48 protein-coding genes (1 of these 48 cut by a window edge) are annotated in these 56,002 nt (G+C 66.8%); 33 read left to right on the top strand and 15 right to left on the bottom strand.

The window, feature by feature from the left end; genetic code table 11:
• On the bottom strand, positions 1-426 hold the 5' portion of the coding sequence (gene gmk / locus AXA74_RS17740) for a guanylate kinase (protein WP_029580788.1). It extends 207 nt beyond the left edge of the window; only the first 426 of its 633 coding nucleotides appear in the window; it begins with the start codon at positions 424-426; its stop codon lies off the left edge, out of view.
• Positions 427-599: 173 nt separating this feature from the next.
• Here gmk and AXA74_RS17735 point away from each other — a divergent pair, with 173 nt between their 5' ends.
• Positions 600-1,370: an SDR family oxidoreductase gene (locus tag AXA74_RS17735; protein ID WP_029580789.1), complete on the top strand. Its 771-nt coding sequence runs from the start codon at positions 600-602 to the stop codon at positions 1,368-1,370.
• An 18-nt stretch (positions 1,371-1,388) separates the two neighbouring features.
• Here AXA74_RS17735 and AXA74_RS17730 read toward each other — a convergent pair whose 3' ends face one another.
• The gene (locus tag AXA74_RS17730; protein ID WP_029580790.1) at positions 1,389-1,973 is read right to left on the bottom strand and encodes a C40 family peptidase; all 585 of its coding nucleotides are present in this window, start codon (positions 1,971-1,973) and stop codon (positions 1,389-1,391) included.
• 258 nt (positions 1,974-2,231) lie between these two features.
• Here AXA74_RS17730 and AXA74_RS17725 point away from each other — a divergent pair, with 258 nt between their 5' ends.
• The 3 genes from AXA74_RS17725 (at position 2,232) to AXA74_RS17715 (ending at position 6,409) form a co-directional block, all read left to right on the top strand.
• Entirely contained in the window at positions 2,232-3,722 is a 1,491-nt protein-coding gene (locus AXA74_RS17725) for an AMP nucleosidase (RefSeq protein WP_032979543.1), read from the top strand.
• A gap of 72 nt (positions 3,723-3,794) precedes the next feature.
• Entirely contained in the window at positions 3,795-5,084 is a 1,290-nt protein-coding gene (locus AXA74_RS17720) for a ParB/Srx family N-terminal domain-containing protein (RefSeq protein WP_029580792.1), read from the top strand.
• Positions 5,085-5,227: 143 nt separating this feature from the next.
• Complete coding sequence (locus tag AXA74_RS17715; RefSeq protein ID WP_029580793.1) at positions 5,228-6,409, top strand: MFS transporter; 1,182 nt, start codon at positions 5,228-5,230, stop codon at positions 6,407-6,409.
• 31 nt (positions 6,410-6,440) lie between these two features.
• Here the strand turns inward: AXA74_RS17715 and AXA74_RS17710 are convergent, their stop codons facing one another.
• Positions 6,441-7,367: a YicC/YloC family endoribonuclease gene (locus AXA74_RS17710; RefSeq protein ID WP_029580794.1), complete on the bottom strand. Its 927-nt coding sequence runs from the start codon at positions 7,365-7,367 to the stop codon at positions 6,441-6,443.
• 113 nt (positions 7,368-7,480) lie between these two features.
• Between AXA74_RS17710 and rph the strand changes: the two genes are divergently transcribed.
• Both rph and AXA74_RS17700 read left to right on the top strand, forming a co-directional pair.
• On the top strand, positions 7,481-8,236 hold the full coding sequence (gene rph, locus AXA74_RS17705; protein WP_032955221.1) for a ribonuclease PH: 756 nt from the start codon (positions 7,481-7,483) through the stop codon (positions 8,234-8,236).
• 89 nt (positions 8,237-8,325) lie between these two features.
• Complete coding sequence (locus AXA74_RS17700) at positions 8,326-8,730, top strand: group III truncated hemoglobin (RefSeq protein WP_029580796.1); 405 nt, start codon at positions 8,326-8,328, stop codon at positions 8,728-8,730.
• A 13-nt stretch (positions 8,731-8,743) separates the two neighbouring features.
• On the opposite strand, the gene AXA74_RS17695 is transcribed toward AXA74_RS17700, so the two are convergent.
• Positions 8,744-10,102: an MmgE/PrpD family protein gene (locus AXA74_RS17695; protein WP_032979544.1), complete on the bottom strand. Its 1,359-nt coding sequence runs from the start codon at positions 10,100-10,102 to the stop codon at positions 8,744-8,746.
• A 5-nt stretch (positions 10,103-10,107) separates the two neighbouring features.
• The gene (locus tag AXA74_RS17690) at positions 10,108-11,268 is read right to left on the bottom strand and encodes an acyl-CoA dehydrogenase family protein (RefSeq protein WP_029580798.1); all 1,161 of its coding nucleotides are present in this window, start codon (positions 11,266-11,268) and stop codon (positions 10,108-10,110) included.
• Positions 11,269-11,395: 127 nt separating this feature from the next.
• Between AXA74_RS17690 and AXA74_RS17685 the strand changes: the two genes are divergently transcribed.
• Entirely contained in the window at positions 11,396-12,310 is a 915-nt protein-coding gene (locus tag AXA74_RS17685; RefSeq protein ID WP_029580799.1) for a LysR family transcriptional regulator, read from the top strand.
• Positions 12,311-12,390: 80 nt separating this feature from the next.
• Positions 12,391-14,052: a methyl-accepting chemotaxis protein gene (locus tag AXA74_RS17680; protein WP_080700987.1), complete on the top strand. Its 1,662-nt coding sequence runs from the start codon at positions 12,391-12,393 to the stop codon at positions 14,050-14,052.
• Here AXA74_RS17680 and AXA74_RS17675 read toward each other — a convergent pair.
• A complete protein-coding gene (locus tag AXA74_RS17675; RefSeq protein WP_029580801.1) occupies positions 13,972-15,771 on the bottom strand; it encodes an EAL domain-containing protein in 1,800 nt (599 codons plus the stop codon). The two genes, AXA74_RS17680 and AXA74_RS17675, sit on opposite strands and share 81 nt — an antisense overlap.
• 144 nt (positions 15,772-15,915) lie before the next feature.
• Between AXA74_RS17675 and rdgB the strand changes: the two genes are divergently transcribed.
• The 5 genes from rdgB to ntrC all read left to right on the top strand — a co-directional run bounded on the left by rdgB (position 15,916) and on the right by ntrC (position 22,030).
• On the top strand, positions 15,916-16,539 hold the full coding sequence (rdgB, locus tag AXA74_RS17670) for an RdgB/HAM1 family non-canonical purine NTP pyrophosphatase (protein WP_029580802.1): 624 nt from the start codon (positions 15,916-15,918) through the stop codon (positions 16,537-16,539).
• A gap of 5 nt (positions 16,540-16,544) precedes the next feature.
• Entirely contained in the window at positions 16,545-17,768 is a 1,224-nt protein-coding gene (gene hemW, locus AXA74_RS17665; RefSeq protein ID WP_029580803.1) for a radical SAM family heme chaperone HemW, read from the top strand.
• A gap of 180 nt (positions 17,769-17,948) precedes the next feature.
• Entirely contained in the window at positions 17,949-19,361 is a 1,413-nt protein-coding gene (glnA, locus tag AXA74_RS17660; RefSeq protein ID WP_029580804.1) for a type I glutamate--ammonia ligase, read from the top strand.
• Between the two features lie 93 nt (positions 19,362-19,454).
• Positions 19,455-20,519: a nitrogen regulation protein NR(II) gene (glnL, locus tag AXA74_RS17655; protein ID WP_029580805.1), complete on the top strand. Its 1,065-nt coding sequence runs from the start codon at positions 19,455-19,457 to the stop codon at positions 20,517-20,519.
• Entirely contained in the window at positions 20,519-22,030 is a 1,512-nt protein-coding gene (ntrC, locus tag AXA74_RS17650) for a nitrogen regulation protein NR(I) (RefSeq protein ID WP_029580806.1), read from the top strand. The genes glnL and ntrC overlap by 1 nt, the downstream gene beginning before the upstream one ends.
• 136 nt (positions 22,031-22,166) lie before the next feature.
• Here ntrC and AXA74_RS17645 read toward each other — a convergent pair whose 3' ends face one another.
• A complete protein-coding gene (locus AXA74_RS17645; protein WP_029580807.1) occupies positions 22,167-23,318 on the bottom strand; it encodes a response regulator in 1,152 nt (383 codons plus the stop codon).
• A 54-nt stretch (positions 23,319-23,372) separates the two neighbouring features.
• Entirely contained in the window at positions 23,373-27,800 is a 4,428-nt protein-coding gene (locus AXA74_RS17640) for a response regulator (RefSeq protein WP_126623576.1), read from the bottom strand.
• Between the two features lie 199 nt (positions 27,801-27,999).
• On the opposite strand from AXA74_RS17640, the gene AXA74_RS17635 reads away from it, so the two are divergent.
• Positions 28,000-29,523, top strand: coding sequence for a transporter substrate-binding domain-containing protein (locus tag AXA74_RS17635; RefSeq protein ID WP_080700262.1), 1,524 nt, complete (start codon positions 28,000-28,002; stop codon positions 29,521-29,523).
• Between the two features lie 171 nt (positions 29,524-29,694).
• Positions 29,695-29,988, top strand: a complete 294-nt coding sequence (locus tag AXA74_RS17630) for a hypothetical protein (RefSeq protein ID WP_126623577.1) — start codon at positions 29,695-29,697, stop codon at positions 29,986-29,988.
• Between the two features lie 4 nt (positions 29,989-29,992).
• Here AXA74_RS17630 and AXA74_RS17625 read toward each other — a convergent pair whose 3' ends face one another.
• Positions 29,993-30,919 (bottom strand): LysR family transcriptional regulator, encoded by a 927-nt coding sequence (locus tag AXA74_RS17625; RefSeq protein ID WP_164725167.1) that lies wholly within the window; start codon positions 30,917-30,919, stop codon positions 29,993-29,995.
• Positions 30,920-31,072: 153 nt separating this feature from the next.
• Here AXA74_RS17625 and AXA74_RS17620 point away from each other — a divergent pair, with 153 nt between their 5' ends.
• Complete coding sequence (locus AXA74_RS17620; RefSeq protein WP_029580812.1) at positions 31,073-31,771, top strand: pirin family protein; 699 nt, start codon at positions 31,073-31,075, stop codon at positions 31,769-31,771.
• A gap of 91 nt (positions 31,772-31,862) precedes the next feature.
• The gene (locus AXA74_RS17615; protein WP_029580813.1) at positions 31,863-32,768 is read left to right on the top strand and encodes a pirin family protein; all 906 of its coding nucleotides are present in this window, start codon (positions 31,863-31,865) and stop codon (positions 32,766-32,768) included.
• 15 nt (positions 32,769-32,783) lie between these two features.
• Here the strand turns inward: AXA74_RS17615 and AXA74_RS17610 are convergent, their stop codons facing one another.
• The 3 genes from AXA74_RS17610 to AXA74_RS17600 all read right to left on the bottom strand — a co-directional run bounded on the left by AXA74_RS17610 (position 32,784) and on the right by AXA74_RS17600 (position 36,375).
• Entirely contained in the window at positions 32,784-33,560 is a 777-nt protein-coding gene (locus AXA74_RS17610; protein WP_032979546.1) for an ABC transporter ATP-binding protein, read from the bottom strand.
• Between the two features lie 4 nt (positions 33,561-33,564).
• A complete protein-coding gene (locus AXA74_RS17605; RefSeq protein WP_029580815.1) occupies positions 33,565-35,223 on the bottom strand; it encodes an ABC transporter permease in 1,659 nt (552 codons plus the stop codon).
• A gap of 105 nt (positions 35,224-35,328) precedes the next feature.
• Positions 35,329-36,375, bottom strand: a complete 1,047-nt coding sequence (locus AXA74_RS17600) for a Fe(3+) ABC transporter substrate-binding protein (RefSeq protein ID WP_029580816.1) — start codon at positions 36,373-36,375, stop codon at positions 35,329-35,331.
• Between the two features lie 328 nt (positions 36,376-36,703).
• Between AXA74_RS17600 and AXA74_RS17595 the strand changes: the two genes are divergently transcribed.
• Positions 36,704-37,480 (top strand): ferredoxin--NADP reductase, encoded by a 777-nt coding sequence (locus tag AXA74_RS17595; RefSeq protein WP_029580817.1) that lies wholly within the window; start codon positions 36,704-36,706, stop codon positions 37,478-37,480.
• A 52-nt stretch (positions 37,481-37,532) separates the two neighbouring features.
• On the opposite strand, the gene AXA74_RS17590 is transcribed toward AXA74_RS17595, so the two are convergent.
• Complete coding sequence (locus AXA74_RS17590) at positions 37,533-38,783, bottom strand: chloride channel protein (RefSeq protein ID WP_032955226.1); 1,251 nt, start codon at positions 38,781-38,783, stop codon at positions 37,533-37,535.
• 134 nt (positions 38,784-38,917) lie between these two features.
• Here AXA74_RS17590 and AXA74_RS17585 point away from each other — a divergent pair, with 134 nt between their 5' ends.
• The 3 genes from AXA74_RS17585 to AXA74_RS17575 are packed head-to-tail and all read left to right on the top strand — an operon-like array spanning position 38,918 to position 42,411.
• On the top strand, positions 38,918-39,304 hold the full coding sequence (locus AXA74_RS17585; protein ID WP_029580819.1) for a Rid family detoxifying hydrolase: 387 nt from the start codon (positions 38,918-38,920) through the stop codon (positions 39,302-39,304).
• Positions 39,305-39,323: 19 nt separating this feature from the next.
• Entirely contained in the window at positions 39,324-41,396 is a 2,073-nt protein-coding gene (gene recG / locus AXA74_RS17580; protein ID WP_032979547.1) for an ATP-dependent DNA helicase RecG, read from the top strand.
• A gap of 55 nt (positions 41,397-41,451) precedes the next feature.
• On the top strand, positions 41,452-42,411 hold the full coding sequence (locus AXA74_RS17575; RefSeq protein WP_029580821.1) for a LysR substrate-binding domain-containing protein: 960 nt from the start codon (positions 41,452-41,454) through the stop codon (positions 42,409-42,411).
• On the opposite strand, the gene AXA74_RS17570 is transcribed toward AXA74_RS17575, so the two are convergent.
• Complete coding sequence (locus AXA74_RS17570; RefSeq protein WP_032979559.1) at positions 42,412-43,293, bottom strand: LysR family transcriptional regulator; 882 nt, start codon at positions 43,291-43,293, stop codon at positions 42,412-42,414. It abuts the gene before it with no gap.
• A gap of 136 nt (positions 43,294-43,429) precedes the next feature.
• On the opposite strand from AXA74_RS17570, the gene AXA74_RS17565 reads away from it, so the two are divergent.
• Positions 43,430-44,944: a CoA-acylating methylmalonate-semialdehyde dehydrogenase gene (locus tag AXA74_RS17565; protein ID WP_032979548.1), complete on the top strand. Its 1,515-nt coding sequence runs from the start codon at positions 43,430-43,432 to the stop codon at positions 44,942-44,944.
• A gap of 2 nt (positions 44,945-44,946) precedes the next feature.
• On the opposite strand, the gene AXA74_RS17560 is transcribed toward AXA74_RS17565, so the two are convergent.
• Positions 44,947-45,618, bottom strand: a complete 672-nt coding sequence (locus tag AXA74_RS17560; RefSeq protein ID WP_029580824.1) for a FadR/GntR family transcriptional regulator — start codon at positions 45,616-45,618, stop codon at positions 44,947-44,949.
• A gap of 264 nt (positions 45,619-45,882) precedes the next feature.
• Between AXA74_RS17560 and AXA74_RS17555 the strand changes: the two genes are divergently transcribed.
• The 11 genes from AXA74_RS17555 to AXA74_RS17505 all read left to right on the top strand — a co-directional run bounded on the left by AXA74_RS17555 (position 45,883) and on the right by AXA74_RS17505 (position 55,931).
• Positions 45,883-47,004: a cupin domain-containing protein gene (locus tag AXA74_RS17555; RefSeq protein ID WP_032962815.1), complete on the top strand. Its 1,122-nt coding sequence runs from the start codon at positions 45,883-45,885 to the stop codon at positions 47,002-47,004.
• Between the two features lie 12 nt (positions 47,005-47,016).
• Positions 47,017-48,153 (top strand): LVIVD repeat-containing protein, encoded by a 1,137-nt coding sequence (locus tag AXA74_RS17550; protein ID WP_029580826.1) that lies wholly within the window; start codon positions 47,017-47,019, stop codon positions 48,151-48,153.
• A 2-nt stretch (positions 48,154-48,155) separates the two neighbouring features.
• Positions 48,156-48,533: a RidA family protein gene (locus AXA74_RS17545; RefSeq protein WP_029580827.1), complete on the top strand. Its 378-nt coding sequence runs from the start codon at positions 48,156-48,158 to the stop codon at positions 48,531-48,533.
• A 33-nt stretch (positions 48,534-48,566) separates the two neighbouring features.
• Positions 48,567-49,169, top strand: coding sequence for a glutathione S-transferase family protein (locus tag AXA74_RS17540; protein ID WP_029580828.1), 603 nt, complete (start codon positions 48,567-48,569; stop codon positions 49,167-49,169).
• A gap of 4 nt (positions 49,170-49,173) precedes the next feature.
• A complete protein-coding gene (locus AXA74_RS17535) occupies positions 49,174-49,992 on the top strand; it encodes an ABC transporter ATP-binding protein (RefSeq protein WP_029580829.1) in 819 nt (272 codons plus the stop codon).
• Positions 49,993-50,009: 17 nt separating this feature from the next.
• On the top strand, positions 50,010-50,804 hold the full coding sequence (locus AXA74_RS17530; RefSeq protein ID WP_029580830.1) for an ABC transporter permease: 795 nt from the start codon (positions 50,010-50,012) through the stop codon (positions 50,802-50,804).
• A gap of 26 nt (positions 50,805-50,830) precedes the next feature.
• Positions 50,831-51,844 (top strand): ABC transporter substrate-binding protein, encoded by a 1,014-nt coding sequence (locus tag AXA74_RS17525; RefSeq protein ID WP_029580831.1) that lies wholly within the window; start codon positions 50,831-50,833, stop codon positions 51,842-51,844.
• Between the two features lie 10 nt (positions 51,845-51,854).
• Positions 51,855-53,345 carry an aldehyde dehydrogenase family protein gene (locus AXA74_RS17520; protein WP_048940088.1) on the top strand — a complete coding sequence of 497 codons (1,491 nt, stop codon included), beginning with the start codon at positions 51,855-51,857 and terminating at the stop codon, positions 53,343-53,345.
• Positions 53,342-54,955, top strand: a complete 1,614-nt coding sequence (locus tag AXA74_RS17515; RefSeq protein ID WP_032979549.1) for a GMC family oxidoreductase — start codon at positions 53,342-53,344, stop codon at positions 54,953-54,955. Before AXA74_RS17520 ends, AXA74_RS17515 begins: the two co-directional genes overlap by 4 nt.
• Positions 54,952-55,368 (top strand): hypothetical protein, encoded by a 417-nt coding sequence (locus AXA74_RS17510; protein ID WP_032960163.1) that lies wholly within the window; start codon positions 54,952-54,954, stop codon positions 55,366-55,368. Before AXA74_RS17515 ends, AXA74_RS17510 begins: the two co-directional genes overlap by 4 nt.
• A gap of 62 nt (positions 55,369-55,430) precedes the next feature.
• Positions 55,431-55,931, top strand: a complete 501-nt coding sequence (locus tag AXA74_RS17505; protein ID WP_029580835.1) for a Dps family protein — start codon at positions 55,431-55,433, stop codon at positions 55,929-55,931.
• The last annotated feature ends 71 nt before the right edge of the window (positions 55,932-56,002 follow it).

Below are 56,002 nucleotides of genomic sequence, written 5' to 3'. Positions count from 1 at the left end.
GGAATCCTGCCCGCGGGCCTTCAGGCGCGCCTCGAGTTCTTCGATCGAAGGCGGCAGGATGAAGATGCCGATGGCCTCGGGGTAGCGCTGCTTGACCTGGCGGGCGCCCTGCCAATCGATTTCCAGCAGGACGTCGCGGCCCGCGGCGGTCGCCTCGTCGATGAGGTCGCGCGGCGTGCCGTAGAAATTGCCGTGCACCTCGGCCCACTCCAGCAGGCTATTGGCCTCGCGCAGGGCGGCGAAGGCTTCCTTGGTGACAAAACGATATTCACGGCCATCCTGTTCGCCGGGGCGCGGGGCGCGGGTGGTGGCGGAGACGGACAGCGTGATGGACGGGTCGCGGTCGAGCAGGGCGCGGACCAGGCTGGATTTGCCGGCGCCACTGGGGGCGACGACCATGAAGACATTGCCGGAATGAGCGGACATGGAAGAGAAACGCACGGTACGAGAGACGAAGCATAGCAAATCGGGCGCTTGGCCGGGCGGCGCGTGTCCATCGGCATCGTCCGCACAAGCGAGGATTCCGTCACGCCCGCTTTCAATCCGGGGACGGGGTTTGGGTTAGGATTCCTGCATTGCGAATCTTGGTGGAGAAGCTTATGCAATCTAACGACACGCCCGGCTCCCGGGTGGCGCTGGTCACCGGCGCGGGCACCGGCATCGGCCGCGCGGTGGCGCTTGAATTCCTGGCCCAGGGGTACAAGGTGGTGCTGGCCGGCCGGCGCCGCGAACCCTTGGAGCAGACGCGCATCGCCGCCGGCGAGGACGGAGCGCGCGCCCTGGTCGTGCCGACCGACGTCACGCAGGAGGCGGAGGTCCGGGCCTTGTTCGACGAGATCCAGCGCGAGTACGACCGCCTGGACGTGCTCTTCAACAATGCCGGACGCAATGCGCCGGCCGTGCCCATCGAGGACCTGCCCGTGGACGTGTGGCGCTCGGTGGTCGACACCAACCTGACCGGCATGTTCCTGTGCGCGCAGGCAGCGATCCGCCTGATGAAGGCGCAAAGCCCGCGCGGCGGGCGCATCATCAACAATGGCTCGATTTCGTCGCATGCGCCGCGGCCGTATTCGATCGCCTATACGGCGACCAAGCATGCCGTCACCGGCCTGACCAAGTCGATTTCGCTGGACTGCCGGGCCTACGGCATTGCCTGCGGCCAGATCGATATCGGCAATGCCGCCACCGACATGACCGAACGCATGGCCAAGGGCGTATTGCAGGCGGATGGCTCGACCCGCGTGGAGCCGCGCATGGACGTCGCCCATGTGGCGCAGGCCGTGGCGGGCATGGCGCAGCTGCCGCTGGACGCCAATGTGCAGTTCATGACCATCATGGCCACCAACATGCCCTTCGTGGGCCGCGGCTGAGGGCGGCGCGGCCCCGTGTCAGCTGGCGTTCTGGGCCAGCAGCGGCGCGGGGCGGTCGTCGAGATAACTGCGCGCGCCGACGTAGCGCTTGGACCAATAGCCGTTGTCCAGCTTGTCCACGCGCACCTTGGCGCCGCGCGAGGGCGCATGCACGAACTGGTTCTGGCCGATATAGATGCCCACGTGCGAGGTGACGCCGCGGCGATTGGTCGCGAAGAACACCAGGTCGCCCGGGCGCAGCTGGCGGCGATTGACGTTGTTGCCCGACTGGCGCTGCGCGCGCGAAGTGCGCGGCAGGTCGATGCCAGCCGTCTCGCGGAACACGAACAGGGCCAGCCCGCTGCAATCGAAGCCATCGACGGGATCGTCGCCGCCCCAGCTATAGGGTGTGCCGATCTTGTCCAGGCCGGCCTGCACGATGCGTTCGCGCAGCGTGGGCACGGTCGCTTCATTGGCCAGGCTCAGGCCTTGCAGCGTGCCCAGGGCAGTGGGATGCAGCGAGGCCTGGGCCGCGCCGGAAAAACAGAGCGCCAGCAGGGGGGCGCAGAACAAAGCAGACAACGTGGACCATTGTCGGCGGACTTTTCGCGTGGGAGGAGTCATGCGGCACTTCGGACAGCAAAGTGTGGACGGATGGCTTCAGAGAACTTGTCTCTTACGTGTAAGCCGGCGGCAAAGCGCCACCTTAACAGCAGCGCGCCGCGAACGGTAATGAAATAGTATTTCATTACATCTTTCATCTGCTGCAGGATTTTTGTTGCCCGATGTGCCCGCCGTGGGCGACGCGGCGGGCAGGGCGGCGATGCGGCATAATCGGCTACGCGCGCCGTCCCGGCCGCGCGGCAGCAGGGAAAGAGATCCATGAGTGCAGTCTATTCAGCAGCCAGTCTCTACCGTCCGGAACCCATCCCCTTTGAGCGCTTCGACGATGCGCGCGCCGCCGTCGAGCGCCTGACCGAGATCTACAACCGCAATACGGCCTTCTTGCGGCAGGCCTTCCAGGATGTGCTGCACGGGCGCAGCCTGGCCGGGCGCGTGCGCGCCTACTATCCCGCCTTGCGGATCTCCGTGCAGACCTATGATCCCATCGATTCGCGGTTGTCCTATGGGCATGTGGCCGAGCCCGGGCGCTACCAGACCACGATCACGCAACCCGCCCTGTTCACCGACTATCTGGCCGAACAGATCGGCCTGCTGCTGCAGAACCACGGCGTGCCGGTCGAGGTGGGCGAATCGGATATGCCCATCCCGCTGCATTTCGCCTTTCCGGAGGGCGCCTATGTGGAGGGCGAGCACCTGGATAGCCTCAAGCGGCCGCTGCGCGACCTGTTCGACGTGCCCGATCTGGCGGTGACCGACGACGCCATCGTCAACGGATCCTGGCGCGGACGCGACGGCGAGCCGCATCCGTTGGCGCCCTTTACCGCCACGCGGGTGGACTATTCGCTGCATCGCCTGCAGCATTACACGGCGACCGCGCCCTCGCACTTCCAGAATTTCGTGCTGTTCACCAACTACCAGTTTTATGTGGACGAGTTCTGCGTGCGCGCCCGCGCCCTGATGGCCGAAGGCGGCGGCGACTACGACGCCCTGGTCGAACCGGGCAACCGCATTACCCGGCGCGGCGAGACCGCCTCGTCCGCCGATCCGGCGCAGCGCCTGCCGCAGATGCCGGCCTATCACCTCATCCGCCCCAACCATTCGGGCATCACGCTGGTCAACATCGGCGTGGGGCCGTCCAACGCCAAGACCATCACCGACCACATCGCGGTGCTGCGCCCGCATGCCTGGCTGATGCTGGGACATTGCGCCGGGCTGCGCGATTCGCAGCGCCTGGGCGACTATGTGCTGGCGCACGGCTACGTGCGCGACGACCATGTGCTGGATGCCGACCTGCCGACATGGGTGCCGGTGCCTCCGCTGGCCGAGGTGCAGGTGGCGCTGGAGCAGGCCGTGCAGGAGGTGGCGGGCCTGTCGGGCTGGGACCTCAAGCGCATCATGCGCACGGGCACCGTGGCCACCATCGACAACCGCAACTGGGAGCTGCGCGACCAGGGCGAGCTGGTGCAGCGTTTCGCGCAGTCGCGCGCCATCGCCCTGGACATGGAATCGGCCACCATCGCGGCCAATGGATTCCGCTTCCGGGTGCCTTATGGCACCTTGCTCTGTGTCTCCGACAAGCCCCTGCACGGCGAGCTGAAGCTGCCCGGCATGGCCAGCGCCTTCTACCGCAGGCAGGTCAACCAGCACTTGGAGATCGGCATCCGCGCGCTGGAGCTGTTGCGCGGCATGGCGCCCGAACGCCTGCATTCCCGCAAGCTGCGCTCTTTCACCGAGACCGCCTTTCAATAGGCCCGCGGGTTCCACGCCGTTGTAACACTGCGCGACCATACTCGCGGCTTTGCATTCACAGGGGAGAACGAAATGCAAGCCGCGAACCCGCGCAAGGCGATCCGCTATCGCCGCTGGATGGCCATCCTGGTCTTGCCCTTGGCGCTGGCTGCCTGCAGCAGCAGCGACCATGACGACGACCAGGCCGCCGCGCCGCCCGCCACGACGCCGCCCGCCACCACCGAGCCCGCGCGCAATACCGCCTACCTGAACACCCAGGCGGGCGATGTGATCGCCGTGCGCATCGAAGAGCTGCGGCCCACGCAAGCCGCCATCGGCTATGACCAGATCTATTACAAGCTGGGACGCTGGCAGGGCGACTTCGATCGGCCCAACTGGCAGGGCAACGATGCGCAGATGCTGGACTACCTGAACCGCACCGTGGGCAAGAAGTTCGACGACTACTGTGAAGATACGGGCCAGGACGCGCGCGCCCAGGCCTTCCAGACTCTCGCCGAGGCGCGCGCCGCCCGCCTGGACGACCCGGCCACCTTTGCCTGCAAGGACGCGCCCGGCACCCATGCCGACGCGATGAAGACCGTGGTGGTGGGCTGGGACGGCAATCTCTATCTCACCGACGGCCATCATTCCTTCTCGTCCCTGCGGGAGATCTTCGATGGCGGCCCCAAGCTCAAGGTCTGGGTCAAGGTCAACGCCAATTACAGCGATATGACGAGCGCCGCGGCCTTCTGGCAACGGATGGTCGACGAAGGCCGCGCCTGGCTGCGCGATGGCGCCAACCAGGCCATCACCGTCGATCAGCTGCCCACGCGCCTGGGCCTGGCCAGCGACAGCGAGCCTGGCGGCATGCAGGAAGATCCCTATCGTTCGCTGGTCTATTTCACGCGCGACATCGGCTACACCAATGGCGGCTTGCCCGAGTTCGCCGAGTTCCTGTGGGGCGAGTGGCTGCGCAAAGAGACCGAAGCGGGCCGCCTGCCGCCCATGTCCGCCTTCAAGCTCAAGGCGCCTGACAGCGCGGCCGATATCCTGGCCGTGAGTACGCTGAAAAAAGACCTGACCCGCGCGGACAGCAACACCAGTTATGCCGCCTTCGTGCGTGAAGCCGCCCTGCGGATGAGCTCGCTGGCCGACGGCGATGTGGTCTTCGGCGATCGCACCGCCGCGCAACTGGGCCGCGTGGCCCTGGTGGCGGGCGCCGACAGCGGCACGCCGACCAAGACGGCGCGCGACACGCTCGAAGAGCTGCCGCGCAATGACGTCAAGGCCGACCTTTCGCCGCGCGGCGCGGGCAAGCTCTGGTTCGCGGTCAACTACCGCGCTTGCGGCAAACCCGCCGCGGGCACCTGCTGGGGCTGGTAAAGAGGCTCGCGGGGGGCGGCGCGATGGGCCGCCCTCTTGACGCGCCATGGGCCGGCCGGCGCGGGCTGCGGCTACACTCCCGGAATTCCGCGCTGGCAGCGCCCCGGGGCCAGGCGGGCAGCCGAGCCCTCATTCCTCCTTCCATGTCGCACCCCGATTCATTCAACCTGAAGCAGATCGCCATCCCGGCGTTCGGCCCATCGCTGCTCTACGGCATCAGCAACGGCGCCATTCTTCCCGTCATCGCGCTCACCGCGCGCGACCAGGGCGCATCGGTGGCCACCGCCGGCCTGATCGCCGCCTTGATCGGGGTCGGCTCGCTGCTCTCCAATATTCCGTCCGCCCTCATCACCGAGCGCTTCGGCGAAAAGCGCGCCATGGCCGGCGCGGCCCTGGTCAGCGTGATCGGCCTGCTGCTGGTGATCGGCGTGCCCAGGCTCTGGGTGCTGGCGCTGGCCATGCTGATGCAGGGATGCGCGCAGTCGGTGTTCCAGCTGGCGCGCCAGAGCTACATGATCGAGGTCGTGCCGCTGGCCTACCGGGCACGCGCGCTGTCCACGCTGGGTGGGACGACGCGGATCGGCACCTTCATCGGCCCCTTCGCCGGTGCGGCGCTGATCCATTTCCTGGGACTGGACGGCGCCTATTGGGTCGCCATCTGCGCCATGCTCGGCGCGGGGCTGATCGCCATCAAGGCGCCCGATATCGGGCCCGCGGGCGTGCCCGGCGCGCCGCGCGCGCGCATGGGCGACGTCGCGCGGGACCATCGCGGCGTGTATGCCACGCTGGGCGTGGGCGTCATGCTGCTCAGCGCGCTGCGCGCCTCGCGCCAGGTCGTGATTCCGCTGTGGGCCGACCATCTCGGCCTGGACGCCACCACCACCTCGCTCATCTACGGCCTGGTCGCCGCGATCGACATGTCGGTTTTCTATCCGGCGGGCAAGGTCATGGACCAGCGCGGCCGCCTGTGGGTGGCGCTGCCCAGCACGCTGCTGATGGGGCTCAGCCTGATGGCGATCCCGCTGACCGGCGGGGCGGTGAGCTTCGTCCTGGTTTCGGTAATGCTGGGGTTCGGCAACGGCATCGGGTCGGGCATCGTGATGACGCTGGGCGCCGACGCCGCGCCGGCGGGCGCCCGCACGCAATTTCTCGGCATCTGGCGGTTCATGGCCGACCTGGGATCGAGCGGCGGGCCGGTGGCGCTATCGGCGCTGACGGCCCTGGTCTCGCTCGGCGGCGCCTCGTTCGGCGTCGGCGCCCTGGGCCTGGTGGCGGCCGGCGTCTTCTGGCGCTGGCTGCCGCGCAGCGCGCCCAGGCGGGCATAAGGGCCGGCCGGCGATCGCGCCGGCCCGGGCATTACTCGATGTTCTGCGCCTGTTCGCGCATCTGTTCGATGAGCAGCTTCAGGTCCATGGCGGCGCGGGTGACTTCCAGGCTGCCGGCCTTGGAGCCCAGGGTGTTGGCTTCGCGGTTCATTTCCTGGAAGAGGAAGTCCAGGCGCTTGCCGGCGCTGCCCTTGCCTTTGCCGCCGGCCTTGCCGCCGCCTTCGCCCAGCAGATGGCGCAGTTCTTCGAGGTGCGAGCGCAGCCGCGAGAGTTCTTCGGCCACGTCGATGCGCAGGGCGAAGAGGCCGGCCTCCTGGGCCACGCGCTCGGTCAGCTCGGCGCCACTGATGTGGGCAAAGCCGCCGGGGAAGGCGGCCTCCAGGCTTTCGCGCAGCTTGGTGGCGAGTTTTTCGCGATGCTCGGCCAGCAGCTGCGGCAAATGGCCTTCGACCAGTTCGACGATACGGCCCACGCCGTCGGCGCATTCGCGCATCATGAGGGCCAGGCGTTCGCCTTCGCGGGCGCGGCCGTCCTGCAGTTGGCCGAGGGCTTGCTGGGCCGCCGTCATGCAGGCTGCACCCCAGATCTGCGGGTCCAGTGCGTCATTGCCGCGCTGGCCAGGCCAGTTCAGGAGTTCGACCAGGCGCGGCGCGCTGACTTCGGGCAGGACGCGGCGAGCGGCCTGCAGCTGGTCGGCCAGCAGGCCGAGCCACTGCGGATCGAGCTGGGTGACTTCCGTGCCGGCATTGCGGGTGAAGCTGACGCGCACCTCTACCTTGCCGCGTGCCAGCTGGCTGGTCAGCAGTTCACGCAGCGGGGTTTCGGCATGGCGCAGCTCGTCGGGCAAACGGAAATAGAGGTCGAGAAAGCGGCTGTTGACGCTGCGCAATTCGAGCGCGAGCGAGCCTTGTTCGAGATCGACACGGGCGTTGCCGAACGCGGTCATGCTGCGAATCATGGTGGATATTCCTGGAAATACAGGGGCGCAAGCCCCGAGGCGCGGGATTATGCCGGCAGAATAACCGATGAGGCGGGGCGCGCACGTACAATCCCGCTATTGATCTTTGCCTGATGACGATTCTGGAGTCCGCCTTGACCACTTCCGACACTTCCGCCCGCGCCGATGGCCGCGCCGTCGACGCCCTGCGTCCGTTCCGCCTGAAGCGCGGTTTCACGCGCTATGCCGAAGGGTCGGTTCTGGTGGAGGCGGGCAACACCCAGGTGCTCTGCACGGCCAGCGTGCTGGACAAGGTGCCGCCTTTCCTGAAGGGCAGGGGCGAGGGCTGGGTGACGGCGGAATACGGCATGCTGCCGCGCGCCACGCATACGCGCGGCGAGCGCGAGGCGGCCCGCGGCAAGCAAAGCGGCCGCACCCAGGAAATCCAACGCCTGATCGGCCGCTCGCTGCGCGCCGTGGTCGATCTGAAACTCCTGGGCGAGCGCACGCTGCACCTCGATTGCGACGTGCTGCAGGCTGACGGCGGCACGCGCTGCGCCAGCATCACCGGCGCCTGGGTGGCCACGGCCGACGCGGTGGCGCTCCTGATGGCGCGCGGCGATCTGGCGCAGAACCCGATCCGCGACCATGTGGCGGCGGTTTCCGTGGGCCTGGTGGGCGGACGCGCCGTGCTGGACCTGAATTACGAAGAGGATTCGGCCTGCGAGGCCGACGTCAATGTCGTCATGACCGGTTCGGGCGCCTTCGTGGAAGTGCAGGGCACGGGCGAGGAGGCGACGTTCACGCGGGCCCAGCTCGACAGCATGCTGGCCTTGGCCGAAGGGGGGATCGCCCAGCTGGTGGCCGCCCAGCGCGCGGCGCGCAGCTGATGCGGGCCGCGGCCAGGATGCCTGGCGGCGGCATGGGTCATTTAAGATGTATTATAAATACATCTTAAATACGCCAAACGGACCCGGCCATGACGCAAGAGCCCTTATGCACTGAAGAGGATCTGCACGATCTCGTGCACGCCTTTTATGCGCGGGTGCGCGCCGATGCGCGCCTGGGGCCTATCTTCAATACGCATGTGCGGGATTGGGATGAGCACCTGGCCAAGCTGGTGGACTTCTGGTCGGCCATCTTGCTGCGCACGCGGCGTTTCAGCGGCACGCCCATGCCCAAGCACGCGGCCTTGCCCGGCCTGGACGCCGGTTTGTTCGAGCATTGGCTGGCGCTTTTCCGGGACACGGCGCGGGCGCAGCCCAACCAGGCCATGGCCGCCCAGGCCTGCGCGATGGCCGAACGCATCGCGCAAAGCCTGTGGCTGGGCTACCAATTGAGCCGCGACCCCCAGGCAGCGCCCAGGGAATTGCAGCTGCCCTGAGCGCGGGGCGGCCTCAGGCGGGCAGCAGGGCGTCCACCCTGGGGCGTTCGGCCAGGTTCCAGACCGTATCGATCAATCCGCGCAGCTCTTCGGGGCGGGCCGCGCCGGCGTATTGGCCCAGGCTCAGCATCTTGGCTTCGATCTCGGCGCGCGACAGCGTGTTGCCCGGATCGCCCTTGGGCTCGTCCACGCGGGCGCTCAGCTCGCGACCGTCGGTCGTGCGGACCTTGACCTTGCCGATCCAGCGTTGCGGATAGGCCTGGTCCACCTCGGGGTCCAGCGTCATGGTGGTGCGCTCGCGCCAGGTGGCCATGGCCGGGTCGTCCAGCGCGGCATCGAACTCGGCCAGCCCCGCGCGGCCTTTCAGCGCGATCAGGCCCAGCACCGTGCCCATGGAAAACTTGGATTGATGGACTGTGGCCGGGTTGACGACCGGGCCCAGCACGTCCAGCGCGCCCTGGTGCACGAGGGCCTCGATGCTGGCGATGTCGCCGGCGCCCAGTTGGTTGTCACGCATCAGGGCCTGCAAGGCGTCGGCGGCGGGATGGGTGTGGCGGCAGGAGGCGTGATATTTGAACGAGGTCTCGGCCAGCGCCCAGCGCTCGCCCAGCCGGTCGGTCAGGCGCGAGGGGTCGGCGTCGCGCGACATGCCGGCGGCCAGGCCCTGCGGGCCTTCCAGGATCTGGCGCGCGCCGGTGAAGCCGTCGCGCGCCAGATAGGCGGCCGTGATGCCGGCGGCCACCGCGTGGGCGGTATGCAGCTGCTTGGAGTCGGCGGCATCGCGCAGGAATTCCCACAGGCCGGCCGATTGGGTGCCGGCCGATCCCAGCGCATTGAGCATGCGCTCGGGGTCCAGGCCGAGCAGGCGGCCCACGGTGACGGCGGCGGCCAGCGTGCCCACGGTGGCCGTGGTGTGGAAGATCTTGTAGTGCGAGCGGCCCAGGAATTCGCCCACCCGGATCCCGACCTCGTAGCCCGCGACGGCGGCGGTCAGCACGTCGCGGCCCGACAGGCCCAGGGCCTGGGCCACGGCCAGCGCCGGCGGGAAGATCACCGCCGCGGGGTGGAAGACCGAACCGTTATGCACGTCATCCTGCTCGACCACGTGGGCGGCTGCGGCATTGACCATGGCGGCGAACAGCGGCGAGCTGCGGCGCCGGTTCACAAGGATTTCCGCGGGTCCGTCGGCCGGGCCCATGGCCTGGGCGTAGCCGGCCATGATCTGCACCGGGCGCGCGCCGGCGCCGGCCAGGATGGAGGCCAGGGTGTCCAGCAGCAGGTCTTCGGCGCGGCGCAGCACCGGCGCCGGGATGTCTTCGTAACGGAGTTGGCTGGCGAAAGTGGCCAGCACAGCGCTGGGAGAGGTGGTCATGGCGGTCAGAAGGAGCGGGGCAGGCCCAGCACGTGCTCGGCGACGTAGGAGAGGATCAGGTTGGTCGAGATGGGCGCGACCTGGTAGAGCCGGGTCTCGCGGAACTTGCGTTCGACGTCGTATTCGTTGGCAAAGCCGAAGCCGCCATGGAACTGCAGGCAGGCGTTGGCGGCCTCCCACGAGGCATCGGCGGCCAGCAGCTTGGCCATATTGGCCTGGGCGCCGCAGGGCAGGTGGGCGTCAAAGCGGCGCGCGGCCTCGAAGCGCATGAGGCTGGCGGCCTCCACATTGATATGGGCTCGCGCGATGGGGAATTGCACTCCCTGGTTCTGGCCGATGGGCCGGCCGAAGACCACGCGCTCCTTGGCGTAGGCGGTGACCTTGTCGACGAACCAATACCCGTCGCCGATGCACTCGGCGGCGATCAGCGTGCGTTCGGCGTTCAGGCCGTCCAGGATGTACTTGAAACCCTTGCCTTCCTCGCCGATCAGGCTCTCGGCGGGGATCTCCAGGTTGTCAAAAAAGAGTTCGTTGGTCTCGTGGTTGACCATATTGGGAATGGGCCGCACCTGCATGCCGTGCTTGACGGCATGGTGCAGGTCCACCAGGAAGATGGACATGCCCTCGGATTTGCGCGTGACCTGGTCCAGCGGCGTGGTGCGGGCCAGCAATATCATCAGGTCGGAGTGCTGCACGCGCGAGATCCAGACCTTCTGGCCATTGATCACATAGCGGTCGCCGCGCTTGACGGCCGTGGTCTTGATGCGCGTGGTGTCGGTGCCGGTGGTCGGCTCCGTCACGCCCATGGATTGCAGGCGCAGTTCACCGCTGGCGATGCGGGGCAGGTACTCGCGTTTCTGCGCCTCCGAACCGTGGCGCAGCAGCGTGCCCATGTTGTACATCTGGCCGTGGCAGGCGCCCGAATTGCCGCCGCTGCGATTGATTTCCTCCATGATGATGGAGGCCTCGGTCAGGCCAAGGCCCGAGCCGCCGTATTCCTGCGGGATCAGGGCGGCCAGCCAGCCGGCTTCGGTCAGCGCGCGGACAAATTCCTCGGGATAGCCGCGTTCTTCGTCGATCTTGCGAAAATACTCGGCCGAAAATTGGCTGCAAAGGCTGCGGACGGCTTCGCGGATGTCCTGGTAATCGTTCTGGGTGTCCTGCATGGGCGGGCTATGATCGGGTTTGTAAAAAGGGGGAACAGGCAGACTGTGCCGCAAAGGCGGCCGGCCTGCCAATTTCGCATTGCTTAATACCGGGTTATCCAAACCCGAAGCACCAGGAAAAACAGGCATGGCAACGCATTTCGACCTCACGGACCTGCAGCTGATGGTTCATATCGGAGACTGGCACAGCCTGACCAGGGCGGCCGAGAAATCGCATCTGTCCCTGCCGGCGGCCAGCACCCGGGTCAAGAATCTCGAGGAGCACTTCGGCACCCAATTGCTGTACCGCAACAGCCAGGGCGTGACCCTGACCCCGTCGGGCGAGGCGCTGACCCGCCATGCGCGCACCGTCATGCAGCAGATCGAGCAGCTGCGCGGCGACATGCAGGAGTTCGCCCGCGGCGTCAAAGGCCACGTCCGGGTCCTGGCCAACACCACGGCCAGCACGGAGTTCATGCCGGCGGTGCTGGCGCGCTATCTGGCGGTCCATCCGGACGTCAATGTCGAGCTGCGCGAGCGCCTGAGCTATCTCATCGTGCGCGCCGTGGCCGACGGTTCGGCCGATATCGGCGTGGTGGCCGGCTGCGCGCCGGATCCCAAGCTGCAGTTCATTCCCTACCGCAACGACAGGCTGGTGCTGGTGACCGCGCGCCGTCACCCGCTGGCCGGCGAAGAGGCCGTGCCTTTCGCCGACACGCTGGGCTTTGACTACGTGGGCTTGTCCGAATGGAGCGCCATCCATCCCTTCCTGGTGCAGGCCGCGGCCACACTGGGCCGGACGTTCCGTTTCCGCATCGAGGTCGGCAACTTCGAGGCGGCCTGCCGCATGATCGAAAGCGGCGTGGGCATAGGCGTGATCCCCGAGTCGGTGGCGCTGCGCTATGCGCGGGTGCTGGACATCGCCGTTGTGCCGCTGACCGATGAATGGAGTGTGCGCCAGCTGCATATCTGTGTGCGCGACCTGGAGGCCCTGCCGGTCTTCGCGCGCGAGCTGGTGCAGACCATGATCGACGACATCCCCGAGGACGAAGTCCTGGATTGATGTCAAGAAACTGCCATTGTCGGCCAGGATAATCGGCGCACCGCGCCCTTTCGGGTTTGGGCGCCTGTTCTTGGATGACTATGGCTAAGCATCTGCGGGTCGCGACGGCCCTGACCGCCACGATGGTGGTTTTTGTTCTTCTTTTCGTCGCGGCCGCCGCGGCGGGGGTGATGGCGCTGCGCGCCAACCGGGCCCATATCGAGGCCCTGGGGCGGGGCAATATTGAGCGCGCCAACGAGCTGAGCGACACGACGGCGCGGCTGTTCCAGGCGCGTGCCCAGCTGGCCGACGCCAAGACCTTCATGGAAGGCGGCCTCGAAGAAGACCGCAATGCCGCGCTGGCGCGCGCCGAAAGCCTGCTGACATCGGCGGCCCAGAGCGCGGCCCGGCTGCGCGCCAATCCCGACGCGGGCGAGGCCCGCTATGACGCGGTGCTCGCCGCCTATGGGAACCTGGCCGACAAGGCGCTGCTGCCGCTGGCCGCCGCCATCAAGGGCTGGAACGGCATCCAGGCCAACCAGTTGAGCGACAAGACGCTGCCGGCGGCCACTGACGGCTATGTGCGGGCGGTCGACGCCTATCAAGGCCATGCGCGCCAACAAGGGCGCGAGCTGCTGGCCCAGGCCGGGCAGATGGCCGACCGCATGGCGCTGGGCGCGGGGGTGCTGCTGCTGGCGGTGGGCGCGCTGGCGCTGGCCATCCGCCTGGCCTTCCGGCGCGCCGTGCTGCGCCCCTTGACCGAGGCAGGCCGCCACTTCGAGCGTATCGCCGACGGCGACCTGACCGGCGGCATCGCCGATCGCGGCGACAACGAGATCGGGGTGCTCTACCGCGCCATGGGCCGCATGCAGGGCGGGCTGACGCAGGCGGTGGCCAGCGTGCGCAGCGGCGTGGAGGCCATCCATGACGGCGTGGCCGAGATCGCCGCGGGCGCGGGCGACATGTCCAACCGCGTGGCCCGCCAGGCCGCCACGTTGCAGGAGACGGCCGCCAGCATGACGGGGCTGGCCGATACCGTGAACCAGACCGCGCACAATGCCGACGCGGCCAGCCGCCAGGCCGAGGGCGCGGCGCGCCTGGCCCGCGATGGCGGCACGGCCGTCCAGGATGCCGTCCAGAGCATGCAGGAAATCTCGGCTTCGGCCGAGCGTATCGGGGAAATCGTGGGCGTGGTCGACAGTATCGCCTTCCAGACCAATATCCTGGCGCTGAACGCGGCGGTCGAGGCCGCGCGGGCCGGCGAGCAGGGCAAGGGCTTTGCCGTGGTGGCCGCCGAAGTGCGTTCGCTGGCGCAGCGCAGCGCCCAGGCCGCCCGGGAAATCAAAGGCCTGATCGAAGAATCGCGCGAGCGCGTGGCCGCCGGTTCGCGCCATGTGGCCCAGGCCGGGCGGACCATGGATGCCATGGTCTCGGCGGTCGATGGTGTGATGCGCCTGGTGAGCGATATCTCGCATGCCAGCGCCGAGCAGGCCGCCGGCATCACGGCGGTGAACCGGGCGGTCGCCGATGTCGACCGGGGCACGCAGGAGAATGCGGCCATGGCCGAGCAGACGGCCGCCGCGGCCATGGCGCTGGAGACGCAGGCGCAGGCTTTGCGCGCGGCGGTGGCGGTGTTCCGCCTGCGCGAGGGGCAGGGCGGCGAGCCCCGCCCCGCCGTGGCTTCAGACCGGGTGGCGGTAGGTTTCGAGCACCATGGCAAGGTCCCCATGCTTGACCTTGTGCTTGACGTGGGCGGCCGCTGAAGCGATGTCTTCGGGCCGCACGCGGGTGCCCGCTTCGGCCAGGTTGGCCGGCTGCACCCGCAGGGCGCCTATGCCCAGCGTCACGAACGGAAAGAAACGCAGGCTGCCGTAGCGGTCTTCGGCGCGGATGCCGCCTTCGCCGCGGGCCTGCGCGTCATAGAGCCCCATGGCGCGCTCGTTGAACTCCTCGATCACGCGCGTGAGGCGGGCCTGCCAGTCCGGACTGCGCAAGGCCACCACGAAGTCATCGCCGCCCACGTGGCCGACGAAGTCGCGCTGGGCGTCGCAATGGCGCCGGATGATCTCGGCGCACAGCAGGATCATGTCGTCGCCGCGCCAATAGCCATAGACATCATTGAAGGGCTTGAAGTTGTTCAGGTCGGCATAGCCGATGACGAATTCGCCCGGTCCCTCCAGCAGCTGGGCAATGTGCTTGCTGATAGGGATGTTGCCCGGCAGCGAGGTGAGGGGGTTGGCATAGCGGGCGGCTTCCAGGCGGATCTCGGTCACCGAACGCACCAGCGCCTCGCCCGTGCCCAGGCCGTCGTAGCGGCCATTGCGCGTGATGATGAAGCCGTCGGCCAGATAGCGCTGGTCCTCCGAGGTGAGCACATGGCTGAGCTGGTCGATGGAGGTGCCGATATCGACCAGCACCGGTTCGGCGTTCATGAAGGTGTCGCAGCGGTTGCGGCCGAAGAGGTCGCGGGTGTAGCGCTGCGAGTAATGCTCAAGGAAGTCGCGGCGGTTGATGATGCCGACCGGGCGGTCCTGGTCGTCGAGCACGGCCAGCGCGTGCTGGTGACGCTGTTCCTGGAAAATGCGGTGCACGTCGTCATTGCTATGGCGGGCCAGGTAGACCGCCGGACCCTCGGCGCGCAGATGCAGCGCGGTGCGCCCGGAGCCGGCGGCCTTGGCCGTGCGCGGCGAGATGGGCAGCAAGGCGTCCAGGGCCGTGGGCAGCCGGGACGCGGGCTGGCCTTGCGGATAACCCAGGCACCAGCCCTGGGCGTAGCGGATGCCCAGGTCGGCGATGGCAAGCAGGTCTTCCTGTGTCTCGATGCCTTCGGCGATCACGGCGGTATTGAGCTGCTGGGCCACGCCCAGCATGCCGCGCACCAGGGCGAGGCGGTTCTCGTCGCGGCTGATGTCGCGGAAGAAATAACGGTCGATCTTGACCAGGTCCGGGCGCAGCTCCAGCCAGAGCTGCAGGCAGGCGTGGCTGACGCCATAATCGTCCAGCGCCAGCTTCATGCCGGCCTGGCGCAGGCATTGAAGGGCCTGGCGCAGGGCATGGATGTCTTCGCGTTCGGGATGGTGCTCGGTCAGCTCGATGACGATGCGCGTGGCCGCCAGGCCGGTGTCGCCTTGCAGGCGTTGCGGCAGGTCGCGGCCCCAGCGCGTCCAGTATTCGATGATGCTGGCGCCGGACAGATTGAGAAACAGCTTGCCCTCGCCGCGCAGGCGCACATAGTCGGCCGCGCCGGCGCGGAAGCACTCCCATTCGAGGTCATGGCACAGGCCCAGCCGGCGGGCTTCGGCGAACAGGGCGTCGGGCAAGTGCAGCGGGCTGTCCGCGGGGCCGCGGATAAGGCTCTCGTGGCCATAGATACGGCCCTGGCTCAGGTCGGCCACGGGCTGGTAGCGCGCCTGCAACAGGCGGCGCTGGATCAGCCACGGCAGGTTGGCGGCTGGGGTTTCGGCATCTAGCAATGGGTTCATGCTCAGGCGGTAAGGGGCCGCCACGGGCGGCAGGACTTCCCATCATGAAGGGGCTTTGTGTCGCGTTTGTTGCAAATTGTCATGACTATGGCGCAACCGGGACGCGGCAAACGGACGGCGGGGGCCGTGATTACAATAGTGGCCATGTCTGCCGCCATTCCCACTTCTTTGCGCCGCGTCGTGCTGGCTTCCAATAATCCCGGCAAGCTGCGCGAGTTTGCCGCGCTGTTCGCCCCGCTGGGCATCGAGCTCGTGCCCCAGGGCGAGCTGGGTGTTCCCGAGGCCGAGGAACCGCACGTCACCTTTGTGGAAAACGCCCTGGCCAAGGCCCGACACGCCAGTCTGGCGACCGGCCTGCCGGCCCTGGCCGACGATTCCGGCCTGTGTGTGCAGGCCTTGGGCGGGGCGCCCGGCGTCTATTCGGCCCGTTATGCGCAGCGCGAGACCGGCGCGCCCAAGGGAGACGCCCAGAACAACGCCTTGCTCCTCGAAAGACTGCAAGGGCAGGCCGACCGGCGCGCCTGGTACGTGGCCTTGCTGGTGCTGGTGCGCCACGCCGAAGATCCCTGTCCGCTGATCGGCGAAGGCCATTGGCATGGCGAGATCGCCCAGTCGGCGGCGGGCGAGAACGGTTTTGGCTACGACCCCTATTTTTATCTGCCCGACCTGGGCCGCACCGCCGCGCAACTGCCGGCCGAGGAAAAAAACGCCGTCAGCCATCGGGCCCGCGCCCTGCGCGAGATCCTGGGCAAATTGCAGGCGCTTTGAGCCGCATGGCCATCACCATTCCCATCCGGGTCGCCGGCGCCGCGCCGGCCAAGTCCCCCGTCGTGCTGCCCTCGGGCGCCGCGCTGACCAGCCTGCCGCCGCTGTCGGTCTATGTGCATGTGCCTTGGTGCGTGCGCAAATGCCCATACTGCGATTTCAATTCGCACGCCATGCCCGGCCAGGACATCCCCGAACGCGCCTACCTGGACGCCTTGCGCGCCGACCTGGAGCAGGCCATTCCGCTGGTCTGGGGCCGGCAGGTGATCTCGGTCTTTATCGGGGGGGGGACGCCCAGCCTGCTGTCGGCCGCCGGGCTGGACGAGCTGCTGGCCATGCTCAGGGCCTGTTTGAATCTCCTGCCCGATGCCGAAATCACCATGGAGGCCAATCCCGGCACGGCCGAGGCCGGGCGCTTCCGGGATTACGGGGCCAGCGGCGTCACGCGCCTGTCCCTGGGCATCCAGAGCTTCGATGACGGCCAGCTGCGTAAACTGGGGCGCATCCATGATGCCGGGCAGGCGCGCGCGGCCATCGAGATGGCGCAGCGCGCCGTGCCGCGTGTCAACCTGGACCTGATGTTCGCCTTGCCGGGCCAGGACCTGCAAGCCTGCCTGGCCGATGTGCGCCAGGCCCTGTCTTTCGGCACCGAGCATCTGTCCATGTACCACCTGACGCTGGAGCCGAATACCGTCTTCGCCAAATACCCGCCCGAGCTGCCCGATGACGACGCCAGCGCGCTCATGCAGGACGCGGTGGAGGCCGCGCTGGCCGAGGCGGGCCTGGCCCGTTACGAGGTTTCGGCCTATGCGCGGCCGGGGGCGCGCAGCAAGCACAACCTGAATTATTGGGAATTCGGCGACTATCTGGGCCTGGGCCCGGGCGCGCATGGCAAGCTGTCTTTCCATGACCGCATCATCCGCGAGGCCCGGCATCGCAATCCCGAATCCTGGATGGCGCGGGCCATGGCCCGTGATGGCGGCCATATTGCCGAGAGCCGCCAGGTTGGCCCGGACGAACTGCCCTTCGAGTTCATGCTCAATGCCCTGCGCCTGAAAGAGGGCGTGGCGGCAAGCACCTTTTCCGAGCGCACCGGCCTGTCCCTGGCCGCCATCGCGCACCAACTGGAGGCGGCCAGCCAGCGCGGCCTCCTGGACGCCGATCCCACCCGCCTGCGGGCCACCGCCCTGGGTTGGCGCTTCCTGAACGACTTGCAGGAAATCTTCCTGTAACGCCGATGCACCAACATAGGGCCATCATGCCCTATGTTTTGCACCATAATGGTGCTAAATTGAGTGCGGTCTCATGCGGCCCTCCGGGATTTCCCCTGGGATGAACCTGGCACGCATATTGCTTCTGCTTCTACGCCTGTCGGGCGCTATGCCCGTGACGCTTTTACCAATGGAGATGACATGGCAAGCCCCCAAGACGTTCTCAAACAGATCGCCGACAACGAAGTCAAGTTCGTGGATTTCCGATTCACCGACACGCTCGGCCGCGAGCACCACGTCTCGGTGCCGGCCCATACCGTCGATGAAGACAAGCTGGAAAGCGGCCAGGCCTTCGATGGATCGTCTATCCCGGGCTGGAAGGGCATCGAAGCTTCCGACATGCTGCTCATCCCCGACGTCAACACCGCCAACCTGGATCCCTTCCGCGAAGAGCCGACGCTGATCCTGACCTGCGATGTGGTCGAACCCTCCGACATGAAGGGCTATGACCGCGACCCGCGCTCGCTGGCCAAGCGCGCCGAAGCCTATCTCAAGTCCTCCGGCCTGGGCGACACCGCCTACTTCGGTCCGGAACCCGAATTCTTCGTGTTCGACGGCGTGACCTGGAACACCGACATGTCGGGCACCTTCGTGAAGATCAAGTCGGAAGAGGCCCCCTGGTCCACCGGCCTGGAATTCGAAGGCGGCAACATGGGCCATCGCCCGGGCGTCAAGGGCGGCTATTTCCCCGTTCCGCCGGTCGATTCCTTCCAGGACATGCGCTCGGAAATGTGTCTGCTGATGGAGCAGATGGGCGTGCCGGTCGAAGTGCACCACCATGAAGTGGCCGCACCCGGCCAGCTCGAAATCGGCACCAAGTTCAGCACGCTGGTGACTCGTGGCGACTGGAACCAGATCGTCAAGTACGTGATCCACAACGTGGCCCATGCCTATGGCAAGACCGCCACCTTCATGCCCAAGCCCGTCGTCGGCGACAACGGTTCCGGCATGCACGTGCACCAGTCCATCTGGAAGGACGGCCAGAACCTGTTCGCGGGCAACGGCTATGCCGGTCTGTCGGAATTCGCCCTGTACTACATCGGCGGCATCATCAAGCACGCCCGTGCCCTGAACGCCATCACCAACCCTGGCACCAACTCGTACAAGCGCCTGGTTCCGCACTTCGAAGCCCCGGTCAAGCTGGCCTACTCGGCCCGCAACCGTTCGGCCTCGATCCGCATTCCCTATGTGGGCAACCCCAAGGCGCGCCGCATCGAAACCCGCTTCCCGGATCCCCTGGCCAACCCCTACCTGGCTTTCTCGGCCCTGATGATGGCCGGCCTGGACGGCGTGCAGAACAAGATCCACCCGGGCGATCCGGCCGACAAGAACCTGTACGACCTGCCGCCGGAAGAGGATGCCAAGATCCCGACCGTCTGCGCTTCGCTGGAAGAAGCCCTGGCCGCGCTGGACAAGGACCGCGAGTTCCTGACCCGTGGCGGCGTGTTCAGCAACGAAATGCTGGACGCCTACATCGAGCTCAAGATGGGCGAAGTCACGCGGCTGCGCATGACGACCCATCCGGTCGAGTTCGACATGTACTACAGCCTGTAAGCCGCCGAGGCTGAAGACTCCGCCCGCCTGGGCGGGCGGAGTCCGCCAGGGGCGGGTCATTCGACCCGCCGACTTTCCCGCCCCGGAGCCCGCATGACGAATGTAGATGCCTTTGAGTTGCTTGCCACGTCCGTTTTCCTGCTGAACGAACGTGGCCATATCGAATACGCCAACGCTGCCGCCGAAGACCTGTTCGGCCGCTCCCGCAAGCAGTTGCGCGGCCTGGCGGCTCCCACGCTGTTCGACCATCCCGAAGCCTTACAGAATTCCATAGACGCGGCGGTAGCCGGCAAATTCGCCGATGTGCGCCAGCTGTCCTCGCTGCGCCGCGCCAGCGACTCGATCGAAGTCACCGTCACCACGGTCGCCTGCCCGGGGCAGCGCTGGCCGGTGCTCCTGGAGACGCGCGAAATCGAGCAGCGTGTGCTGGCCGACCGCAACCACCGGCTGGTCGATGAAATCGAGTCCCACCGCGAGCTGCTGCGCAACCTGGCGCACGAGGTCAAGAATCCTCTGGGCGGCCTGCGCGGCGCAGCCCAGCTGCTGGAAGCCGAACTGCCCAGTCCGGCGCTGGCCGAATACACCCAGGTCATCATTTCCGAAGCCGACCGCCTGCAGGCGCTGGTGGACCGCCTGAGCGGGCCGCAGCGGGTGCCGCTCAACGCCCGGCCGGTCAATATCCACGAAATCTGCGAGCGCGTATGCGCGCTCATCCAGGCCGAATTCCGCGACGAGGTCGGCCTGGTGCGCGACTACGACGCTTCGGTGCCCGACCTGCAGGGAGATGCCGCCCGGCTCATGCAGGCCGTGCTCAACGTGGCGCGCAATGCCGCGCAGGAGCTGGTGCTGCAGAAGCCGGGCCCCGACGTCCCGCCCGGCCAGATCACGATGCGCACGCGCGTGGCGCGCCAGGTCATGTTGGCGCATCGCCATCACCGCCTGGCGCTGGTGCTGTCCATCATCGACAACGGGCCCGGCGTGCCCGAGCACATCCGCGATCGGATCTTCCATCCGCTGGTCACCGCCCGGGCCGGCGGCACCGGCCTGGGCCTGAGCCTGGCGCAGGACTTCGTGCAGCAGCACGGCGGCATCATCGAATTCGAATCCCGACCCCGGCACACTGAATTCCGCCTGGTTCTACCGATGGAGCCCCTTTGATGAAACCCGTATGGATCGTTGACGACGATCAGGCCATCCGCTGGGTACTGGAAAAAGCCCTGGCGCGTGCCGGCATCACCACGCGCAGCTTCTCCCAGGCGCCCGACGTGCTGGAGGCGCTCACCCGCGATACGCCGTCGGTGCTGGTATCCGATATCCGCATGCCGGGCGGCAACGGCCTGGAGCTGCTGCGCCAGATCAAGGAGCACCACGCCGGCCTGCCTGTCATCGTCATGACCGCCTTCGCCGACCTCGACAGCACCGTATCCGCCTTCCAGGGCGGCGCCTTCGACTACCTGGCCAAGCCCTTTGACGTCAATGAAGCCGTGGCGCTTATCCAGCGCGCCATGCAGGACATCGAGCCCCAGGCCGAGACGGCCGCCGCGGCCGAGGCCCCCGCCGGCGATCGCTACATGATGACCCAGTCGTCATCGACCGCCATGCAGGAAGTCTTTCGCGCCATCGGGCGCCTGGCCCAGTCCAAGGTCACCGTCCTGATCACGGGCGAGTCAGGCACCGGCAAAGAGCTGGTCGCCCGGGCGCTGCACGGCCACGGCGCGCGCGCCAGCGGCCCCTTCGTCGCCCTGAACGCCGCCGCCATCCCGCGCGACCTCCTCGAAGCCGAACTGTTCGGCCACGAGCGCGGCGCCTTCACCGGCGCCAACACCCTGCGGCGGGGGCGCTTCGAAGAAGCCCATGGCGGCACGCTGTTTCTCGACGAAATCGGCGACATGCCCATCGAGCTGCAGACCCGCCTGCTGCGCGTGCTGGCCGAGGGAAGCTTCTATCGCGTCGGCGGGGCCCAGCCCGTGCGCGTGGACGTGCGCATCGTCGCCGCCACCCACCAGCCGCTGGAGCAGCGCGTCGAACAAGGCCTGTTCCGCGAAGATCTCTTTCACCGCCTGAACGTCATCCGCCTGCGCCTGCCGCCGCTGCGCGAGCGCACCGAAGACATCCCGGCCCTGGCCAATCATTTCCTGGCCGCCAGCGCCAAGACCCTGGGCGTGCCGGTCAAGCGCCTCACCCCGGAAGCGGTGGCTGTCCTCATCAAGTTTGATTTCCCCGGCAACGTGCGCCAGTTGGAGAACTTCTGCCACTGGCTCACGGTCATGGCGCCTGGGCAGACGATCGACCGCAATGACCTGCCGCCCGAGATCCGGGCCATGGAACATGCCGCGCCCAACCCGCCGATGCGTGTGTCGGGCGAGGCCGCCGGCAGCCATCCGGGCAGCCCTTCCGGGGCCTATCCGGGCGGCCATGCGGCCGCCGGCTCGCCCATCGAGGACCTGCCGCGCAACTGGCAGCAGGCCCTGCTTAAGGACGCCCAGTATCGCCTGGAGCGGGGCGAGCCCGCCATCATGGCCACGCTCACGCGCCAATTCGAGAAGATCCTGCTGCAAAGCGCCCTGGACGCCAGCCGGGGCCGCCGGGTCGAAGCCGCCACCCGGCTGGGCATCGGCCGCAACACCATCACGCGCAAGCTGCGTGAACTGGGCATCGCCGAGGACTGACACCATGGCGGTTCCATGCTCCGAAGCCGCTCCATGAGCGGCTTTTTTTTCGGATCCGACAGCACGGGCCTCGAACCGGACCCGCCGGCGGCGCCGCGCGCTTGACGGCAGGACTATCGGGCGGGCGATGGATGTTTCAGTTGCCGGCGATGCGGTCGAAATGTTTTCGCTTCTTTTCCATGTCGGCGTCGCTGTCGGCATAGCGCGCGGCAATCGCGCGGAAGTCGTCCTGGATTTCGATAAAGGCGTCGACAATGTCGGGATCGAAGTGCGAACGCTTGCCGGCCTCGATAATGCCCACGGCCTGTTCATGGGGCATGCCGTCCTTGTACACACGGCGGCTGATAAGCGCGTCGTACACATCGGCCAGCGCCATCAGGCGCGCCGAGACCGGTATGTCGTCGCCGGATAGTCCCTGCGGGTAGCCGCTGCCATCCCATTTTTCCTGGTGGGACAGGGCGATTTCCTTGGCCATATCGAGAAAATCCACCTGGGCGCCGAGCAGTTTTTCGGCATGCGCTATCGCGTCGTATCCCAACGTGGTGTGGGTTTTCATGATCTCGAATTCGGCGGGGTCCAGCCGGCCGGGCTTGAGCAGTATGCGATCCGGAATGCCCACTTTGCCGATGTCATGCAAGGGCGCCGACTTGAATAGCATGGAGATGCTGGCGTCGGTGAGATAGGCGGAAAAACGCGGATGCTTCCTGAGCTTCTCAGCCAGCGCCTTGACATAGAACTGCGTGCGGCGAATGTGGTTGCCCGTGTCGGTATCCCGCGTTTCGGCCAGCGAGGCCATGGCCAGTATGGTGACGTCCTGGATGGCGGCCACTTCGCGCGTGCGCTTGGCGACTTCGGCTTCCAGGTAGGCGGCCTTGTCGCGCAGGAAGTCCGCGGAGGCTTTCAGCGCCAGATGGGTCTTGACACGCGCCAGTACGATGGGCGGGCTGATAGGCTTGGTGATGTAGTCGACAGCGCCAAGTTCGAAACCTTGCTTCTCGTCTTCGACTTCGGCTTTGGCGGTGAGGAAGATAACCGGGATATCACGTGTCTGGGCGCTTGCTTTCAAGCGCCGGCAGACTTCATGGCCGTCCATCTCAGGCATCATGATATCCAGCAAGATGAGATCGGGCGTGTTGTCCGCCGCGGCGATCCTGAGCGCTTTCTCGCCGCTGTTGGCGACCTTCACCTTGTAGTCGTCCTTGAGCAGGCCGCTGATCAGGGAAAGATTGTCGGGGGTGTCGTCCACGACCAGGACAGTCGCTCGTTCGATGGAATCGGAGGCATTCATTATGTGCTGCTCTCACGAGGATTGAGTAGAGGGATGGGAACGACGGTGCCCGCGCTATGTCGCCGCAACGGCCGCCCGCAGAACCTCGAGCGCGGCCTCGAAGTCGAAGGACTTGACCGCGCTGTCGATCTGGCGGAAATGGCGAGGCAGGGCGGTGCTGAGCAGGTCGGCGTTGCTGTCGAGCACCTGCCCGGCTTCGGAGTCGTCGTCCGCCAGCAGCGCCTCCAGCCTGGCCAGCACTTGCTGGAGCTTCTCCGGGTCGGGGGCGACGGCCGTGACGGGTGCTTCGCGCGGCAGCGTCCGTGTCAAAGCGGCGATCACGGCCGACAAGGCCGCCTCCAGCGTGTTTATCAGGGCCTGGCACCGATCTTGCGGCAGGCCTTTCTTGAAGGCCGACTCCACCTCGGCGGCGGCCTGCTGCACGTCGGCGGCGCCGATATTGCCCGCCAGGCCCTTGGTGGTATGGGCGATCCGTTCGGCCGTCGCGAAATCTCCCGCGGCAGCGGCGGCCCGGAGTTCGTCGGCCGCCGTCTTCTGACCGCTGAGGAATCTGCGCAGCATCAACAGATAGAGGGACTTGTTGCCGAGGACGCGCCGCAGGCCATTGTCGACATCGAGGCCGTCAATGGCCGATGGCAGTCCAATTCCGTCCAGGGACCCGGGCGCGGAAAGGAGAGTGATGTCCCCTGGCGAATGGCGCGGTTTGATCCAGCGCAACAGCGTTCTCCAGAGCTGCTCGGGTTCGATGGGCTTGGGCACGTGGTCATTCATGCCTGCGTCGAGGCAGCGCTGGCGATCGCTTTCCATGGCGTTGGCGGTCATGGCGACAATGGGCAGGGCGGCGAACCGGGGCAGCTTGCGGATTTCCTGGGTGGCGGTGATGCCGTCCATGACCGGCATCTGCATGTCCATCAGCACGATGTCATAGTCGGTCTCGCCGACTTTGTGGACCGCGATTTCGCCGTTCCTGGCCAGGTCCACGACGATGCCGGCATCGTGCAGGAGTTCGATGGCGACTTCCTGATTGAGTTCGTTGTCCTCGACCAGCAGGGCGCGCGCGCCCCGGATCGTGGTGAGTTGCTTCATCAGCGGCGATGGCGCATCGCCTGTGAGCGGCCGGCGGGCAGGGGCGGCGTCGAGCACCCGCGCCACGGCCTCGAACAGCACCGAAGCGTTCACCGGCTTGGTAAGCACGTCCTCGAGACCCACGGCGCTGGCGCTCTTGAGGACCTCATCCCGCCCATAGGCCGTGATCATCACCATGTGGGGCAGATGGTCCAAAGGACGTTCGCGCAGCGCCTTGGCCGTGGCGATCCCGTCCATGCCGGGCATCTGCCAGTCAAGGAACACGATGTCGTAAGGCCGGCCCTCGGCCTCGGCGCGCTCCACCGCTTCCACGGCGGCGCGGCCTGAATCGGCCTCCTCGATGATCAGGCTCATGGCTTGCAGCAGACTGCTCAGTACCGAGCGGGCATTCTCGTTGTCATCCACCACCAGCACGCGGCGGCCCTGGAGGTCGGCGCTGAGCACATGTTTCCTCTCAATACCCGTTCTTTTGCCCAGGCTCGCGGTAAACCAGAAGGTGCTGCCTTTTCCGTATTCGCTGTCGACGCCAACCTCGCCCTGCATGAGCTCGGCAAGGCGCTTGGAGATGGCGAGGCCCAGGCCGGTGCCGCCGTATCTGCGCGTGGTCGAGGTGTCGGCTTGCTGGAAGGACTGGAACAGGCGCGCGCGTTGTTCGCCGGTCAGGCCGATACCGGTATCGCGCACGGCGAAATAGAGCCGCACCTCTTTGTCGGTCTGTTCCTGCACCCGGACTATCACGTCGATCTCGCCTTTTTCGGTGAACTTGACGGCATTGTTGGCATAGTTGATCAATATCTGCCCCAGCCGCAGCGGATCGCCAAGCAGGTCGTTGGGCACGTCGCGATCCACGTCTATGATCAGTTCCAGCCCTTTGGCGGCAGTCTTCTCCACCAGCAGATTGGCGACGTTTTCGAGCACCTTCTCCAGGTCGAACGGTACGCGCTCGACGGAAAGCTTGCCGGCCTCTATCTTGGAGAAATCGAGGATGTCGTTGATGATGCCCAGCAGATGCTGGCCGGAGCCCTGGATTTTCTTCAGGTAGTCGCGTTGGCGCGGCGTCAGCTCGGTCTTGAGCGCCAGGTGCGCCATGCCGATGATGGCGTTCATCGGCGTGCGGATTTCATGGCTCATATTGGCGAGAAAATCGCTCTTGGCCTTGGTGGCATCTTCGGCCTGGGCCTGGGCGCGCCGCATGGCCTCTTGCACCGCCTTGCGTTCCGTGATGTCGCGATACACCGTCACGCTGCCCACCAGCGCGCCGTTCTTGAAAACCGGCGTTGTCGAGTATTCCACCGGCAGTGCCGTGCCGTCCTTGAGCCACAGCACCTCGTCATCCACCGTGCGTGGCAGGCCGTCCTGGATCGTGAGGTGCATTGAACACGCCGAGCGCGGGAATTCCCTGCCGTCAGGATAGTGATGGTGCGCAAGCGCATGCAGATTCCTGCCGATGAACTCGTCTTCGGTGTAGCCCAGCATGGCCGGGGCGGCGGGGTTGGCGAAGGTGACGACCCCGTCCATGTCCATCCCCACAATGCCATCAGTGACCGACCCGAGAATCTGACGGCTGCGCTCCTCAAGGGATGCCAGCTTGTCCTGGGCGGCCTTGCGTTCGGTGATGTCGCGCACGGAGGCGCAGGCGCAGACGCCCCGCTCGCCCACGGCTGGCAGCAAGGACAGCCCGACTTCCACGGGAAACACACTGCCGTCCTTGCGCTTTCCATCCAGATTCTGGACGCCGAGCCCCGCAGGAGACTTCGCGCCATTGGCGAAATAGGCGTTTCGATACCGCTTGTGCAGCTTGCGCGCGTTCTCGGGCAGGAGGATTTCCGCGCAACGGCCGACCAACTCGCCCGAGTCGTAGGCGAACATCTGCTCGAGTTGCGGATTGACCATCACAATGACGCCGTGTTCGTCCACCACGAGCATGCCGTCCGGCGCTGACTCGATGATGCCGCGGTACCAGGCTTCAGTGGCCTTGAGCGCGGCCTGCTGCGCTTCCAGTTCGACCGTCTGCTCCTCGAGCTGGGCCGCCTGCTGTTCCAGGCTTTCAGCCTGGCGCTGGGTCTCGACCAGCAATTGCCGGGTTTTCTGGCCACGCTCCAGGATCTCCACGCTCATGGCCAGAATGGGGATGACTTCGCCAAGCAGGGTGTTGCGGCGTTCGTCAAACCGCTCAAGCGTGGCCAGCTCCACCACACCCAGCAGCCGGGTGTTGCGTATGACGGGCAGCACCACGATGGTCTGCGGGGCGCCCGCCCCCAGGCCGGACGCGATGCGGACATAGCCGGCGGGCGGGTGATGCAGCACGATAGGGCTGTGATCCAGCGCGCATTGCCCCACCAGTCCCTCGCCCAGCGCGACCTGGCGCCGCAGCCCGTCTCCCTCCTGGAATGCGTAACTGCCCAGCAGATGCAGGCGCTGGTCTTCTTCGTCGAACAGAAAGAAGGCGCCTTGGCCAAGCTGCAGAAGCGGCGCGAGTTCCGCCAGGAACAGCTTGGCAAGCTCGGTGGCATCGGCGACGCCTTGCAGTTTTGCCGACAATGCCGCCGTATGTGTCTTCACCCAGCGCTGGGCGTCCAGCTGGTGGGCGCCATCCTGCAGCACGACGATGGCGCGCGCCAACTCGCCCAACTCATTGGAATAATCGGCATAAGGCACCGGTTTATCATGGCGGCCGGCCGACAGGTGCAATTGCGTCAGATGGTCCAGCAGGCGTTGCTGGGGTACGCGGACCAGCCGCGTGATCAGCCAGATCATCAGCATGCTCAGGCCGACGCCGCCCAGCAGAAGGACTACCGCCATGCGGGCGCTGTATTCCGCCAAAGTCTGCGAGCGGCCTGCCTCTTCCTCGGCGCTGTCCTCCTTGAAATTGGCGATGGTTTCCAGCGTCTGGGCGGCCGCAAGCGCCGCGGCATTGAAATTCGCTTGAGAAATGAATGCCCGCACTTCCGTCATATCGCCTTGCTGGAGCAATCTCAAGGCAGCATTGGCCCACTGCTGATAGGTGGCGTAGCTTGAGTCAAAGCGGATCAATAACTGACGCTCTCCGTCGCCCGTAGCGCGCTGCCGCAATGCCGCGGCGGAGACGCCGAGGCTTACCTGCGCTTGCGCTGCTTCCCGTATGGCGTTCTTGCGTTGTATTTCGTCGGGGGCGAGAACCGCCTGCCTGGCGGCGCGTCCAAATTCGGCGATGCTGGCTTTGGCGTCTTTGGCATGCAGGACAGCCAATAGATCGACGCTGTAAATACGCTGCATGCCATCGTTGGCCTTGTGCAGGTTGTAGAGGCTGTAAGCGCTGGTCAGTGTCAAGAGCAGCAGCATGCTGGCGAAGCCGATCATCAGACGCTTCTGCAGCGATAAACGTTCAAGCCTGTTCATCACGAATCGATTCGACAAAGCTATCTCTTCTTTTATTGGCTGAATATCATTTCGCTCGGGCCGTCTTTTCGCCCGCCAGGCCGGCACTGCAGATATTCGCCGCGCAGGCTCGCGCGGCCGATGATTCAGACTTGTCGTTTCGATTTTTAATGAGAGCTTGACAAAAAGCAACAGGTCCAGCTAAACCGACCTACATCCGGACTATTCATTTCCCATTATGTCGCCGCTTTTTCCGCGTTTTGCATCGAGGCGACGGCATTGCTTTGTCCGGCTGGTGGGCCTGGCCGCTTTGATGATGGCCGCTCAGCTGCATGCGCGCGCTTTGGTCGACATCCGCGCGTCGAACGAACTGCGAGTGTGCGTGGCCGGCTCAAGCGCCGATTTCTATACCGCCAATGCGCTGGCTTTTGCCCGCTACCTGGGTGTGTCCGCCACTGTCGTGCGATTGGCGCGCTGGGACCAGCAATTCGAGAACGCCGCCGGCGTGGTGGATCTCCCGGGCCGTTATGTGGCGCAGCCGCTGGCTAGCGGCCAATGCGATCTTTACCCCAATGACCTGCACATGCTGGATTGGCGCAGGACCAAGATGGACATGGTGCCTTATTACACCGTGCGCAAAATGATTGTGGCCAATCAGCAATTGCGGTCCACGGTCAAGCAGCCGGCGGACCTGGCGGGGTTGCGCGCGGCCGTCCAGAAAGGGACTTCCTATGATGATTGGCTGACCGCCCAGAATGCCACGAGCTTTCGTGACAAGCCGGTGGCGATCGGGTATTTCCCGACCGCCGAGAGCATGCGCCGGGTGTCGCAGGGACTGGCCGATTTCACGGTCACCGGCTCCGAGGGCGCCTTCAAATGGATACGCGGCGACACCTTGCAGAACCTGGATCTGCTATTTCCGGTGGGCGAGCTGGAAAAAGTGGGCTGGGGTATCGCGCCCTCCGCGGACGATTTGCGGGAGGCGCTGGCCGGCTATTTCGCCGACAGTCTCAGAGTCGGCTCGGAACTGGATCGGGCCTGGCAAAAATACTATGGCATCTCCCGCATGGAGTATCTTTTCTTCGAGCAATCCCTCGACACCCGCGCCGCCGAGCGGGCCGCGATCCGCGCCTGGGCCTTGCCGGCGATTACGGGGGTAATAGGGCTGGTATTGGCCATGGCGCTGTGGGCGCGCCGCTTGCGCCGGGAGGTGCGGCGGCACCGCCTGACCGCGGAGCGGTTGGCGGAGAGCCGGCGCGAGGTGACGCGCGAATCAGCGCGCCGCCTGGCGGTCTCGGAGATCCAGCTCAGCTTGGAACTTGCGCCGACGCTGGCCGAATTCGGCCGCATCCTATTGCTGGAACTGTCCCGGCGCCTGCCTGTGCGCCAGGCGCTGCTCTGCGCAGCGGCCGGGCAAGGTCTGAGGCTGGTGGCCCGCTATGCCGGCAACGCCGCTCCGCCCGACGAGGCGCTATCCACGGTGCCTGTCGCCGCCAGCCTGATGGATGAGTGTTTGCGCGAGCGCCAACCCCGGCTCCTTGATGCGACGGCGGGATCCGGGCTGCGGATCCGTTCCGGCCTCGGAGAAGGGGAACCCGCGGCGGTGCTGATTCACCCCATCGTCCTGGGCGAACAAGGGATTGCCGTGCTGGAGTTGGCGTCCATGGACCCGTTGGGAGAGGATGCCCAGCGCCTGCTGCGCGATCTCACTCCATTCGTCGCGTTGTCCATGCTCAGGCTATCCGCTCAGCCGTCTGCCTGATGGTCCAGCCCTGCGCGCCAGGCGGGCCGTTCGAGGCGCCGGGCGTCACCAAGCCGCCGCCAACGGCTAGGATATTTCCTACATAACTCCAAGAATAGGGCGATTTAGACCATCTTCTATAGGTCCTATTATTTTTCCATCATCTTCATTTGATCGGAAAGGAGCAGGACTATGAAAAAGTCTATTCAAGTCGTGGTAATGGCTTCGGCTTTCCTGGGGGCCGCCGCGCAGGCGCAAGACTTTGAATTCGAGCTGGACCTGGCCAAGGGATGCAAGCTGGCCATGGCGCGGCAGGACGAGGCGCCGCGGGTGGTGTGTTCGGACCGCCAGGCGCCCACGGTGGAACTGCGCGCGGCGCAGGCTGCACGCCTGGCCACGGTGTGGGCTTCGGGCAAGTCGGAGACGCGGATGGAGCCGCGTCTGGGAACGGCCGCGGGGCCGTTGACGATCGCGATCGGTTATTGAGGTTTCAGCCGACGCCCAGCAGGCTTTCGCACAGCCGGGGCGAGCGCAATTTGTCCAGCCACCAGCCCAGGGCCTGGCCCGGGCGTTCGGCGCGCCAGGCGTAGACGACTTGCTCGGTGGGAGGCATGAGATCTTCGGTGGCGCAGGTGACGAGCAGGCCCTGGGTGATGGCGCCGGCGGCCAGCGTGAGCGGCAGATAGCCGCAGCCCAGGCCGCGGATCTGGGCTTCGATCTTGGCGCGCATGGTGGGCATGACGATGATGCGCTGGCTCTGGAGCAGGCCGCGGGTGCGCGGCGGCAGGTCGCGGGAGGTGTCGGCCACGACGATGGCGGTGTGTTCGGCGATGTCCAGCGCGGTCAGGGGCCGGCCCAGCCTGGCCAGCGGATGGTGGGGGGCGACGCAGAAGCCGAATTGGGTCTGGCCCATGGCGGTGCTGCGATGGGCGCCGGCCGGGGCGCCCGCCGCATCGGCGCCGATGATGAGGTCGGCACGGCCGGCGGCCAGCGCGTCCCAGGCGCCACTCAGCACTTCTTCGCTGATGCGCAGGGTGGTGCCGCTTTGCAGGGCCTGAAAGTCGCGCACCAGGTCGAACAAGGGCTCGATAGGCAGAACGGCGCTCACCGCGATGCGCAGTTCGACTTCCCAGCCGGTGGCGATGCGTTTGACGCGGCAGGCCAGGTCGTCCAGGGCATGCAGCAGATGCCGGCCCTCTTGCAGCAGGGCCTGGCCCGCGGGGGTGAGGCGAGCGCGGTGGCCCGAGCGGTCAAAAAGCAGGACGTCCAGGCTGTCTTCCAGCTTGCGCACGGCATAGGTGACGGCGGATGGAACCTTGCCCAGCTCGCGCGCCGCGCGGGCGAAGCTGCCATGGCGCGCGATGGCGTCGACCATGAGCAGCAGATCGGGGGTGATGGCCCCGATGGGAGGAGACATTGGCGCAGGGACGGGCATTATCGTTCAGTTATTTTGAATGATGTCTTCAATTCTAGTCGCCCCTGGTCGGGCGTCAAGGGCGCAGAATACCTTCCATAGCGTACGAACCGGATCGGCCGGCATCGTTCATCAAATTGGAATAAGGAGCCCATCATGATCACTGTTCGCCCCGCCGCCGAGCGCGGTCACGCCAATCATGGCTGGCTGGACACGTTTCATACTTTTTCGTTTGCCAACTACTACGATCCCGAGCATATGGGGTTCGGGCCGCTGCGCGTGATCAACGATGACCGCATTGCCGCGGGCCGGGGGTTCGGCACGCATGGCCACCGGGACATGGAGATCATTACCTATGTCCTCGATGGCGCGGTGGCGCACAAGGACAGCATGGGCACCGGATCAACCATCCGCCCGGGCGATGTGCAGCGCATGAGCGCCGGACGCGGGGTGCTGCACTCCGAGTTCAACCCGCAGCCGGATGCCGCCACGCACATGCTGCAGATCTGGATCGAGCCCGATGTCGCCGGCATCGCGCCCGAGTATGAGCAAAAGTCCTTTGACGACGCAGACAAGCGCGGCAAGCTGCGCCAGGTGGCTTCGCCGGACGGCGCCGAGGGTTCGCTGCGCATCCACCAGGATGTTCGCCTGTACGCGGGCCTGTTCGATGGCGCCGAGACGGCAGACCTGGGCTTGGCGGCGGGCCGCCGCGCCTGGGTGCATGTGGCGCGCGGCAGCGTGACGGTCAACGGCCAGGCGCTCAAGGCCGGCGACGGATTGGCGCTGGAAGGCGAAACCGCCGTGACCCTGCGCGATGGCGATGCCGCCGAAGTGCTGGTGTTCGACTTGCCGTAAAGTAGGCGGGCGGGGTCCCGCCCGCTTGCCTTGGCCGCGCTGCTTGCGGTCTTTTCCGGCGCGCCGCGCCATGCTCCCAGAGGTATCTATCATGTCGAGCTTGACCCCCGAAGGCGAAAACAGCCTGGAAACCATCGTGGTGCCGCGCAGCAGCGATCTCGGCGGTTTCGAGGTGCGCCGAGCCCTGCCGTCGGCACAGCGCCGCTCCATCGGGCCCTTTGTATTCCTGGATGAAATGGGTCCGGCGATATTTCCGGCCGGGGCGGGCCTGGACGTGCGGCCGCACCCGCACATCGGCCTGGCGACGGTGACCTATCTGTATGACGGCAGCATCGTGCATCGCGACGGCGCGGGCAATGTGCAGACCATCCTGCCCGGCGAGGTCAATTGGATGACGGCGGGCCGGGGCATTGTGCATTCGGAACGCTCGTCGCCACAAAGCCGCCGCGCCGAACAGCGCATCTTCGGCCTGCAGCTCTGGGTGGGCCTGCTCAAGGCGCACGAGGAGACCGATCCGGGTTTTGTCCACTACGGCCGCGAGGCGCAGCCGGTGATCGAGGGCGAGGGCGTGCGCGCCCAACTCGTGGCCGGCAGCCTGTTCGGCCGGACGTCGCAGGTAAAGACCTTGTCGCCGCTGTTCTATGGCGATATCCAGATGCGGGCCGGCTCCCGGCTGGAGCTGCCCGCCGATTATGAAGAGCGCGGCGCCTACCTGGTGCAGGGCACGGTGGAAGTCGACGGGCAGGTGTTCGAGCCCGGGCGCTTGCTGGTCTTCAAGGCCGGCTGTGCGGTGACGCTGCGGGCGCGCAGCGATGCGCGCTTTGCCGTGCTGGGCGGCGAACCGCTGGATGGTCCGCGCTTTATCTGGTGGAATTTTGTTTCCAGCAGCAAGGACCGGATCGAGCAGGCCAAGGACGATTGGCAACGCAACCGCTTTGGCCAGACGGTGCCCGGCGACGAGACCGAGTTCATTCCCTTGCCGCCGCCGCGCGCATAAGGCCGCGCGGCTGGCTCAGCGACCCCGGGCGTAGGCGGCTTCGCGCTGTTCTTGCAGGGCTTCGCGGCGGATGTAGTCGCGCACGAAGTCGCTGGCCGGCGCATGGCGCAGGTTGTAGGGCGTATCCCACTGGGCGATACGCCCCTTTTGCATGATGCCGATGCGATCGGCGATGGCGAAGGCTTCGGCCTGGTTGTGGGTCACGAGGATGGCCGTATGCCCGGTGGCCTTGAGGATCTCCCGGACTTCGAAGGCCAGGCGCTCGCGCGTATCGACGTCCAGGTTGGAGAAGGGCTCATCGAGCAGCAGCAGCTCGGGCGAAGGCGCCAGCGCCCGGGCCAGCGCCACGCGCTGCTGCTGGCCGCCGGAGATTTCGTGGGGATAGCTTTGCGCGGCGTGAGACAGCCCGACGAGCTCCAGCATCTCCTGGACGCGGGCCTGCTGTTGCGGCCTGGGCAGGCGGCGCAGGCCGAAGGCCACGTTCTGGGCCACGGTCAGATGCGGAAAGAGGGCGTAGTCCTGGAACATCATGCCGACATGGCGTTTCTCGGGCACGACCTGTCCGGTGGGCGAGGACAGCACGCGGCCATCGAGCAGGATGCGGCCGGCGCGCAGGGGTTCAAAGCCGGCAATGGCGCGCAGCACGGTGGTCTTGCCGCAGCCGGATTCGCCCAGCAGGCAGCCGATCTGGCCGGCGGGCAGCGCCAGGCTCAGATCTTCGACCACGCGCTTGAGGCCTTGCGGCGTGTCATAGCCCAGGGCGAGGTGTTCGAGTTCCAGGAGGTCGGGCACGATATCAATGTCCCATTTTCAGATTGCTGCGGGCAAGCAGGATGACGGGGGCCAGGCCGGCCAGCACGATGGCCAGCGCCGCCACGGCGCCTTCTTCGTAGGTGCCGCGCGCGGCTTCGGCATAAAGCCAGGTGGCCAGGGTGTCGAAGTTCATGGGGCGCAGCAGCAGGGTGGCGGGCAGTTCTTTCATGGTGTCGACAAAGACCAGCAGGGCGGCGGCGGCCAGCGCCGGGCGCAGCAGCGGCAGGTGCACGCGGCGCAGCGTGCCGCTGGCATTTTCGCCCAGCAGGCGCGAGGCATGCTCCAGCGAAGGCGGGATGCGGGCCAGGCCGGCTTCGATGCCGCCCGTGGAAATGGCCAGGAAGCGGATGGTATAGGCGCAGACCAGCGCCCCGATGCTGCCCATGAGCAGCATGCCGGGCAGGCCGAGCAATTTGCCGGCGGCCTGGTCTATCCAGGCAAAGGGAGCGAGCAGGCCGATAGCCAGCACCGTGCCGGGCACGGCATAGCCCAGGCTGGCCACACGGGCGCAGGCGCGGGCCGGGCCGGCGCCCGCGCCCAGATTGCGGGCGGCCCAGGCGACGGCCAGGCCGCAGACCACGGTGACGACCGTGGCGCTGGCCGCGACCACCAGGGTGTTGCCCAGGCTGGAGAGCAATTGGCCGGAGACGCCGCCCACCAGGTGCAGCCGCTTATAGGTCTCGGCCACCAGATAGAGCGCCGGCGCCACGAAGCCCAGCAGCACGGGAATCCAGCCCAGCACAAAGGCCGCCAGCGCGGCCGCCCCGCGCAGGCGCTGGGGCTGCATGGGCCGCATGCGCTGGGTGTTGGCATAGCGCTGGCGCTTGCGGCCGCGCCGCTCCAGCAGCACCAGGGCGAGCACGAAGGCCAGCATGGTCAGGGCGATCTGCGCGGCGCCCGCCAGGTCCGAGCGGGTGATCCAGGTGGTGTAGACCGAGACCGTCAGGGTCTGCACGCCGAGGAATTCGGAGGCGCCGATGTCGTTGAGCGTCTCGAGCAGGGCCAGGCTGACCCCCACGGCGATGGCCGGCCGCGCCAGCGGCAGCGCCACGCGGAAAAAGACGCCCATCCGCCCGGCGCCCAGGGTCCGCGCGGCCTCGATCAGGCTGGCCGCCTGGGTCATGAACATGACCCGCGTGCTCAGATAGACATAGGGGTAGAGGACGAAGCCCAGCACGAAGACCGCGCCTGCCAGCGAGCGCAGGTCGGGCAGGCGGAATTGGCGCGGGCTGTCATAGCCCAGCACCGCGCGGAGCGCGGACTGGATGGGGCCGATGGGATGCAGCAGGTCCAGGTAGGCGAAGGCGATGATGTAAGTAGGCACCGCCAGCGGCAGCAGCAGGGCCCAGACCAGTATCTTGCGGCTGGGAAAGTCGTAGGCGGCGACCAGCCAGGCGGCGCCCGTGCCCAGCAGGGTCACCAGCACCCCCACGCCCAGCAGCAGCAGGGCCGTGTTGCTCAGGGCCTGGGGCAGCACGTAGGCGGCCAGGTGGCTCCAGTGGGACAGGTCGGCGTCCAGGGCCCACCAAGCCAGGCTGGCCAGGGGGGCAAGGACGGCCAGGGCGATCAGGGCGGCGGCCAACAGCCATCCGCGTCCGCGCAGGCCGGTGCTGGAGGGGCGTGCCAGGGTGAGCTTGGGCATCATCTGCGAAAAAGCACAAAGCGGCCATGGGGCCGCCCTGTCGGGACTACGGGGGGAAACGCGGCGACGGCCGGCGGGCCGGGGACGGCGCGCCGGCCGACGACCTTAGTTGTCGAAACCGACCTTGTCGACCAGCTCGCTGGCCTGCTTGCGGTACTTGGCGATGTCGGCCACGGGCAGCGGGTCGACCGTCAGCGGCCCGAAACTGGCCACCACGGCGTCAAGCTTGACGCCCTTGCGGACGGGGTACTCGTAGTTGGCCTGGGCATAGAGCGTCTGGGCGGGTTCGGAGACCAGGAACTCCAGCAGCTTGATGGCGTTGGCCTTGTGGGGCGCGTGCGCGGCCACGGCGGCGCCGCTGACGTTGACGTGGGTGCCGTTGCTCTTGCTGTTGGCGAAAGTCGGGCGGATGACCTTGATGGCGTCGCCCCACTTGCGCGCGTCGGTGCCCGGCTCGGCGTTCTTCATGTGGCCGACATAATAGGCATTGGCCAGGCCGATGTCGCAGATGCCGCCCAGGATGTCGCGCGCCACGTCGCGGTCGCCGCCGGCGGCCTTGCGGGCCAGGTTGGCCTTGACGCCGCGCAGCCATTTTTCGGTGGCCTCGGCGCCGTCGTGGGCGATCATCGCCGCGACCAGGGCGGTGTTATAGGGATGCTGGCCCGAGCGGATGCAGACTTTGCCCTTGTACTTGGGATCGGCCAGGTCTTCGTAGCGGAAGCTGTCGAGCTTGAGGTCTTTTTCGGCGTAGAGCACGCGGTCGCGCAGCGACAGCGCATACCACTTGCCGTCGGCGCCGCGCAGGTTGGCCGGGATGACGCTGTCCAGGGTCTCGGACTTGATGGCCTGAGTGACGCCGCCGTCGACCAGGTCGACCAGGTTGCCGATGTCCACGGTCATGAGCACGTCGGCGGGCGATTTGTCGCCTTCGGCCTTGACGCGCTCGAGCAGGCCGTCCTTGACGAAGACGGTGTTGACCTTGATGCCGGTGTCCTTGGTGAAGGCGTCGAGCAGCGGCTGGATGAGCTTGGGCTCGCGGGTGGTGTAGAGGCTGACCTCTTCGGCCGCGCCGGCCTGGGCGGCGAAGGATGCGGCACCGGCCAGCGCCAGGGCGCGCAGCAGGGTCTTGAGGGCGGGACGCTTAAAGGGCATGGACAGGTCTCCTGCTGGGCGCCGAGGGGGGGCGCCGCATAACGAAAATGATTATCAACAAGGTGCGCAAGATAGCAGGAAGCCCGGGATCATTCAACTGAATGAAAGCTTCCTCGGACGCCGTCGGCGGGCAAATAAACGGGGGCAGGGCGGGGGGCGGTATTGCGCCAAGTCAGAAAAACGCTCAATAACCCCTGTTCCGGCTATATAGGTATAACGATTAATGAGAGCAATTATCAGGTGGATGGGGTAAAATCGGTGGTAACCCTAGGTCCAGTCTCTAGGCCCATCCGGGGCGTCCGTCCGGCGCCGCAACTTCTAGAACGATATGGCTGCTTTCAATACTGAGCGCGTCCTGAGCGTGCACCACTGGAACGACACTCTCTTTTCGTTCACGACCACCCGCGATTCCGCGCTGCGTTTCCATAACGGCCATTTCGTCATGATCGGCCTGGAGGTCGAGGGCAAGCCCCTGATGCGCGCCTACAGCATCGCCAGCGCCAACTACGAGGAAAACCTCGAGTTCCTGAGCATCAAGGTCCAGGACGGCCCGCTGACCTCGCGCCTGCAGCACCTGAAAGAAGGCGACAGCATCCTCGTGAGCCGCAAGCCGGTCGGCACGCTGGTGGTCGACGACCTGCGTCCGGGCAAGCACCTTTATCTGTTCGCCACCGGCACGGGCCTGGCGCCCTTCATGAGCATCATCAAGGATCCCGAAGTCTACGAGCGCTTCGACAAGGTGGTGCTGCTGCACGGCGTGCGCTACGTCAGCGAGCTGGCCTATGCCGACTTCATCGACCAGGAGCTGCCCGGCAATGAATTCTTCGGCGACGTGGTGCGCGACAAGCTTATCTATTACCCCACGGTGACACGCGAGCCTTTCCGCAACCAGGGCCGCATCACCGAGCTGGTCGAGAACGGCAAGCTGTTCGAAGACATCGGCCTGCCGCCGCTCAACCCGGAAACCGACCGCGGCATGATTTGCGGCAGCCCCCATATGCTGGCCGACATCCGCGCCATGCTGGACGCGCGCGGCTTCCAGGTCTCGCCGGGCGTGGGCGAACCGGGCGATTACGTCTACGAGCGCGCCTTCGTCGAGAAGTGATCCGTCCTTGCGCCCCAAGGCCAAAGCCCGTCATCGACGGGCTTTTTTGTTGTCAGTCGTGGTCCAGCAGCCGGGCGGTGGCCAGGGCGCCGGCCAGGGCCAGCGCGATGGGCACGACGAAGTTGTGATTGACCTGGGTGAATTCCATCACCAGCACGATGGCCGTGAACGGCAAGTGCATGGACGTGCCCAGGAAGGCCGCCGCGCCGATGATGGCGTAGGCGCCCAGCGGCGCGCCCGGCCAGAGCAGATTCCATAAGCCGCCCAGCAGCGTGGCCAATAGCGCGCCGCAGGCCAGGCCGGGCGTGAGCAGGCCGCCCGAGGCGCCGGCCCGCAGCGTGGTGGCCGTGACCAGGACCTTCAGGCAGAGCAGGGCGGCCGCGGCGGCGAGGGTCAGAGCGCCGTCGAAACCCAGCTGCGCCGGGCCCTTGCCATTGCCCAGCAGGGCCGGAAAGGACGTGGCCAGCAGGCCGATCAGCGTGAAGTTGAGCAAGGCATGCAGGGGCAGCTTCCCGCCGCGCGAGGCACGCGCCCTTGCGGCTTCGGTCAGGCGCGAGAAGGCGTGGGCGGCCAGGCCGATGACGGGCCCGGCCAGGATGGCCCAGCTCAATAGGCTCAGGTGGATGTCCATGGGCCCGATGACATATTGCACGCCCATGCCCAGGCCCAGCCAGGCGACGGCGGCGGCGATGGCCGAGGTGGCCAGGGCGATCAGGGCCGCCTGCCAGCTGAAGGTGGCCAGCAGCCCTTCGAGGGCGAACACGGCCCCGGCAAGCGGCACGTTATAGACGGCGGCCAAGCCGGCGCCCGCCGCGCAGGCCACCAGCACGCGGCGCTGTTCGGCATTCAAGCCCGCGTAGCGCGCCAGACCGCTTGCCAGCATGGCCGAGACTTCACGCGGGGCGGCTTCGCGCCCCAGCGGCGAACCCAGGCCGACGGTGACGATCTGCAGCAGGGCATGGATCAGCGTCGGGCCGGGCGGCATGGGCGGCGCGGCCGGCGAAAGCGTGGCCTTGACGCTCACCAGGGGGCGGCCCCAGCGGTACAGCGCCCACCAGCCCAGGCCGGCGACCAAGCCGCAGCCCACCAGGGCAAGCACGCGGCGCTGGGGCGTGGCGGCGCGCACGCCTTCAAGGAAAGTCTGATGGCTGAAAAACAGAGCATCCAGACTGTAGCCGAAGGCCAGGTGCTGGACGGCGTGCAGCAGCAGGGCCAGCAACAGGCCCGCGACGCCGGCAGCCAGGCCTACGAGCAGTACGGCCAGGGTAAAGGTGCCGCGGGAACGGAGGGCAGGCAAGGACATGGCAAGATGTAAAACCAGGGTCTGATGATTGTAGGGGGGCCGGCTTGCATCCGGCTGGCAGCCCGCCACTTTCACAAGAGTCTATTGCTGTTTAAACTTCGATAGTCATATTTATCGATACCAAGGAGTCGCTCATGAGCAAGCAGATCATCCATACTGATGCGGCCCCTGCCGCCGTCGGCCCCTACTCGCAGGCCGTGGCCGCAACGGGTTCGAAAACGGTGTATCTCTCCGGCCAGATCGGCCTGGAGCCGGGCACCGGCGATCTGGTGTCGGAGAATTTCGACGCCCAGGTGCGCCAGGCCTTCGCCAATATGCAGGCCGTCATCCAGGAAGCCGGCGGCACGCTGAACGATATCGTCAAGCTCACGCTGTTCCTGACCGACCTGAGCAAGTTCACCGCGGCCAATGCCATCATGGCCGAATTGATCCCGCAGCCTTTCCCGGCGCGTTCCACCGTCGGCGTGGCCAGCCTGCCCAAGGGGGCGCAATTCGAGGTCGAGGCCATCCTGGTCCTCTGAGCAGCGCCGCGCGGCCATCATGCCCGCCCAAGCCAAGGCTGCCGCCAGCCGCGCATCCGGCGCGCGCTCGGACACCGAGCGCCGCCTGCACAACCTCGGCCTGATCGAGCCCGAGGATTTCGTGCTGCATTTGCCGCTGCGCTATGAGGACGAGACGCGGATCACGCCGATTGCCTCGGCGCGGCCAGGCGATTCGGCCCAGGTCGAGGGCGAGATCCTGCGCTCGGAAGTGCTATATCGGCCGCGCCGCCAGTTGACGGCCGTCATCGCCGATGACAGCGGCGAGCTGCAGCTGCGCTGGCTGAATTTCTATCCCAGCCAGCAAAAGCAGCTGACGGCCGGCCGCCGGCTGCGCGCGCGCGGCGAGGTGCGCGGCGGCCTGTTCGGCCGCGAGATGGTGCATCCGCGCATGAGCCATGCCGACACCGAACTGCCCACATCGCTGACGCCGGTCTATCCCAGCACCGACGGGTTGCCCCAGCCGGTGCTGCGCCGCGCCGTGGCGCAGGCGCTGGAGCGGGTCGATTTGCACGACACGCTGCCGGAATCGGTGCGCCAGCGCTATGCGCTGATGCCGTTCGGCGAAGCGGTGCGCCTGCTGCATGCGCCGCCGCCAGGGGTGGCGGATGCCGACCTGATCGAGCGCGCCCACCCCGCCTGGCAACGTATCAAATTCGATGAACTGCTGGCCCAGCAACTGTCGCTGGCGGCCGCGCGCGCGGCAAGGCGCGACAAGCGCGCGCCCTCAATGCCGGCCGACGACGACCCCGGCGACCTGGTGGCCCGCCTGTACGCGGCCCTGCCGTTCACCTTGACCGGAGCCCAGCAGCGCGTGGTGGCCGAAATCGCCGCCGACCTGGCGCGCCCCTATCCCATGCATCGCCTGTTGCAGGGCGACGTGGGCAGCGGCAAGACCGTGGTGGCGGCGCTGGCGGCCGCGCAGGCGATCGCCCGGGGCTTCCAGGTGGCCTTGATGGCGCCAACCGAAATCCTGGCCGAGCAGCATTTCCGCAAGCTGGTCGGCTGGCTGGAGCCGCTGGGCGTGTCGGTCGCGTGGATGAGCGGCAGCCTCACGCCCAAGACGCGCCGCAAGGCGGCCGAAGCGGTCGAGGCGGGCGAGGTCCAGCTCGTGGTGGGCACGCAGGCGCTGATCCAGGATGGGGTGAATTTCCCCAGGCTGGGCCTGTCCATCGTCGATGAGCAGCACCGCTTCGGCGTCGGGCAGCGCCTGGCCCTGAACCGCAAGGGCGAGGAGGCCGAAGGCCTGGTGGTGCCGCACCAGTTGAGCATGAGCGCCACGCCGATTCCCCGCACGCTGGCCATGACTTTCTTCGCCGACCTGGATGTGTCGGTCATCGACGAACTGCCGCCCGGGCGCACGCCCGTGCTGACCAAGCTGCTGTCCGAGGCCCGGCGCGACGAGCTGATCGCGCATATCGCCCAGGCCGCGCGCGCCGGACGCCAGGCCTATTGGGTCTGTCCGCTGGTCGAGGAAAGCGAGGCGCTGCAATTGCAGACTGCCGTCGACACCTATGAGGCCATGTGCGCCGAACTGCCCGACCTGCGGGTGGGCCTGGTGCATGGCCGGCTGCCGCAGGCCGAGAAGGCGGCCGTGATGGAGGCTTTCCGTGCCGGCGAGGTGGATCTGCTGGTGGCCACGACCGTCATCGAGGTGGGCGTGGACGTGCCCAATGCCTCGCTCATGGTGATCGAGCATGCCGAGCGCTTCGGGCTGGCGCAACTGCACCAGCTGCGCGGGCGGGTGGGGCGGGGCGAGGCCGAGTCGGTCTGCGTGCTGCTGTACCAGACGCCGCTGTCGCAGGTGGCGCGCGAGCGCCTGCGGGCCATGTTCGAGACCGGCGATGGTTTCGAGATCGCGCGGCGCGACCTGGAGCAGCGCGGCCCCGGCGAGTTCCTGGGCACGCGGCAATCCGGCCTGGCGCTGCTGCGTTTTGCCGATATCGACCGCGATATTGCCCTGGCCGAGGCCGCGCGCGACACGGCGGTGTGGCTGCGCCAGCATGATCCCCAGGCCGTCCAGGCGCATTTGGCGCGTTGGATGCGGGGCCGCGAGGACTTTCTACGAACATGATTTCGCATCTTTGCGCGGGCCGCGGCGAGCGGTCCCTTTTCCAGGAGCGGGCACGATGACCCTGACCGAACTGAAATACATCGTGGCGGTGGCGCGCGAACGCCATTTCGGCCGCGCCGCCGAGGCCTGTTTCGTCAGCCAGCCCACGCTGTCGGTGGCGATCCGCAAGCTGGAGGACGAATTGGGCGTCACGCTCTTCGAGCGCGGCGGCTCCGAGGTGGGCGTGACGCCGATCGGGCAACGCATCGTGGCGCAGGCGCAGAAGGTGCTCGAAGAGAGCGCCAGCATCAAGGAGATCGCCCGGCAGGGCCATGACCCGCTGGCCGGGCCGCTGCGCGTGGGGGTGATCCACACGATAGGCCCCTACCTGCTGCCGCGCCTGGTGCCGGTGCAGATCGCTCGCACGCCGCAAATGCCCTTGCTGCTGCAGGAGAACTTCACCGTGCGCCTGGTGGAGCTGCTGCGCCAGGGCGAGATCGATTGCGCCATCATGGCCTTGCCATTGCCCGAGGCCGGCCTGGTGACCCAGCCGCTGTACGACGAGCCTTTCCTGGTGGCCGTGCCGCATGACCATGAATGGGCCAAGCGCGAGTCCATCGACGCGCAGGATCTCAAGCAGCAGACCATGCTGCTATTGGGCAGCGGCCATTGCTTCCGCGACCAGGTGCTGGAGGTCTGTCCGGAGCTCTCGCGTTTCTCGGCCACCAGCGACGGCATCCAGCGCACCTTCGAAGGCTCGTCGTTGGAGACCATACGGCATATGGTGGCCGCCGGCATCGGCGTGACGGTGTTGCCGGTGACGGCGGTGCCGGAGCAGCCGGCCAGCAAGAGCCTGCTGACCTATGTGCCATTTGCGGGCGAGGCGCCCACGCGGCGCGTGGTGCTGGCCTGGCGGCGCAGTTTTCCGCGCCTGGCCGCCGTCGAGGCGCTGGCCCAGGCCGTGTATGCCTGCGGCCTGCCGGGTGTGACCATGCTCAACGAAGAGACGGCCAGCGCGCAGGACGAGGCGGCTTGATCACAGGCTGAAGCCCGGCCGGAAATGGCCCGCCAGGGCTTTCTCCACCACGCGGTGCGCGGCGGTGGGCGTGGCCGAGAACGGCTTGAGCAGGTAGAGGGCGCGCCCGAAGCCCGCATAGCACTCCCAGTCCGGCAAGACGGCCTGCAGCTCGCCGCCGGTGCCCAGGCTGAAGTCCGGCACCATGGCGATGCCCAGGCCGTGGGCCGCGCACTCGCGCAGCAGTTCGCTGTTGTTCACGCTCAGGCAATCGCTGGGCTTGACATGCACGGCGGGGCCGTGGCCCTGGCGCGGCGCGAAAGACCATTGCGGGCTGCGTTCATCGCCCCGGTAGAGCAGGCAGCGGTGGCGGGCCAGCTCGGAAGGATGGGCGGGCAGGCCGTGGCGGGCCAGATAGCCGGGACTGGCCACCAGGTGAGCGCCCGTGGCGCACAGGCGTTTGCTCACGTAGGCGTCGGAGACCTGATCGGCATGCCGCAAGGCGAAATCGAATCCCTCCTGGCGCAGATTGACGAAGCGGTCGGATAGATAGACCTCCAGCGCAATGTCCGGATACTGCTGGCCGAGCTGGCGCAGGACGGGCCCCAGGTGCTGGCGGCCCAGGGCCACCGGCGCGGTCAGGCGCAGCCGGCCGCGCGGGGCGCGCGTGAGGTTGCGCACTTCGCCCAGGCTGTCTTCCAGCGTGTCCAGCGCCGGGCGCGCGCGTTCGATCAACAGGGCGCCGGCTTCGGTCGGGCGTACCGAGCGCGTGGTGCGCAACAGCAGGCTCACGCCCAGTTCCTGCTCCAGGGCCTTCATGCGCAGGCTGATCAGCGATTTGGACACGCCCAGGCGCTGGGCGGCGGCGGTAAAGCTGCGGGTGTCGGCCAGCACGGCCAGCATTTTCAGGTCGGCCAGCCGGTCAAGGGCGGGAGCGCTCATTATTGTTGATCCATATAAACAGTCTATCCAACTATAAGGGATTACCGCCTGGCCGTGCCTTGTCTAGACTGGGGTTTCTTTTCAACCGGAGCACAGCATGGAAACTCAGATCGGGCGCTTGACCCACTGGATAGGCGGCCAGGCCGAGGACGGCGCCGAGCATGGTTCTCAGGCCATACACGACCCGGCCACGGGCGAGGTGGTGGCCGAGGTGGCCCTGGGCGGCAGCCAGGCCGTGGCCCGCGCGGTCGCGGCGGCGCGGACCGCCCAGCCGGCCTGGGCGGCCAAGAGCGCCTTGCACCGCGCGCGCGTGCTCAACCGTTTCCTGGCCATCCTGGACGACAACAAGGAAGCGCTGGCGCGCATGATTTCGCGTGAGCATGGCAAGGTGATCTCGGATGCGCGCGGCGAGGTCATGCGCGGCATCGAGGTGGTCGAATTCGCCTGCGGCGCGCCCCAGCTGAGCAAGAGCGCGATGTCCATCAATGTGGGCGGCAATATCGACAACTGGGTGCAGCGCGAGCCGCTGGGCGTGGTGGCGGGCATCACGCCTTTCAATTTCCCGGTGATGGTGCCGCTGTGGATGATGCCGGTGGCGCTGGCCACGGGCAATGCCTTTGTGCTCAAGCCCAGTCCGCTGGACGCTTCTCCCTCCCTGGCCCTGGCGCAGATGCTGGCGCAGGCCGGCCTGCCCGCGGGCGTGGCCAGCGTGGTGCAAGGCGGCGTCGAGGCCGTCAATGCCTTGATCGACCATCCCGACGTGAAGGCGATTTCCTTTGTCGGATCGACCGCGGTGGCGCGCCAGATCTATGAGCGCAGCGCGCGCGAAGGCAAGCGCGTGCAGGCGCTGGGCGGGGCGAAGAATCATCTGGTCGTGATGCCGGATGCCGACCCGCAGGCGGCCGCCGATGCGCTGGTGGGCGCGGCCTTCGGCAGCGCGGGCGAGCGTTGCATGGCGATTTCGGTTGCGGTGTTCGTGGGCGGCGCCGGCGAGGCGGTGCTGCCGCATATCCTCAGCAAGTCGCGTGAACTCAAGGTGCGCCGCGGCATGCAGGAAGAAGCCGAAATGGGCGCCATCGTGAGCGCGGCGGCGCGCCAGCGGATCGCCTCCTACATCGCCTCGGGGGTGGAGGAGGGCGCCAGCCTCCTGCTCGACGGCCGGGATATCGATCCGGCTTCCTGCGGCGCGGGGTGCGAACAAGGCTATTGGCTGGGCCCCACGGTATTCGACCGGGTGCAGCCGTCCATGCGCATCTACCGCGAGGAGATCTTCGGGCCCGTGCTGGCCTGCGTGCACGTGGACACGCTCGAAGAGGCCATCGCGCTGATCAATCGCCATGACTTCGCCAATGGCGTGAGCCTCTATACCGACAGCGGCACGGCCGCTCGCGCCTTCGTGCAGGGCATCGAGGTCGGCATGGTGGGCGTGAACGTGCCCATCCCGGTGCCGGCGGCGTGGCAAGGGTTCGGCGGCTGGAAGCAATCGCTGTTCGGCGACTTGCATGTCTATGGCGAGGAGGGCGTGCGCTTCTACACGCGCCAGAAGAGCGTGATGCAGCGGTGGGCGGCCCAACCCGCCGGGATGTCCTTTGCCATGCCGCGTTCGGGCTGAGTTCAGGCAGTCGTGGCCAGCGGGTTCAGGCGATCGGCGATCTCGTGCTGCACGCGGCGCAGATGCTGGCGCATGGCCTGCTCGGCCGCATCCGGCGAGCGGGCCGCGATGGCTTCGGCGATGGCGCGATGCTCCTGGTCGCGCCGCTCGATGCGCTCGCGCGTGACCGCGCTGACCGCCGGCACATGGAGCCTGTGGTCGGATCCGACTCGCCTCAGAAAGGCGTAGAGGCTGGCCGCCAGTTGGTTGCCCGAGCTGTCGGCCAGCAACTTGTGAAAGGCGATGTCGCCGATAGTGCGCGTCACGCCCCGCGGGGTGGTGGCGGCCTCCAGGATCTTGGCGATCTGCACCGGCGAGGCCCGCACGGCGGCCAGCCGCGCGATGGCCGGCTCCAGCACCATGCGCAGTTCAATGACTTCCAGCGCGTTGGTGTCCTGCACCACCACATCGCTCTTGAGCACCGGACTGTCGTTGCGCCGGATGACCGGACGCGGCAATTCGGCGGCCTGGCGCATGGTTTCGAGCGCCAGGCGCAGGCGGTGGCGATTGACATTCAAAAGACCGGCGAGCACCCGTTCGGGTGGGAGTTCTTCGCCCTTGCCGATGATGGCGCGAATCTGCGTGACCAGCCGGGCCACATCGTTCGATACCTCGGGTTGCCTGGTGCGTGGCATGGTTTTCCCGCCTCCTTTTTTGCGTACATCTTATGGATTGGCCAAGGCCGCGGCAATATCGGAAACCCTCATGGTTGTTTATTGGGTGTATTTGGTTGTATTTATCTAATCCATTGATTAATAAGGATAAAAAACCATGTTTTCGACAGCCATGGTGGTTGGTTAGGGGTTTTCCATAAATAAACCAAAATCGTGTTTACACAACCAGTGGTTGTTATTAGATTTTCTCCCGTTGAATGGTGATAACCAAACAAGGGGAACCTTATGCAAGCAAACACGGCCACCGATCGCGCCGCGGAACTGCTGTCCATGTATGGCGAGATCGAGCGCAAATACATGTTCCCGTTCTGGGCGCGCGAGGAAGACGAGCACGACGACATCAAGCAGCTGATGAACGGGCCCAAGCCCATCGCGCATCGCTGGTCCTTCCGCAGCGATATCCAACCGCTGCTGGCGCAGTCGGCGCGACTCATCTCCACCGAGAACACCGACCGGCGCTCCCTCATCCTGATCAACCCGGGCCTGGCCCCGAGGCGCGCGACGGTCTCCACGCTGTACACCGCCTATCGCCAGAACGACCCGAACGAAATCATGCCTCCCCATGCCCATACGGCCAGCGCCGTGCGTTTCGGGCTGACGGGCAAGCAGAACTTCACCGGGGTGGAGGGAGAGGACATCACGTTCCTGCCGGGCGACATGGTGCTCACGCCGCGCGACACTTGGCACAACCACGGCAACCTGGGCGATGAACCGGCGATCAATCTGTCCGTGCTGGACTATCCGCTGGTCGAGAACCTGAACGCGCTGTCCTTCCAGCACGATTACCAGGAGAACGGCGAGGTGGTGCGCAAGCAGAGCGCGCGCTTCCAGACCGAGTACTCGCGCATGGTCTACGGCATCGGCGGGCTGACGCCGCGTTTTCTGGACCATCGCCGCGGCGGGGGCGACTCCTCGCCGATGTTTGTCTATCGCTACGAGGCCATGCGCGAGCTGCTGTACCGCTTCCGTGACTGGGATGAGTCGCCGCATGAGGGCGTGCTGATCGAATACACCCATCCGCTGCGCGGCGGGCCGGTCTATCGCACGATGACCTTCTTCATGCAGATGGTCCGCCCGGGCGAAACCACGCTGCCGCTCAAGCAGACCGCCAACCTGCTGGTCTCGCCGTTCTCGGGCCAGGGCAGCATGGCCGTGGGCGAGCAGACGTTCGCGCTCGAGCCTTTCGACACGGTGGCCGTGCCCAGCGAGAACTGGGTGCAATACCGCAACGACAGCACCGAGCCGCTGATTCTCTTCATTGCCAGCGATGAGCCGGCCTTGCGCGCCATGGGCTTGTTTCATCAGTGGTCGCGCACGGCCCAGGGCGACCTGATCGAGCTGGTCTGAAGGAGTCGGGTCTTGGCTAAACAATGGAACACCTCGCTGCTGGCTCACGTCGATTGCGAGGGGGGCGGGCAGGTCTGGGTCGAGGGGACGACGATGTATGTCTCCCATATGCGCCCGCCGTATGGCACCTCCATCTACGACGTCGCTGATCCGCGCAAGCCGCGGCTGCTGGCTTCGCTGGAGGTGCCGATAGGCTGGCATTCGCACAAGGTCAGGGCGCAGGACGGTCTGATGATCGTCAACTACGAGAAATTCCGCAGCGGCGCCGACGATTTCGGCGGCGGCCTGGGTATCTACGATGTCAGCCGTCCCGAGCGGCCGCGCCTGATCACCCACTGGAAGACGGGCACACAGGGCGGCGGCGTGCACCGCTATGATTTTGACGGGCGCTACGCCTATATCTCGCCGACCGCGCCCGGTTATGTCGGCAACATCGTCAAGATCCTGGACCTGAAGGACCCGGCCCGGCCCGAAGAGGTGGGCCGCTGGTGGATCCCCGGCCAGCATGTGGAAGGCGGCGAGGCCTATCCCTGGGACAACTATGTGCCGCCGCGCTGCCATCACCCGCTGCGCATGGGCAATCGTCTGTACGTGTCCTACTGGCACCACGGCATGTTCATCCTCGATATCGAGGACATGTCGCGGCCCAGGCTGGTGTCGCAGTTCAACACGGGTCCGGCCCATCCGCATCCCACGCATACCGCCTTGCCCATCCCCGGCCTGCTCAAGGGCCGGCAGGTGTTGGTGGTCGCCGATGAGGACGTCGCCAAGCTGCGGCCCTCGCCGCCGGCGTTCACCTGGTTGTTCGACATCAGCGACGAGCGCCAGCCGCTGCCTATCTCCACCTTCCAGGTCGATGGGGTGGATCCGGACGGCCAGCCGCGCGAGGCCATGTCCGGCTGCCATCAGCCCGCCGAGCGCTTCAGCGGCACGGTGCTGCCCTTTGCCTGGTTCGCGCGCGGGCTGCGCCTGGTGGATATCAGCGATCCCTTCCGGCCGCGGGAGGTGGGCTTCTACGAGCCCGACGTGCCGGCTGGCTTCGAACGGGTCTCTTCCAACGATGTCACCACCGACGCGCGCGGTCTGCTCTATCTGCTGGACCGCCAGCGCGGCCTGGACATCATCGAAAGCACTGTCTACGGAAACTGAATATGCCCTATCTACAGCAAGCCTTCGGCAAAAAGAATCCCAACCTGCCTTTCCATCCGGCCGTGCGCGCCGGCGATTTCGTGTTTGTCTCGGGCCAGGTGGCCAAGGACGAGAACGGGGTCATGCTCGAGGGCACCATCGAGCAGCTTACGCGGGCCACCATCGAGGCCATGCGGCGCGCCCTGCAGGCGGCGGGCTGCGACCTGGCCGATGTGGTCAAGGTGACCACCTACCTGGAGGACGCGCGCGATTTCGGCCGCTACAACGGGGTGTTCAAAGAGTTCTTTCCGGACGGCATGCTGGCGCGCACCACGGTGGAAGCGCGCGCGGTCATCGACACCAAGGTCGAGATCGAGTGCATTGCCTATAAGCCGCAGTGAGCGGCCACAACGACATTACAAGGGAGTTTGATCATGCTGGAAGTTCTGGGACGCGCCACCTCGGGCAATGTGCAGAAAGTGCTGTTTCTGCTGGAAGAGCTGGGGGTGCCCTACAAGCGCCACGATTACGGAAAGACTTTCGAGGGCACCACGCTGACGGCCGAGTACAAGGCCTTGAATCCCACCCAGAAGGTGCCCACCCTGCGCGACGGCGACCTTCATGTCTGGGAGTCGCACACCATCCTGCGCTATATCGCCAATGTCCAGGACGCCGTGGCGCTCTATCCGCGCGATCCGGCCGCGCGCAGCCAGGTCGAACGCTGGATGGACTGGACGCTGGCGTCGCTGAACGTCGCCTATCTGGCCGGCTTCAAGGAGGCCAAGTTGCCGCCCGAAGGACAGACCGAAGCGGCCACCAAACTCCTGACGGCCGAACTGTCCCTGCTCGATGAGCATCTGGCTGGCAAGACCTGGGTGGCCGGCGAGGCGTTCTCGCTGGCCGATATCTGCCTGGCCCCGCTGGTGCGCCGCTGCCTGAAGTTCCCGCATCAAAAGCCGGAGTTGCCGCATCTGCGCCAATGGATGGCCCGCATCGAACAGAAGCCGGCCTTCGCCACGGCCGTGGCCGCGGGTTGAGGCCATGGCGAGGCTTGCGAATCCCGGCGCGCCGCCCTCCGGCGCGCAGATACGGGCCCAGGGGCTGACTGTCGATTTCGACACCCGGGCCGGGCGCGTGCGCGTTCTGCAAGGCATCGACGTCGAGATCGCCAAGGGCTCGTTCACCTCCATCATCGGGCCGTCGGGCTGCGGCAAGAGCACCTTGCTCAAAGTCTTTGCCGGCCTGGTGCCGCCCACGGGCGGGGAGGTCTCGGTGGCCGGCGTCAAGCCGGCCGAGGCGGTGCGCCAGCGGCGCGTGGGCATGGTGTTCCAGGAAGCGGCCCTCATGCCCTGGAAAACGGCGCTGGAGAATGTGTGCTCGCTGATGGAGCTGGTGCAATCGCGTCCCAAGGACGAGCTGCGCCAGCGGGGGCGCGAGATGCTCAGGCTCGTGGGGCTGGAATATGCCGCCGACCGCTATCCCAAGCAGCTCTCCGGCGGCATGCGGCAGCGCGTGTCCATCGCGCGGGCGCTGGCGCTGGACCCCGAGGTGCTGATGATGGACGAACCCTTCGGCGCCCTGGACGCCATTACGCGCGAAACCATGAGCGATTTCCTGCTCGATATCTGGCGGCGCACGGGCAAGACCATCGTCTTTGTCACGCACTCCATCGACGAGGCGGTCTATCTCTCGGACAGTGTCTATGTCATGGCGACCAATCCGGCCCGCATCGTCGAAAAGCTGGATATCGGCCTGCCCGGACCCAAGGACGAGAGCACCTTCTCCAGCCCGGTCTTTCATCAGAAGTCTTTTGAGCTGCGTCAGCTGCTGAAAGCCGGACACGCACAGGGCAATGCATGATGAGCACGAGCACAACCATGAAAGAGAAGCTGACCGCCGCACCCGCGGCGCCGGGCCGGCTGGCCCAGGCCTTGCGGGCCGCCACGCCCAGCATCGTGCTGGTCCTCATCATCCTGGCGATCTGGGAGGGCTGTGTCAGGGCGTTGGAGGTCTCGGCTTTTGTCGTGCCCGCGCCGTCTAGCATCCTCGCGGTGCTGCTGGAGCGCCAGGGCGAGCTCATGCACGCCTCGTTGGTGACGGGGGCGGAAATCCTCTACGGCTTCCTGTACTCCTGCATCGTAGGCATCGTGGTGGCGCTGCTGGTGGACCGCTTCGCCTGGTTCGGGCGCGCGAGCTATCCGCTCATCGTGCTGTTCCAGAATGTGCCCAAGATCGCGTTGGCGCCGCTGCTTATCTTGTGGTTTGGCTACGACCTGCTGCCCAAGGTCGCCCTGATCGTCATCATGGCGTTCTTCCCGGTGACCCTGAACATGCTGGTGGGCCTGCGGTCGGCCGACGCCAACCTGGTGTCGCTGCTGCAGTCCATCGGCGCCACGCCCAACCAGGTGCTGGCGCGCGTGAAGCTGCCGGCGTCGCTGCCGGCGCTCATGGCGGGCATGAAAGTCGCCATCACGCTGAGCGTGATCGGCGCGATCGTGGGCGAATTTGTCGGCGCGTCGGCCGGGCTGGGCTACATGATCCAGTTCGCCTCCAGCCAGATGGATACCGCGCTGGTGTTTGCCGCGCTGGTGCAGGTCTCGGTGCTGGGGGTTGTCTTCTACTACATCATCGAATTGCTGGAAATGCGCTTTCTCGGCTGGGCGGCGCACTGATCCTGGATATCAACAAGGGGAAAACCATGATGAAACGTTGGAAATCGGGCATTCTGGCTGGCGTCCTGGCGCTGGCCGCGGGCGCGGCCCAGGCCAAGGACACCGTGTCGGTGCAACTGGACTGGGTGGTGCGCGGCAACCACGCGCCTTTCTTCGTCGCCAAGGACAAGGGGTATTTCGACCAGCAGGGCATCACGGTGCAGGCGATACGCAAGGGCACGGGGTCGACCGATGCGCTGCGCCTGGTCGCCAATGGCAATGCGGACTTCGGGTTTTCGGACCTGCCCACGCTGATGGTGGGGCGCACGCAAGGCGTGGCCAACACGGCGCTGGTGGCGGTGAACCAGAAGACGCCCCTGGCCATCATTTCGGTCAAGAAGCATTTCGACCTGACAAATGCCCAGCAGCTCAAGGGCGCCAATATCGGGGTGCACCCCGCGGGCTCGACCTATATCTTCCTGAAGGCCGCGCTGGCCAAGAACGGCTTGTCGCTGAGCGACATCAAGCAGTCCACGGTCTCGCCGCCCTACGAGAATTTCCTCCTGCTCAACCGTGTCAATGCGGTGCCTGGCTACATCGATGCCGAGGTGCCCGAGCTGGAGCACAAAGCGGGCGGCCCGGGTTCGCTGTCGGTGCTGCACGGCGCGGACCTGGGCATCCAGAGCTATGGGTCGGGCATGTTCACCTCAGACAAGACCATCGCCGAGCGGCCCGACCTGGTGCGCCGCTTCGTGACGGCCTATATGAAGGCGTTCGCGGACGTCATCGCCAACCCGGAGGCGGCCGCCGACGTGCTGATCAAGAACAATCCCGAATACAAGGACAAGAAGGCCATGTTGGTCGCCCAGCTGCAGGCCGACCTGGACTTCACCTTCTTCAGCGAGCACACCAAGGCGCACGGACTGGGCTGGATCGACGCCGGCCTGTGGAAATCGACCGCGGCGCTGTACAAGGAGCAGGGAGCGCTGGCGCCCACGTTCGACGACAGCAAGGGTTTCGACATGAAGTTTCTTGAACAGGCTCAGCCGCTCAAGCGTTAAGGGGTAGGGGATGCATACGCATGATACGGCTTCGGGGCCGGTGATCCTGCCGGGCCAGACCGGCCTGTTCTACGGCGGCCAGTGGCATCGCTCCGTGGCCGACCGCTGGCTGGAGGTCGAGGCGCCCGGCACGGGCGAAGTCCTGGCGCGGGTGGCCGACGCCACGGCCGAGGATGTGGCGCGGGCAGCGCGGGCGGCGCGCGCCGGCGCCCGGACATGGCGCCGCACCGCGCCGCTGGCCCGCGCCGCGGTCCTGCGCAAGATCGGGCAGCGCCTGCGCGAGAATGCCGCCCAGCTGGCGCTGCTGGATGCGCTGGACTGCGGCAATCCGGTCAGCGAAATGGGCTCGGACGTGATGGTGGCCGCCGCCTTGATGGACTTCTTCGCCGGGCTGGTCACCGAGTTGAAGGGCGACACCATTCCCATGGGCCATGAAGCGCTCAATTACACCGAGCGCGAGCCGGTGGGCGTGGTGGCGCGTATCGTGGCCTTCAATCATCCGCTGCTCTTTGCCATGGGCAAGCTGGCCGCGCCGCTGGCCGCCGGCAATGCCGTCATCATCAAGCCGCCCGTGCAGGCCCCGCTGTCGGCCCTGCGCTGCGCCGAACTCATCGGCGATCTCTTGCCCCCGGGCGTGCTGTCCATCATCCCGGGCGGCGGCGAGGCCGGCGCCGCACTGGCCGCGAGCCCCGATGTCGATATGGTCGGCCTCGTGGGCAGCATCGCCACCGGCCGCAAGGTCATGGAGGCGGCGGCGGGACGGCTCAAGCCGGTGGCGCTTGAGCTGGGAGGCAAGAATCCCTTCGTGGCCTGCCCGGATGTGGATCCGGCGCTCGTGGCGCGCGCCATCGTCGACGGCATGAATTTCACCTGGTGCGGCCAGTCCTGCGGTTCGACCAGCCGGGCCTTCGTGCACCGCGACATCTATGACGAGGTCTGCGAGCGGGTGGCGCAGGCCTGCGCGGCCTATGTGCCCGGCGATCCGACGGCGGCGGCCACCACCATGGGCGCCATGATCAGCGCCGAACACCGCGACCGCGTCAAGAACGCCATCGACCGGGCGCGCGATGCGGGCGCGCGCCTGCTGTGCGGCGGCGGCATCCCGCGGGCCGGCGTGCCGCCCGGCGGCCACTACCTCGAACCCACGGTCTTCGCCGATGTGGCGGCCGACTCGGCCTTGGCCTGCGAGGAGCTGTTCGGGCCGGTGCTGGCCATCCTGCCCTGGGACGATGAGGCGGCCTTGCTGGCCGATATCCATCGCCTGGATGTGGGCCTCACGGCGGCCATCTGGACCACGGACCTGGCGCGCGCGCACCGGCTGGCGCGTGAGATAGACGCCGGTTTTGTGTGGATCAACGAGGTCGGCAAGCACTTCCTGGGCGCGCCCTATGGCGGTGTCAAGCAGTCTGGCATCGGACGCGATGAATGCTTTGGCGAGATGTTGTCCTTCACACGCGAAAAAAACGTGCATGTCAGCCTGCGCCAGGTGGGACGCTCATGAAGATGGCCTACGACTACATCATCGTCGGCGCCGGCTCGGCCGGCTGCGTGCTGGCCAACCGCCTGAGCGCGGACGGCCAGGCGCGGGTACTGGTGCTGGAGGCCGGCCCCTGGGACCGGGATCCCCTGATCCATATCCCGTTGGGCTGGGGCAAGATCCTGCAGAAACGCCTGCATGACTGGGGCTACGATGCCGAGCCGGCGGCGCATGCCGACGGACGCGCGATCGAGTGTGCCCGGGGCAAGGTGGTCGGAGGCAGTTCTTCCACCAACGCCATGGCCTTCGTGCGCGGCCACCCCGGCGATTTCGCCCGCTGGGCGCGCGACTACGCCCTGCCTGAATGGACCTTCGACCAGGTATTGCCGTATTTCCGGCGGCTCGAGGACTGGGAGGAGGGCGACAGCTCGGCCCGCGGCGGCGGCGGTCCTTTGCGCGTGCAGCGCTGCCGTTACCAGGACCCGCTGCTCGATGCCTTCGCCCAGGCAAGCCGGCAGGCGGGACACAGGTGGCTGGAGGATTACAACGCCCAACCCGCGGGCGGTTTTTCGCGGCTGCAGATGTCGATACGCCAGGGGCGGCGATGCAGCGCCGCCACGGCCTATCTGCGGCCCGCGCTGGCGCGCCCCAACCTGACGGTCCAGACCGGCGCCCACGTCCTGGGCCTGGAATTCGAGGGCGACCGGGTGGTGGGCCTGCGCTATGTCCGTAATGGGCGCGAACACGTGGCGCGCGCCGGCGCTGAAGTGATCCTGTCGGCGGGCGCGATCAATACGCCGGCCATCCTCATGCATTCCGGCATCGGGCCGGCCGGTGTGCTCAAGGCAGCCGGCATCCGCGTGCGCCAGGACCGCCCCGGCGTGGGCGCGAACCTGCAGGATCATATTTCCGTCATTGTCACCGCCAAGCGGCGCGAACCCGGGCCCTTTGTGCGCGGACTGCGCGCCGACCGCATCGGCCTGTCCATGGCGCGAGCCTATCTGGGGGGCGAGGGTTTCGCCGGCGACGTGCCGGGCGGGGTGGTGGGCTTCGTCCAGCCCGAGGGCGCCGAGACACCCGACCTGCAGTTCCTGCTGACGGCCGCGCCGTTCAATGCCCATCCCTGGTTCAAGCCGCTGCGCAAGCCTTTTGACGACGGCTTCGCGGTGCGCACGGTGCTGCTGCATCCGCATAGCCGGGGCCATATCACGGTGGCCGGCGCCGATCCGCTGGCCGCGCCGCGCATCGAGCAGAATTTCCTGGCCAGCGGGCGGGACCGCGAGCGCGTCAGGGATTCGGTGCGCATCGCGCGCGAGCTGCTGCGCCAGCCCGCCCTGGGCGGCTACGTCGCCGCCGAGGTCCTGCCCGGGCAGGCGGTCGAGGATGGCGAGGCGCTGGATGCTTTCATACGGCGTACCGCCATCACGGTGCATCACCCGGGTGGCACTTGCCGCATGGGGGCCGACAGCGACCCCCTGGCGGTGGTGGACGGCCGCATGCGCTGCCTGGGGCTGCGCGGGCTGCGCGTCGTCGACGCCTCGGTCATGCCGGATCTCACCTCCGGCAATATCAACGCCCCGGTGCTGATGCTGGCCGAACGGGCGGCCGATTGGATCCGGGAGGCGGGGGCATGATGCGATTGGCCTTGCAGCGGCATCGCTGCGTCAGCCTGTTGCCGCTGGCGCCGAAAGCGCGGCAGCGGCTGGACGACTTCTTCGCCCTGGAGTGCCGGCAGGCGGAAGACGGCCTGCCCGCCGACACGGCGGCCTTGATCGTCCGGTCCTGCACGCTGGCCGGCATGTCGCCGGAGCGGGTGCCGGCGGGCGTGCAGTCCGTGACCGTGGTGGGCCACAAGGTGCCGGAGGCCTTTCTGGCGGGGATGCGGCGGCGCCGCATCCTGGTGACCTGGCCCAATGTGGCTGATGCGCAGGATGACAGCCAGGCCATGGAGGTTTGCCACGACGTCATGGCCGCTTTCGGCTTCGGGCGCCTGGGCGCGCGGCCGCGCAACGTCATCAACGACGAACTGCTGTGCGACTGCTGCTGAAGGCGAAGCGGTAGTGGTATTCTCTTAAGCTGTTTCCGTCGCCTTTGGACAAGGAGCACTACATGGCAAAACCGACCAAGAACAGCAGCGCCGCACCGCGTATCAACATCGGTATCTCCGACAAGGACCGCGCGGCCGTGGCGGGCGAGCTGTCCAAGCTGCTGGCCGACTCGTACTCGCTCTACCTGATGACGCACAACTTCCACTGGAACGTGACCGGGCCGTTGTTCAACACCCTGCACAATATGTTCATGACCCAGTACACGGAAGAGTGGGGCGCGCTGGACAGCATCGCCGAGCGTATCCGCGCCCTGGGCCACTACGCCCCGGGCACGTATCGCGAATACGGCAAGCTGACCTCCATCGAAGAGCCGAGCGACGTGCCTGAAGCCCTTGAGATGGTGCGCATGCTGGTCAAGGGCAACGAAGCCGTGGCCAAGACCGCCCGCGCCGCTTTCGAGAAGGCCGACGCCGCCAATGACCAGCCCACGGCCGATCTGCTCACGCAGCGCCTGGACGTGCATGAGAAGAACGCCTGGATGTTGCGCAGCCTGCTGCAATAAACGTCCATGGCGTTGCACAAGAAATCCCGGCCTGCGGCCGGGATTTCTTTTGTTTGACGCGCCAGCGTGCG

Source organism: Bordetella hinzii LMG 13501, from assembly GCF_001548475.1.
Lineage (GTDB): Bacteria > Pseudomonadota > Gammaproteobacteria > Burkholderiales > Burkholderiaceae_B > Bordetella > Bordetella hinzii.
The sequence above is the reverse complement of the archived record's forward strand: the minus strand, read 5'-3'. Positions and strand labels throughout refer to the sequence as shown.

What these genes read in the sequence shown, in the direction of transcription:
- AXA74_RS17625 (WP_164725167.1), bottom strand. Translation starts at nt 30,919, where the DNA reads ATGTCTCCTCCCATCGGGGCCATCACCCCCGATCTGCTGCTCATGGTC.
- AXA74_RS17515 (WP_032979549.1), top strand. Translation starts at nt 53,342, where the DNA reads ATGAAGATGGCCTACGACTACATCATCGTCGGCGCCGGCTCGGCCGGC.
- AXA74_RS17695 (WP_032979544.1), bottom strand. Translation starts at nt 10,102, where the DNA reads ATGACCACCTCTCCCAGCGCTGTGCTGGCCACTTTCGCCAGCCAACTC.
- rdgB (WP_029580802.1), top strand. Translation starts at nt 15,916, where the DNA reads ATGTCTGCCGCCATTCCCACTTCTTTGCGCCGCGTCGTGCTGGCTTCC.
- recG (WP_032979547.1), top strand. Translation starts at nt 39,324, where the DNA reads ATGCCCGCCCAAGCCAAGGCTGCCGCCAGCCGCGCATCCGGCGCGCGC.
- AXA74_RS17645 (WP_029580807.1), bottom strand. Translation starts at nt 23,318, where the DNA reads ATGAATGCCTCCGATTCCATCGAACGAGCGACTGTCCTGGTCGTGGAC.
- hemW (WP_029580803.1), top strand. Translation starts at nt 16,545, where the DNA reads ATGGCCATCACCATTCCCATCCGGGTCGCCGGCGCCGCGCCGGCCAAG.
- glnA (WP_029580804.1), top strand. Translation starts at nt 17,949, where the DNA reads ATGGCAAGCCCCCAAGACGTTCTCAAACAGATCGCCGACAACGAAGTC.
- rph (WP_032955221.1), top strand. Translation starts at nt 7,481, where the DNA reads ATGACGATTCTGGAGTCCGCCTTGACCACTTCCGACACTTCCGCCCGC.
- AXA74_RS17590 (WP_032955226.1), bottom strand. Translation starts at nt 38,783, where the DNA reads ATGTCCTTGCCTGCCCTCCGTTCCCGCGGCACCTTTACCCTGGCCGTA.
- AXA74_RS17720 (WP_029580792.1), top strand. Translation starts at nt 3,795, where the DNA reads ATGCAAGCCGCGAACCCGCGCAAGGCGATCCGCTATCGCCGCTGGATG.
- AXA74_RS17685 (WP_029580799.1), top strand. Translation starts at nt 11,396, where the DNA reads ATGGCAACGCATTTCGACCTCACGGACCTGCAGCTGATGGTTCATATC.
- AXA74_RS17730 (WP_029580790.1), bottom strand. Translation starts at nt 1,973, where the DNA reads ATGACTCCTCCCACGCGAAAAGTCCGCCGACAATGGTCCACGTTGTCT.
- AXA74_RS17600 (WP_029580816.1), bottom strand. Translation starts at nt 36,375, where the DNA reads ATGCCCTTTAAGCGTCCCGCCCTCAAGACCCTGCTGCGCGCCCTGGCG.
- AXA74_RS17710 (WP_029580794.1), bottom strand. Translation starts at nt 7,367, where the DNA reads ATGATTCGCAGCATGACCGCGTTCGGCAACGCCCGTGTCGATCTCGAA.
- AXA74_RS17510 (WP_032960163.1), top strand. Translation starts at nt 54,952, where the DNA reads ATGATGCGATTGGCCTTGCAGCGGCATCGCTGCGTCAGCCTGTTGCCG.
- AXA74_RS17725 (WP_032979543.1), top strand. Translation starts at nt 2,232, where the DNA reads ATGAGTGCAGTCTATTCAGCAGCCAGTCTCTACCGTCCGGAACCCATC.
- AXA74_RS17540 (WP_029580828.1), top strand. Translation starts at nt 48,567, where the DNA reads ATGCTGGAAGTTCTGGGACGCGCCACCTCGGGCAATGTGCAGAAAGTG.
- AXA74_RS17525 (WP_029580831.1), top strand. Translation starts at nt 50,831, where the DNA reads ATGATGAAACGTTGGAAATCGGGCATTCTGGCTGGCGTCCTGGCGCTG.
- AXA74_RS17520 (WP_048940088.1), top strand. Translation starts at nt 51,855, where the DNA reads ATGCATACGCATGATACGGCTTCGGGGCCGGTGATCCTGCCGGGCCAG.
- AXA74_RS17585 (WP_029580819.1), top strand. Translation starts at nt 38,918, where the DNA reads ATGAGCAAGCAGATCATCCATACTGATGCGGCCCCTGCCGCCGTCGGC.
- AXA74_RS17690 (WP_029580798.1), bottom strand. Translation starts at nt 11,268, where the DNA reads ATGCAGGACACCCAGAACGATTACCAGGACATCCGCGAAGCCGTCCGC.
- AXA74_RS17505 (WP_029580835.1), top strand. Translation starts at nt 55,431, where the DNA reads ATGGCAAAACCGACCAAGAACAGCAGCGCCGCACCGCGTATCAACATC.
- ntrC (WP_029580806.1), top strand. Translation starts at nt 20,519, where the DNA reads ATGAAACCCGTATGGATCGTTGACGACGATCAGGCCATCCGCTGGGTA.
- AXA74_RS17615 (WP_029580813.1), top strand. Translation starts at nt 31,863, where the DNA reads ATGTCGAGCTTGACCCCCGAAGGCGAAAACAGCCTGGAAACCATCGTG.
- AXA74_RS17535 (WP_029580829.1), top strand. Translation starts at nt 49,174, where the DNA reads ATGGCGAGGCTTGCGAATCCCGGCGCGCCGCCCTCCGGCGCGCAGATA.
- AXA74_RS17560 (WP_029580824.1), bottom strand. Translation starts at nt 45,618, where the DNA reads ATGCCACGCACCAGGCAACCCGAGGTATCGAACGATGTGGCCCGGCTG.
- AXA74_RS17680 (WP_080700987.1), top strand. Translation starts at nt 12,391, where the DNA reads ATGGCTAAGCATCTGCGGGTCGCGACGGCCCTGACCGCCACGATGGTG.
- AXA74_RS17570 (WP_032979559.1), bottom strand. Translation starts at nt 43,293, where the DNA reads ATGCTGGCCGTGCTGGCCGACACCCGCAGCTTTACCGCCGCCGCCCAG.
- AXA74_RS17620 (WP_029580812.1), top strand. Translation starts at nt 31,073, where the DNA reads ATGATCACTGTTCGCCCCGCCGCCGAGCGCGGTCACGCCAATCATGGC.
- AXA74_RS17605 (WP_029580815.1), bottom strand. Translation starts at nt 35,223, where the DNA reads ATGCCCAAGCTCACCCTGGCACGCCCCTCCAGCACCGGCCTGCGCGGA.
- AXA74_RS17715 (WP_029580793.1), top strand. Translation starts at nt 5,228, where the DNA reads ATGTCGCACCCCGATTCATTCAACCTGAAGCAGATCGCCATCCCGGCG.
- AXA74_RS17575 (WP_029580821.1), top strand. Translation starts at nt 41,452, where the DNA reads ATGACCCTGACCGAACTGAAATACATCGTGGCGGTGGCGCGCGAACGC.
- AXA74_RS17565 (WP_032979548.1), top strand. Translation starts at nt 43,430, where the DNA reads ATGGAAACTCAGATCGGGCGCTTGACCCACTGGATAGGCGGCCAGGCC.
- AXA74_RS17530 (WP_029580830.1), top strand. Translation starts at nt 50,010, where the DNA reads ATGAAAGAGAAGCTGACCGCCGCACCCGCGGCGCCGGGCCGGCTGGCC.
- AXA74_RS17635 (WP_080700262.1), top strand. Translation starts at nt 28,000, where the DNA reads ATGTCGCCGCTTTTTCCGCGTTTTGCATCGAGGCGACGGCATTGCTTT.
- AXA74_RS17735 (WP_029580789.1), top strand. Translation starts at nt 600, where the DNA reads ATGCAATCTAACGACACGCCCGGCTCCCGGGTGGCGCTGGTCACCGGC.
- AXA74_RS17700 (WP_029580796.1), top strand. Translation starts at nt 8,326, where the DNA reads ATGACGCAAGAGCCCTTATGCACTGAAGAGGATCTGCACGATCTCGTG.
- AXA74_RS17545 (WP_029580827.1), top strand. Translation starts at nt 48,156, where the DNA reads ATGCCCTATCTACAGCAAGCCTTCGGCAAAAAGAATCCCAACCTGCCT.
- AXA74_RS17675 (WP_029580801.1), bottom strand. Translation starts at nt 15,771, where the DNA reads ATGAACCCATTGCTAGATGCCGAAACCCCAGCCGCCAACCTGCCGTGG.
- AXA74_RS17555 (WP_032962815.1), top strand. Translation starts at nt 45,883, where the DNA reads ATGCAAGCAAACACGGCCACCGATCGCGCCGCGGAACTGCTGTCCATG.
- glnL (WP_029580805.1), top strand. Translation starts at nt 19,455, where the DNA reads ATGACGAATGTAGATGCCTTTGAGTTGCTTGCCACGTCCGTTTTCCTG.
- AXA74_RS17630 (WP_126623577.1), top strand. Translation starts at nt 29,695, where the DNA reads ATGAAAAAGTCTATTCAAGTCGTGGTAATGGCTTCGGCTTTCCTGGGG.
- AXA74_RS17595 (WP_029580817.1), top strand. Translation starts at nt 36,704, where the DNA reads ATGGCTGCTTTCAATACTGAGCGCGTCCTGAGCGTGCACCACTGGAAC.